Origin of the sequence: Microbulbifer hydrolyticus, assembly GCF_009931115.1 — a bacterium.
GTDB classification, from domain to species: Bacteria; Pseudomonadota; Gammaproteobacteria; order Pseudomonadales; family Cellvibrionaceae; genus Microbulbifer; species Microbulbifer hydrolyticus.
In genome coordinates, this window is record NZ_CP047491.1 from 3,865,343 (window position 1) to 3,923,013 (window position 57,671).

The following is a 57,671-nucleotide window of genomic DNA, read 5'->3' on the forward strand; positions in this document are numbered from 1 at the left end:
CAAAGCAAGCCCGCAGCTACCCACACGATAAATTGGCCCCACGAACAACTTCTAAGCCCGGCCGTAATTCGCTAGAATCGTCAGGGTATTGGGACTGGTGGTCAGACAGGTTGCAATCTCAACGGCAGCAACCCCATCAGCCAGGCGGTAACCGAACCGCAATGGATTCGAAATTTGATACAGAGGCGCGACACCCGTGGAACTGCAAGCAGTAAAAGCCGAGAGACTCTATTTGAAGGTTGCCGAGCAGCTCTCGCGACTCATTACCAGCGGCTCCATCAAGCCCGGTGAGCGCCTGCCGTCCGAACGGGTACTGGCAGACAAGCTCGGGGTCAGCCGCCCCACTATCCGCGAAGCCATGATCGCGCTGGAAATTTCCGGCGTGATCGAGATCCGTACCGGTTCCGGTATCTATGCCACGCAAAAGCAGTATCAACAATCCCAGCCGGAGATTGGCGATAAAGGGATTGGGCCATTCGAAATCCTGGAAACCCGCTTCATCATCGAATCGGAAGCCTGCGCTCTGGCAGCCGCCCGCATCTCCAGCGACCAGATTCGTGAACTGAAGCAGGCACTCAAGGAGATGGAAGAGGAAGAGAGCCGCGCGGATGCCTCGGAAAAGGCGGACTGGAAATTCCACAGCATTATTGCAGAGGCTTCCCAGAATACGGCGATCATTGGCATCGTTAACTGGCTGTGGGAACTGCGCAACCAGTCCGAACTCAGTACCGGCTTTATGGAGCGACTGCGCGCCGAAGGGGTACACCCCTCCATCGAGGATCACCGCAAGATTATTCTCGCCCTCGAACAGCGCAACCCGGAAAAAGCCCGCGCGGCCATGCGCAATCATATCGACAATGCCACAGCCGCGGCCGCCACCTATTTTGAGCAAGACCCAGCCTGAATCACTCCCCCGTACCGGAACAGCACTCGCTCACACGCTGGCAGAAAACCCGCAAAGTACTCGGTGTCCTAGCGGGTTTTTTCGGTCAACTCTTTGAGCAGCTTCTCGCCCCCGCCAACCACTAAACGCTCCAGCTGCTCGCGAATCGTGCTGGTAAAACTCTCGCTCCGCAAAAGTCGCGCCGGCACGATACCAGCATGGGTTAATAGTGCCGTCACGTGATCCTGAGTGGGGAACGCTTTCTGAGCTTTCTGGCGCTTTAGCATATCGACCAGCTGTTGCGCACCCGCATCGTTCAGCGGGAAACACTGCTGACTGAAAGAGCCGAGAAATATATACGCAATCCAGGCAGCGACTACCGCACTGAGTAACGGAATCTCCCGCCCCCGCTCAACTTGCTCCAGGGCGGGTGCAAGAATACGCTGAGGAAGCTTTTGAGTACTGTCAGAGGCCACCTGTTGGCAGGTATACGGCACCGATGGATTGGAAAAACGGGCGAGTAACGTATTGCAGTATCGTTCAAGGTCCACATCAGGCAGAGGCTGTAACGTTGGCAACACCTCCCGCTGCATCAGTAGCCGCACAAAGTTTCTGATCTGCGGGTCCGCCGCAGCCTCGTAGATATACGTATAGCCCTGCAATGCCCCGAAAAATGCCAGCGCCGAGTGGCTGCCATTTAACAGCCGTAACTTCATCCGCTCATAAGGCGCTACATCCGCAACCACACTGACGCCCACGGAGCGCCAGTCCGGTGAGGGGGCAACAAAATTGTCCTCAATGACCCACTGCCGAAAATTCTCACTTAACAGACAGGCCGTATCGCGGTAGCCGGCACGACCCTGAATACCCTCGGCGATCGCTTCACTGGTAGCCGGGACCATACAGTCCACCATAGTGCTGCAAAACCCGATGTGCTGCTCCATCCACCGGGCCAGGCCGCTATCCTGCAGGCGCGCAGCGGTCAGCAGGCAATCCCGCAACAGTGCACCGTTGTCTGGCAGGTTGTCACAACTCAACAGGTTGAACCCCGGCAGTCCGCGCGCGCGGCGCAGGCGGCAGGCAGCCAGGAGAAAGCCGTGTAGTGTTTTGGGTGTGGCCGGATGCCGGATATCGTGCTCGATATCCGGGTGCGCAAGATCCAGAGCCCGTCCACCGGGCTTCAGACAATAGCCTTTTTCCGTGACCGTCGCGGTAACCACGCGGGTGGATTCTGCGGCCAGGGCCTCGACCACTGCTGCGGGGCTTTCCGGTGCAACCAGTACTTTCGCAACGGCCCCCACAACACGCATGCTCTCTGTGTCCGCACTGCGCTCGCACAACGTGTAGAGACAGTTTTGCGACTGCATGCGGTCTCGCATGTCGGGGTTACGCAGGCTGACGGCGGTAATGCGCCAGTCCCCGCCACACCGGCGTAAAATTTCATCCACGTACACCGCCTGGTGTGCGCGATGAAAGTTGCCAATACCAATGTGGACGATTCCGCAGCCCAGTTCCGCAGGATTGTACCCGGGCATAGCCACACTATTCCCGAGCACATCTCCTTTCTCAGAAACCGCCTTGAGAAACTGCAAGTAAAGCTTGGAATTTTGCGCCGAAGCCTGTCTCGACAAAATAGGCATAGCGCACCTTAGCCGAGAGCCTTCAACGCATGAATAACGCCGCGCAGCTCTGCCAGCCCCTTGAGGCGACCGACATACGAATATCCCGGCCTGGCAGACCCCATTTGCAGCTCGTCTGCCATCAGGTGACCGTGGTCCGGGCGCATGGGAATCTCACAGCCATCACCAGAGCCACGACGACGCCCCTCCTCCTCGAGCAAGGCGCGAATCAGCCCGACCATATCGTTGTCGCCGTCCAGGTGGTCGGATTCGTAGAATGAGCCATCTGCTTCGCGAATCACATTGCGCAGGTGCACAAAGTAAATGCGCTCGGCAAATTCACGGGTCATCGCCACCAGGTCGTTATCTGCGCGGGCACCAAAGGATCCCGCACACATGGTCAGCCCGTTCGATGGGCTGGGATATGCAGCGAGCAACGCGCGGGCATCTTCCGCAGTGGAAACTACGCGCGGCAAGCCAAACAGGGAAAAGGGTGGATCATCCGGGTGGATACACATTTTCACACCCACGGACTCCGCCGCGGGAATCACTTCCTGCAGAAATAGAAACAGGTTTTCGCGAAAACGATCCGTACCCAGTTCATTGAATAGCTGTATGGAGCGCCGAATACTGTCGCGATCGTGAGAGCCTTCGCCACCTGGCAGGCCGGCGATAATATTGCGCTCCAGTTGCGCCATTTCGTCGCCGTTCAGGGTCTGCAGATAGCTTTCCGCGCGCTTGAGAACTTCCGGCGGATAATCGCCCTCCGCACCGGGACGCTTCAGGATATAGATGTCATAGGCTGCAAAGTCAGCCATTTCAAAGCGCAGAGCCTGGCTGCCATTCGCCAGGGTGTAATTAAGGTTGGTGCGTGTCCAGTCCACTACCGGCATGAAGTTGTAGCAAATGGTCTTTACCCCGGCTTTGCCGGCGTTGATCACCGACTGTCGGTAATTCTCGATCATTCGGTCAAAGTCACCGGTACGTGCCTTGATGTCGTTGTGCACCGGAATACTTTCAATCACCGACCAGCTGAGCCCCTCGGCTTCAATCATCGCCTTGCGCTGGTGAATTGCTTCTTCTGACCACAATTCACCTGCCGGAATCTCGTGCAGCGCACTCACAACCCCTGTCGCCCCCGCCTGGGCGATATGCCGCAGGGTGATTCCGTCATCTGGTCCAAACCAGCGCCATGTCTCTTGCATCGGACTATTCCTGTTCATTCCTCATCTAGGGTCTTGGCCTCGCGAGCCGCAGCTCCAGCTCCAGCGTTAGGCGGCGCATCAATTACTGATGTGCAACTGGTAAGACCACCGGACCAATTAAACTCAGTTTTGCTTCGAATGACAAGTATTGCCGCCCCAAAAGCACCCTTTTCACAGGGTGCTCCGGGTTTGAGTTCGATTTTTGTGCATAAAAAGCGGTCAAAGTAGGGAGTGGCCGCCGGACCTGGAGATTTATTGCGTCTTTAGCCGAAAGCCTACTGGCATGGCTGTAAGGCCAGATAAAATGTGGATTTGCAGACCCACTAACCGAGGTCGCCCAGGCTCAGATGGTCCATATCGTCAAACTGCTGATTTTCCCCGCCCATAGCCCAGACAAAGCTGTAATTGCAGCTGCCGGCGCCGCTGTGAATCGACCAGTAAGGCGAGGCGATGGCCGTCTTCGGGGCCAGCGGCAGTGACCGGGTTTCATGGGGCTGACCCATGAAGTGGAATACCCGTTCGTCTTCGGGGAAATCAAAATACAGATACACTTCGGTGCGGCGGCGGTGGGTATGCGGTGGCTTGGTGTTCCACACACTGCCCTTGGACAGACGAGTCACCCCCATCACCAGCTGACAACTATCCACCACGCCAGGACAGATCGCCTGGTATATCACCCGCTCGTTACTTCCCTCAATGGAGCCCAGCTCGACGGTATTGGCCTTATCCATGGTGACATGTACGGTCTCGGTCTCCCGGTGTGCCGGATAGCTCACCAGATAGAATTCCGCCGGTGTATCCCCGTCACTGAAGAAATTTACCGTGCGGCTGCCGCGGCTGATATACAGAAATTCCAGTGGTGCGAGAACATAGCTTTTGCCATCCACCTCTACCCGGCCGCTCTCACCGAGATTCACCACACCGACTTCGCGACGCTCACAGAAATAGTCGCTGGCGAGCTCTTTATGGGTAGGCAGAGACAGAGGCTGATGTTTTAGCGGCACCGCCGCGCCGACCAGCGCACGGTCCACATCGGTGTAGGTCAGGTTCAGCTCACCAGCCCGGAACATGCCTTCCATGCAGAAGTTTTCCCGCAGCTCGGCACTGGTCATACGCTGATAGCGGACGCTGTCCGCCGTTTGCAGAAAGTTCATTACTTCCCCTTTAACATCACTGTGAAATTAAAAAATTCTTGTTTTCCGACGGGGATCACTGATTACCCGGCGACGAAAATTGATTGAGCCTGGCCACCTCGGCCTGCAGGTATTCGCGGAATGCCGCTTCGGAATCGATGCCTTCGGCGCGCCACACGCCGGCAAAATAATATTCGGCTTGCTTTCCGCCTTTCAGCTGCACCAGATGGTTGTACGCATCATCCCCAATGGCGGTGAGGTCAGCGGTGCGAAAGAAAACCACCATGCCCAGGTTGTCATCGGCGAGACTCTGCTGCCCCCAGGTGGCGAGATATCCCCATTCGGAATCGGGGCTATTCAATGTGATGGGCTCCAGCCCGTGCCGTACAATACCGGTGGCCCAGCCGGGCAGACCTTCATCGGTGCTGGCACGCACATGGGTAAGACGTGATCCGGGGGCAATGCGCAATTGCAGATCCAGATCGCGCGCACCTGCCGGGGTCTGCCATTCGCTGTATTTCAGGTCCACTCCAGAGGCATCGGCGCCGTTGTGGACCTGCAATTGTGCGGAAGAAAATGCATTTACACCGGTCAGCCCCTGTTCACCCCAGGCGCCGATACCACCCAGGCCCAGGGATTTACCCACCTTGAGCACATCCATTCCCCAATCCGACAGCGCGTGATAGTCGGTGCCGTCCTGGCCGACTTCGGGCAATACCAGCTGTGATTTTGTCTTGCCGAAAATATCAATGGCTGCGCGCTCATCAAAATACAGGCGATAGGCCACATGCTCCGACTCCCAGCCCGGTCCCTCGTACTTGAACAGGCGGTTGCCGATCTGGTGATCCTGCGGCAGTTGCATAAATTCAACCGGCACATATTTACCGCCCTGCAGCTTGCCATCTTCGCCCGGCACACCGCCGCGGCGTACCGCCAGCTCCGCATAAGCACCACGGGGTGGCTCGACCGAGGCAACCTGTGCGGAATGCACAGCCGTGCCCTCCGTCGGCGTGAGCTGTGCCGCTTGCTGGGTTTCGCGCTTCTCCGCGCAACCGCTCACCGCCACCACTGCCGCGGCCGCCACTGCCGCCACTCTCTGCGTAAACCCTGACATACTGATTCCCCACCTAGACTTTATGGTAAGGCCAACATACACTACCGCAACTGGTATTACCACATGACCAAATTAACAATCGTGGTAACGCGGGATTAGCGACCCGCTTGCGCGCTCTGCAGTCGCACGCATCTGATACGATCGCGCCAAATAGCGAGCGCATCCAGTAAACCGGATAACAGTAATAAAGGTGGCATCATGACTCTGAACCGAAGCCTGCAACTCGGGCTGGGACTGCTGATCGGCGGTCTCTGCACCAGCATCCACACTTCCGCGAACGCTTTCGCCAGCGCCAGCGGTGCGGCACAGGCAGAATACTGGCCAGAGCCGGTTGCCTGGCAGGCCCCCGCCGCGGAACTGCCTGCCGTCAAAGAAACGCTTTCCCCAGAACTCACCGAAGCCAGCATCACCCGCGCCGCCAACCTGGTTGCCGACTGGCAGCTCAGCCAGTACGACCTGCGCAGCAATATGATGCGCCCCGAAGGCCGTGCCAGTGGAATCCCCCAGGGCTGGATGTATGCCACCTGGCAGATCGGCCTGCTGGAGTGGGCCAAGGTCAGCAAGCAGCTGCCTTACGAGCAGGCGGTAATCAACAATTCTGCCGTCAACCAGTGGCAGCTGGGACCGCGCGTGCACCACGCCGATGACCACGCCATGGGCGCTGTGTATCTGGACCTGTATGAGCGCATGGGAGGGGAAGAGAAGATTGCGCACTTGAAGCAGCAATTTGACCGGGTACTGGCAAATCAGCCGGACACCAGCCTCTACTTCGACAACGATGACAAGTTTCACCAGGACCTTGCCCACCGTAACTTCGACGACCCGTCATGCACCGTACGCTGGTGCTGGGCGGATGCCATCTTTATGGCACCGCCGGTATGGGCAGAAATGGCCCGCATCACCGGCTCGCAAAAGTACCTGGACTTTATGGATAAGGAGTTCTGGGTAACTACCGACTACCTCTATAGCAAAGACGAGCAGTTGTACCTCCGTGACAGCCGCTACTTTGAGCGTAAAGACAGCAAGGGCCGGCTAATTTACTGGGGCCGCGGCAACGGCTGGGTACTCGCCGGCATTGCCCGCACACTCAAAGCGATGCCCGATCACTTTGCCGGCAAAGAACGCTACGAAACCCTGTTTCAGGAAATGAGTGCGCGACTGGTGGACCTGCAACAGAAAGACGGCAGCTGGCCCTCTTCCCTACTGGAGATCGAAGAGCAGTCTCCACCCGAGTCGAGCGGCACTGGCCTGCTGGTATACGCCCTGGCGTGGGGTGTAAACAGCGGCCTCCTGAAAGACGACAAGTACACCGAAGCCGTGCACAAGGGGTGGGCTTCCCTGGTAGATAGCGTACAGCCCAACGGCAAGCTGGGCTGGGTTCAGCAAGTGGCATTCGCACCGGGCTCCGCCACTGCCGATGACACACAACTCTATGGCACCGGCGCGCTGTTACTGGCGGCATCCGAAGTTATTCAGCTCGACGATAAATAACCACCCAGCGCAACAAGAACCGAAGTACAAGGAGAGGTCGCACTATGACCGATTACCTGCAGCAACAGTTTGGCCTGAGCGGCAAGGTCGCCATGGTGACCGGGGCCAGCCGCGGGCTTGGCAAGGCCATGGCGTTGGCGCTTGGCCGCGCCGGCGCGCGTGTGATTGTGGTGGGCTCGACGCCCACCAGCGCCGAAAACGCGGTGCGCGAACTCAGCGCCGAGGGTATAGAAGCCACTGCACTGGGTTGCGACCAGTCGGTACCGGAACAAATCGATACCCTGTTCAGGGAAGTGGCGTCCCGTTTTAGCCGCCTGGATATTCTGGTGAATAACGCCGGCACCATCCGCCGTGCGCCGGCGGTGGACTACTCCGACGACGACTGGAACGCGGTGATGGACACCAATATCAATGGCGTGTTCAGGATGTGCCGCGCCGCCGGGGCAATGATGCTGAAGCAGGGTGCTGGCAAGATCATCAATATCGCCTCCCTGCTCAGCTTTTCCGGCGGCATTACTGTGCCCGCCTATGCCGCCAGCAAGGGCGCCGTATCACAGTTGACCAAGGCCCTGGCGAACGAGTGGGCCAGCAGCAACATCCAGGTGAATGCGATCGCTCCCGGTTACTTTGCGACTGACAACACCGCGAACCTGCGCGCAGATGCCGAGCGCAATGCGGCGATCAGCGCGCGCATTCCCGCCGGGCGCTGGGGCAACCCGGAAGACCTGGCAGGGGCCGCGGTATTCCTCGCGTCCCCCGCAGCAGACTATATGAACGGCCATATCATGCTGGTGGACGGCGGCTGGATGGCCCGCTGACGCACCACCGATGAAGGGCCCACAGAGGCCCTTGCCCCGAGGGCGCCCCTGCAAAAAACAAAATTTTCTAGCAAGTATGAGAGCACGTGATGGAATTCCAGCTTGGCAGGGGCGCTAATCCCCTGCACCTTCTCAGCCAATACAACTTCTCCTCTCATTTCAACCGCATCGGCAAAGCACTTCTGAGCTTTTACCTGGCAGCCCTGCTTGCCGGCTGTAATGCCGAAGCAGGCTCTGATCAGGAATCCCAACCATCTTGGGAAGCCCGCAATTTCAATAGCGACTGGCTCTACCTGCAGGATGACGTCCCGCATAACGGCGACCGGGATCTACCTGCCTTCCCCGGTGCCGACGACCAGGCATGGGAAAAGGTCACCCTGCCCCACACCTGGAACGCCACCGACACGGTGGATGCCACCCCGGGCTACCGCCGCGCAGCGAGCTGGTATGCCAAAACCTTTACTGCCGACACACACAGCCGTTACCGGATGCACTTCGAATCCGCCAACATGGTGGCCGAGATTTTCGTCAACGGAAAAAAGATGGGCGAACACGTAGGCGGCTATGTCGGTTTTGATGTGGAGTTGACCGAAGCTCTCAAGCGCGGCGAGACCAATGAAATACTGGTGCGGGTTTCCAATGAGTACGACCGCAACCTGATCCCCTCGCAAAAGGCCGACTTCTTTCTCTTTGGCGGGCTCACCCGCGACGTATGGCTGCAGCGACTGCCAGAGGCGTTTATCCAGCGCGTTGCGGTGACCACGCCGGAGGTTAGCCACTCGTCCGCGAAAACCCAGGTGGCGATTGAAATAGACCGGGGAAATTCCAGCCAGTCACTGGATCTCGGCCTGCGCCTGCTGGATCCCAACAAGCAGGAAATCCACCGGGCAAACGCACCGGTCAGCGCTGACTCCGGTAACGACACATCCGTCCGCATCGAACTGCCTGAACTGAAAAATCCGCAACTCTGGTCACCGGACTCACCCCATCTCTACACTGTCGAAGTCACACTGAAAGATGTCGAGGGCAATATCCAGCACCAGCAGAGTGAGCCCTTCGGCTACCGCTGGTTCGAGATGCGCCCCAACAAAGGTTTCTTCGTGAACGGCGAGCGCGTATTGATCCGCGGTACCCACCGCCACGAGGAGCATGCCGGCATCGGCCCCGCCATGTCCAATGCGCAGCACCGCAACGATATGCAACAGATCAAGGACATGGGCGCAAACTTTGTGCGCTTGGCACACTACCCTCAGGACCCGGAAGTTTACCGCGCAGCCAATGAGCTCGGGCTGATCCTTTGGGACGAACTGCCCTGGTGTCGCGGTGGTAAAGGTGGTGAGGAATGGGAGGCCAATACCGAGCGCCTGCTACGTGAACAGATTGCCCAGAACTACAACCACCCCAGTATCGCCTTCTGGTCCCTGGGCAATGAGATGTACTGGGAAGAGGACTTTGCCGGCGGCGGTTCCGATGAAGAGGTGTTGCCGTATCTCAAGCACCTGAACCGCGTCACCAAGGAGCTGGACCCCAGCCGTATGACCACCATCCGCAAGTACTACCCCGGCGCAGAGGTGGTGGATGCCTTCTCCCCGTCCATCTGGGCTGGCTGGTACGGTGGCGCCTATGGCCAGTACGCCGCGGCCCTGGAGGATGCCATGAGTAAGTATCCTACTTTTCTGCACATGGAATACGGTGGTTCCGGGCACAAGGGTCGACATACAGAGACCCCCCTGGATGAGCGGGGCATCCCCGATGCCCAGGTATCCGTCACCGAAGCGATGAATCAGGCGGTAGTAAAAAGCATCGCCAAGGACAGCGACTGGAATGAAAGCTACATCGTCAACCTGTTTGACTGGCACTTGTCGGTGAGCGAAAGCACGGAAAACTTTGCCGGCAATGCCCAGTGGGCATTCAAGGACTTCGGCACGCCACTGCGCCCCGAAAACCCTCTCCCCTATATCAACCAGAAAGGCCTCACCGACAGGGAGGGCAACCCAAAAGATGCTTACTATGTTTTTGCCAGCTACTGGTCAAAACAGCCGTTCTGCTACATCGAGTCTCACAGCTGGACCGTGCGTTACGGCCCGGAAAGCGGTCGTCCGGTAAAAGTGTATTGCAACACCGACACCGCGGAGCTCTACCTGAATGGAAAAAGCCTCGGCAGTAAGGAGCGTCGCCCCGGCGACTTCCCGGCCCACGGCCTTGTTTGGCAGGTACCCTTCCAAAAAGGTGAGAACGAACTGCGGGTAGTGGGCAAGGTAGGCGAGGACGGAAAGACGGTGGAAGATGCCTACCGCCTCACCTATTACGTGGGTGAACCGGCAAAAACCGAACAGGTTGTACTTACTGCCAGCCGCACTGCCGAGAACACCTACCTGATCACCGCCGAAGCCCAGGACAAACAGGGGCGCCGGGCCACGGAGTTCAGTGACCGTGGCTACTTCTCGGTACTGAACGGTGGCGGCCAGTTGCAGGAAAACCAGGGCACCTACACCGGTTCATCCACCATCGAGATGGCCAACGGCATAGCCGCCATCGAGTTCGTGCCGGGTACGCGGCCCGCAGTGGTGGAGTTCCGCACCCAAAACATCAAGGGCGTCTATATTGACCTGCCCGCCGTAGACGACCACTGAAGCCCCTACCTTGATCTTCCCGGGCCTGGCAGGTATTGCCTGTCAGGCCCGCCAATATCTAATCCTTTGACCATCAAGAATAAGACTGCAACCCACTAGAAAAATATCCGGTGCGGAACTGCGGTGTGCGGAGTTTGAATATGCGCAAAGTCCTACCCAGCCTAATCTTGTTACTACTTCTACCGCTCTCGACATTCGCTGCTCCGGCAAATCTCGCGCTGTACGATCCAGAGGCGCTGCTGCAGCTGCAGCAAGATCAGAACGAGAAGGTTGATCCCGCGCTGACGCTTCTGATCGAGCGCGCGAACAGTGCACTGGAAAGCCCGACCCGCTCGGTCACGCAAAAAGAAAGACTGCCCGCCAGCGGCAACCCAAATGACTATTTCAGTATCGGGCCCTACTGGTGGCCAAACCCGGACTCAAAAGATGGGCTTCCTTTTATCCGTAAAGACGGTGAACGCAATTACGCCACGCTGGAGCAGATTCCCGACAGCCAGCTACTGCGGAGTTTTGTGCAGGACGTCAGCAATCTTGCCGTCGCCTACCACCTGACCGGTGATCAGCGCTATGGCAAGGCCGCGGTTCAGCACCTCCGAGCCTGGTTTATCGAGCCGGCGACACGCATGAATCCGAACTTCGAACACGCGCAGGCGGTACCCGGGATTGCCACCGGACGCGGTTTCGGCATCATTGAAGGGCGCTTCCTGATTCATATTCCGGATGCGGTGCGACTATTGGGGGATCAGCTCAGTAAAAATGAGCGGGAGAGTATTACCCGATGGTTTTCCGAGCTCCACCAGTGGATGCTGACCAGTGAGAACGGCAAAGCCGAAAACCAATGGCACAACAATCACGGCACCTGGTTTGATGCGCAAGTCGTTGCCTTTGCCCTGTTTACCGGGGATCTGGATATCGCGCGTGCCCAACTGAAAGTGACCAGGGATAATCGAATCGCCCACCACTTTGATGCCGCAGGAAAGCAGCCGGCAGAATTTGAGCGCACCCGGCCCTGGCACTATGCCAACTTCAATCTGGAGGCCTATAACCTGCTGGGACAATTTGGCCGACAGCTCGGTGTAGATATCTGGGGATACCAACGTGGTGATATCAGCTTGCATCGCGGTTACGCCCTGATTGCAAACTACCTGCTGGAACCTGAGGAGTGGCCATTCAAGGAACTGTATGGCATGGATATCAAAGCCGCACATGCCACCATGTACTATGCGAAGAACGCTTACGGTGATGCCATATTCAGCGAGGCACTGGAAAAAATACATCGCGACAGTGACGACAGCATCGTGGAGACCGATCCGCGGTTGTGGCCCATTCAATAAAGGCACAATAAAAAAGGCCAATCATTGAGGTGATTCAATGATTGGCCTTTTTCCATTCAAAACGGATTATTTAACGGAGTTATCCGTGGTAGCCGAGAGGTCGCTGGCATTATCCGTTGGCCGACTTTTGATGCGGCGCTTTGACAACTGCAACTGATAAAGCGATGGCTGATCACTGATCGCCTGGTTCACAGCTGCAATATCGGCGCTGGGGCCATAGTCTATGTCGACCTTTCTATTCCCATGCACACCATAGATATTTGCATTGGGTCCATCCGCTACGCCATCCAGGGTAATGGTCGCCTTCTCGTCAGGCACACCGGAAAACAACAGCCGTATATTCCAGAAGGTGCTGTCTGCCCCGTGGGTTGGCTTCCAGTAACCGGCACCGCCACCCTTGAATGCAGAATATCTACGCTCACTGATTTCCTGGTCGTTCAGTTCAACATACATCGTAATATTGTCGAACAGATTCTGGTGATTGGCACCGGAGTGTTGATCCAGGATCGGGCGCTGATCAACGGTACAGCCCGTATAGACACTCTTGGTTGAAAAAGTATTGAAGCTCAACGGATGAATGACCAGGTTCTGCACGTGCAGGTTTTCCACCAGCACATTGTGTGTATCCCCCATGGCCACGCTGTAATGCGCCTTGTGCTCTCCTGACGTGGTGACGTCTCTGATCGTCAGGTTAGCAACCTCTTCCGTCAACACGCCGCTGTCTGCGTTGATTATGTCCACATTGCGAACCCAGCCGTCGTAGACCCGCGTCAGATAGATACCGTTAAACCCTTGCTCCACATGGTGCGCCACGTACGCGGACGCCGGGAACTCGATGGTAAAGTCTTCCAGGCCGACATTCTGCAGGTAGGGCTTGCGAGTGATATCTGTGGTAAACCCCTCAATATCGTGCAGCAAGGGGTCCGAAAGCTCGATCCTGTTGCCCTTGATCTCCAGAATTCGGGACGTCTGCGACACCAGTGGCCGCGACGGAAAGGCCCAGTGATGACTGCCTATCTTGTCGACCCCGGGATACAGCATTTTTAGCAATGGCGAGTCGCGACCAGCGCGGTTATACCAGTTGACATTGATTACCTGCCCCGCTTCAAGCTGGCCTGCCGACTTCACCGTCAACCAGCGCTTACCTCGCTCTCCGGCAACCGGCTGCGCATGCGCTGCTACCGGCGTATCGTACTTGTCCAGGTACGCCTTCACTCGCTCACCCGGTTTGCGCGCCCAGATGTAGCCTCCCGCCCAGGCGTACTGGGTAAATGGCAGGTCGATATTGTTCTGTTTCTCCCGCTGGCGCTTGTCCATCTCGGTAAGGTATTCGCGAAGCTCGGCCAGCTCGGGAGGATCCGGCAACAAACGCAGCGGGCGAGGAAAATACAAACGTGTCTTCTGGTTACCGGCACCGCGCAAAATCAGGTTATCCCGCTGCAGGTACAGGATCTCACTGACAATAAAACGCCCTGCAGGTATCTCGACCGCGACAGGCCCGTCACTGTCCTCTGCCGCCGCAAATGCAGCGAGAAATGCCCTGGAGTCATCCACACCGTCATCGGGTATGGCACCAAATTCAGTGACATCCAGTGATTTCAACACTTCGAGAGCCAGCGGCGCACTGCCGTTTTTGTAGCCAGCGTAAGAAAAGTCGGGCAAGTCCTGCACCGGCAGCTGGTCAGCACTCACTGCGCCTGCAGTCGCTGGCCTATCCGCCGCGACCAGCGCCGCACCGCAGAGCAGTACAAATAGTGCGCCACAAGCCATTGAATTTGTTACCCTTTTTCCAATCTTGCCGTCGTGTTTCAAGGTGAACCCCGCTGTTTATTCTGCGATATCAGTCCATGTAAGATGGTCATACCACTTTACCATCAGCCAATCATGATTCATACTGGCACCGGCTATCACACCGCCACCGGCGAAATTGCGGCACTCCGGAGGGGGCGGGTACACACACGTGAAAGACAAAAATAAATACGCAGGAGCTTTGATGAACAACCACAATCAGCATATCCCTGTCACCGCGCGCGCGAAATTTTCCAAGCGCCTGCTGGCACTGACGATCGCATCCGTCGCCTTTAATGCATCCCTGACTCAGGCACAGAGCAGTGGTGAGCAGGAGGAGCTTGAAGAAATTACCGTAACGGGCAGCCTGCGCGACACGCTGCGCAACTCGATTGACATCAAACGCGATGCAGAAACCATCGTCGACGTGATTTCCGCTGCAGAAATGGGCAGCCTTCCAGATTTATCCGTGGCGGAAACCCTTGAGCGCATCGTCGGCGTAACCGGTGATCGCTTTAAAGGCAATGCCAGCGAGATCTCCGTCCGTGGCCTGGGGCCGTTTCTTGGCTATTCCACGTACAACGGCCGCGAAATTTCGTCCGGCAGCGGCAACCGCGCGGTCGCCTTTTCACAGTTCCCATCAGAGCTGGTAAACGGCGCTGTGGTGTACAAGTCACAATCCGCTGATTTACTCGAAGGCGGTGTTGCAGGCCTCATCGATTTGCAGAGCATTCGCCCTATCGACTATGGCAAGCAGCGGTTCCAGGCGGAACTGAAAGGCAACTACAACGAGTACGACGCGAAGCTGGATGGTGACAACGGCATCGGGTATCGGAGTTCCATTTCATTCACCGACGTATTTGATACCGACATCGGTACCATAGGCTTTGCCATCGGTTATGCCGGTCACGACTCTTCCACCCCCGAAGAAAGCTTCAATACCAGCTCCACGCTGCGCAACTGTAACTCCGACCGCTTCCTCGATGGCGGCAGCAACTGTTCCTGGAGTGACGACAACACCGCGGCGAACGGCGGTCCGGCTGCAGAGGGCGATTACTACTTTATCCCCAATTCGTTTTACTTCCGCCAAATGGAGTCGGAAGAAACCCGCGATGCGGTCATGACCACGCTACAGTGGCAGCCGACCGATAAATGGAACATCACCGCAGACGCACAGTGGTCCAACCGTTTCTACTATGAAGATCGCCACGATCTCTACTTCGATGACGGTCGCCGCCGGATCAGTAATTGGAGCACCAACGATGCGCACGCCCTGACCTCCTACACCGGCGAGTCACGCGTCAGCAGCTACGGCGAGTTCCGCGAGCGCGATGAAGACTACGTGGGTGGCGGACTCAATTTCGAATTTGCGGCAACGGATCGACTCGTACTGAACGCAGACTTGTCCTATTCCGCCACCACCCGCTACCAGGAAACCTGGCAAACCCGTTTCCGCTCCGATCGTGTCTGGTACGACTTTGATACCCGTGGCACTGGCGGCGACGAGTGGGCGACGGTCACGCTGTACGAGGACCCGGAGAACCCATCAGAAAGCGCATTGGATACCAGCATCCTGAACGACTACAGCTTCTATGGTGCCAACCAGCGTGCGCGCTACGGTGAACTGGAAGTCAATGATGATATTTCGGCGATCGCCTTCAGTGGTGTTTACGACATCGACGGCGACCTGATCAAGTCCGTTGAAGCCGGCTTCCGCCTGTCCTCCCACGAGCACAACAATTACGGAGAAGACCGCACGGAATACACGGACACAAACTTCGCTGATGTGTCTGTCATCGCCCAGGAATGCGCTACCGATTATCCGCAAAAAGGTTACGGTGAGGACGCAGGCAGCAGCTTTGACCAGTGGGCAACCTACGACACGCTGTGCGCCTACGAACTGATGCTTGGCGATGAAGATTGGGCACTTAGTCCACAGGACCCAAGTGCCGGCGACGTGAATCTGACCGAAAAAGTACAATCTGCCTTTGTAAAACTCAATTACTACACTCAGGTCGGCGGTATCGATGTATCGGGTAATATCGGTATCAGGGCGGTACAGACCGATATCGAATCCGTGGGCTATCGCCAGAGCTATGCGGTCACCAATAATGACGCGGGTACACCTGCCGACGCCTCTGATGACAGCATACTGATTACGGAAATTTCGGATTCTCTCACTCAAGAGTCTTACGGCAATCGCTACCTGAACATTTTGCCCAGCATTAACGTCAACCTCGGCCTGACAGAAACGGTGCAACTGCGTGCTGCGGCCTACAGCGCCATTTCACGGCCCGATATGTGGTGGATGGGTGCAGGTCGCGACCTGGACCTGGGCGATGGCGAAGAGGAGTTCTCCAGCATCCAGTCCGCAATTGACAGTGGTTCAGTAACGGCGCTGGGTAACCCGAACCTTGAGGCGATTGAATCGAACAACTTCGACCTTTCACTTGCCTGGTATCCGTCGGAAGATTCCATGCTGTCCGGTGCCTACTACTACAAGAAGTTCAAAGCCGGACTGGAAGTGGCTGACGCGAGCGAAGTTCAGGAGTCCTTTGCGATCAACGGCGAAATGCTCGCGATGAACGTGGATGGACTGATTCAGAACAGCAATGAACCTTCCAGTATTTCGGGCATTGAACTGACCGCTCAACACGCCTTCAGCAATCTTCCGGAACCCCTGGATGGGCTGGGCGTACTCGCCGGACTAAACATCGCAGATACTGACTTCGACTACTTCGAGAACGGCTCTGAGATCACCGACGATGTGGTTATTTCCGCAGCCAACCTGCCGGGCTTTTCGAAGAAGAGTTATAACGCTGAGGTCTTCTGGGAGAACTACGGCTTTACCAGTCGTCTTTCCTATAAGTATCGTTCCGACTACCTGAAACCCTTCGGAAGTAATTTCGGTCAGACGAACCGGTTTGTCGACGATACCAGCTCTCTGGATCTATCACTGTCCTACCGGCTGACGAAAAGTCTTCAGCTCAAACTACAGGGTATTAACCTGACCAACGAACCCTATACCGAGTACAGGGTTGCTGAGGGTGGATACAATCGCGTTGAGTTCAGCGGGGCGCGCTACTTCTTTGGCGTGCAGTACAAAATGTAACCAACCTCCATACATATAGGCGGATTGACCCAAACCAGCCAGAAAGCCCGAAAATGCCTTACCAGAATAGTTGACTGGTATAACCAATTTTTGGCAACATGGTAACAATCGCTGCTCCTCATGAAGCCTATGAGAAAAGCATCGAGGTTTCTCCATCGCCTGGCGCAGCCGGTACGAGGGGGCTGGTTTGGCCCCCTCTGCCTTTATTTGCGCACGCCGCCCGCTCCCGTCGCACAGCCTGTTGCGCCGCGAGCCGGGCTTTTTCTTTTTGGGGCGGGCAACGCACGCTCGCAGCGGTGGTGAAATCACACAACAATAAGCGGAACCGGGCACTGCCCCCGGCTCCAAATGGCAAACCCGAAATCTGGAAGCACCCTACATGACACGCCCTCTGATCCTGCATCCCGACCGTCTGTTTCCGGCCGATAAAGTCAGCCGGGATATCGCCCGCAAACTTTACGAGAGCGTAAAAGACCTGCCGATCATCAGCCCCCACGGCCACACGGATCCGTCGTGGTTTGCCGAGAACAAGCCATTCGGCAACCCCGCCAACCTGCTGATCCGCCCGGACCACTATGTGTTCCGTATGCTCTACTCCCAGGGTATCCCGCTGGAGAGTCTCGGCATCCGCACCCAGGATGGTTCCGAAGTAGAGCAGGACCCGCGCAAGATCTGGCAGTTGCTCGCGGACAATTACCACCTGTTCCGCGGCACCCCGTCGCGCACCTGGCTGGATACGGTGTTCCACGATGTGTTCGAGCTGGATGTGCAGCTGAGTTCGGAGACTGCCGATCTCTACTACGAGCGCATCGACAGCTACCTGCGCCAGCCGGAGTTCCTACCGCGCGCGCTGTTCGAGCGTTTTAATATCGAGGTGATCGCGACCACCGAATCCCCGCTGGACGACCTGCGCCATCACCAGAAAATCCTGGACAGTGGCTGGAAAGGCCGCGTGATTACCGCGTTCCGCCCGGATCCGGTGCTGGATCCCGACTTCGAGGGTTTCACCGATAATCTGGCACAGCTGGCGGAGATCACCGGCGAAGATACTTCTACCTGGCCCGGCTACCTGGCGGCGCTGCGCAATCGTCGCGAGTTCTTCAAGCAGATGGGTGCGACCTCTACCGACCACGGTCATCCCACTGCCACAACCGCCAACCTGTCTGCGGCGGAGGCGGAGGCGCTGTTCCGTCGCGTTTGTGAAGGGGTGAGCGCAGGCAATTGCAGTGCGGAAGATGCGGAGCTGTTCCGCGGTCAGATGCTGACCGAGATGGCGCGCATGAGCATCGAGGATGGTCTGGTGATGCAGATTCACCCGGGCTCTTTCCGCAACCACAACAAGGTGGTGTTCGAGCGCTTTGGTCGCGATAAGGGCTGCGATATTCCTTCGCAGACCGATTACGTACACGCGCTGCAGCCGCTGCTGGAAGCGGTGGGCAATGAGCCGGAGCTGAGCATCATTCTGTTCACTCTGGATGAGACCAGTTACAGCCGCGAGCTGGCACCGCTGGCAGGCCACTACCCGGCACTGAAGCTGGGCCCGAGCTGGTGGTTCCACGACAGCCCGGAAGGTATGCGCCGTTTCCGCGAGCAGGTAACCGAGACTGCCGGTTTCTACAATACCGTCGGCTTCAACGACGACACCCGCGCGTTCCTGTCCATCCCTGCCCGTCACGACGTGGCGCGCCGTATGGACTGCGTATGGCTGGCGCAGCTGGTCTCCGACCACCGCCTGCAGGAAGACGAAGCCTTCGAACTGGCCACCGACCTCGCCTACAACCTGGCGAAGAAAGCCTACAAGCTCTGAACTTCGTAGCTTGCTGGTGCTCTGGCCTGCCTTCGTGGCGCCGGAGCACCGGGGATCTGTTTTCAGAACCGCTGTGAACCCATCCCTGGGCGCTGCGGCGCAAACATCCTGTTTGCGACGCTTCTGAAAACAGATCCCCGGCACTCCTGCTTAAATGCAGAGCGCAATACTTCGTAAGCGAATACAGATTCGGTCAACCGAGTAGAAAAAAATGAGCCAACAAAGACTCAATAACGAAATTCTCGAAAGCCTACCCGCTGAGGTGATCAAACCGGCCTATGACCGCAACGAGGTCACCACCGGCATCGTGCACATGGGTATTGGCGCTTTCCATCGCGCGCATCAGGCCTGGTACACGGAAAACCGCATTGCCGCGGGTGAGAAAGACTGGGGCATTGTGGGCGCGAGCCTGCGCTCCGCCGGTGTGCGCGATCAGCTGGTGCCGCAGAACGGCCTGTACTCCGTGGTGGAGAAATCCAACGCGGGCACCAAGGTGCAGATCATCGGCGCAGTGAGCGATGTGTTTGTGGGCCCGGAAAGCCCGCAGCAGTTGCTGGAGCTGCTGGCTCAGGAGAGCGTGCGTATTGTCTCCCTGACCATCACCGAGAAAGGTTATTGCCACGATCCGGCCAGCGGCAACCTGAATCCGCAGCACCCGGACGTGGTGCACGATCTGGCCAACCCACAGAGCCCGAAGTCTGCGCTGGGCTATATCGTCGGCGCGCTGGCGCTGCGCAAGGAGCGCGGTCTGCCGGGCTTTACCGTGCTGTCCTGTGACAACCTGCCGTCCAACGGCAAGCTGCTGGGCAAGGTGTTGTCCCAGTATGCAGCGCAGGTCGACGGTGAGCTGGCGGCGTGGATTGCCGAGAACACTACGACTCCGGCCACCATGGTCGACCGAATTGTGCCGGCCACTACCGATGCGGACCGCGAGGAGCTGGAAGCAATTCTTGGCTGCCGTGACGAGGCGGCGGTGATGGCAGAGCCATTTGCCCAATGGGTAGTGGAAGATAATTTCCTGCGCGGTCGCCCGGCCTGGGAAAAAGTCGGTGCAATGCTTGTGGATGATGTGGAAGTCTACGAGCTGATCAAGCTGCGCCTGCTGAACGGCAGCCATTCCATGCTGGCCTACAGCGGCTATCTCGCCGGTTGCGAGACAGTCGCAGACGTTATGGCGGTACCGGCGTTCAACAAGCTGGCACTGCACTTTATGAAAACCGAAGCGACTACCTCCATTGATGTGCCGGCAGACTTTGATATTGCTGCCTACCAGGCAGAACTGATCGAGCGTTTCGAGAACCGCGCCCTGCGCCACCGCACCTGGCAGATCGCTATGGACGGTTCGCAGAAGATTCCCCAGCGCTGGCTTGGTACCCTGCGCCATCAGCTGGGACATGACGGCCCTATCGAGGTGCTGAGCTTTGCCCTGGCCAACTGGATTCGCTATGTATCCGCAGTGGATGAGAAAGGCGAGACCATCGAGGTGTCCGACCCACTGGCGGCGGAACTGAAGGCCATTTGCGATCAGTTCAAGCCTCAGGGTAACGATGCACTGGCGGCAAGCTTCCTTGCCTTTACGCCGGTATTCGGTAACGACCTGAAGCAGAGTGTTGCGCTGCAACAGGCCGTGGTGAACTGGCTGAACAAGCTCGACGCGCAGGGCACACTGGCCTGTGTGGAAGAGGCGTTCGGCGACCTCTAATTATCTGTTTTATTAAGAGCGAAATTTGTCCACCGGCGAAGGCGCCGGACTTTCCTTCGGGAATCAACAGTTTGTCTTATACGGTGTTTTAGTTGTTAACTGTTTTAGTTACTGAGTTTTTCTCGCTAGTTTCCCTTCCTCATTGAGGATTTCCCTTGGAAACATTTTTCAATCCCGCGGCTAACCCCGCGGGATTTTTTTGTCGATTGAAGTCAGGTTTACCAGGCCCACTATTCGTTTGACGGCTTGCCAATGGTCGCGAGAATACCGCCGTCTACATAAACTACCTGGCCATTGACGAAGTCACTGGCTTTCGATGACAGGAATACCGCAGCACCCTGCAGGTCTTCAGGGTTACCCCAGCGGCCCGCCGGTGTACGGCCAATGATGAATTCGTTGAACGGATTACCCTCAACGCGGATCGGCGCAGTCTGGGCGGTGGCAAAGTAGCCCGGACCAATACCGTTCACCTGAATATTGTGACGCGCCCACTCGGTAGCCATATTCTGGGTCAGCATCTTCAGGCCGCCCTTGGCTGCCGCATATGCAGAAACACTGTCGCGCCCCAGCTCACTCATCATCGAGCAAATATTGATGATCTTGCCCGCACCGCGCTCGATCATGCGACGCACCACCGGACGAGTCATTACCATCACCCCGGTGAGGTTGGTTTCCAGCACCTTGTTCCACTCGGACAGCTCCATTTCCAGCAGCGGAACACGGCGGATAATACCGGCATTATTCACCAGTACATCAATCGGCCCCTGTTCTTGCTCGATCACCGGCACCATGTCATTGACCACGGCTTCGTCGGTGACGTTGAACAGGTAACCGTGGGCATCGTGGCCCTTTTCACGCAATGCGGCAACGGCGTTGTCCAGCTTTTCCTGGGAGGAGTGGCCAGTGATGACCAGCTTGGCTCCGGCATTGCCGAGCCCTTCCGCCATGGCCATGCCCAGGCCGTGGGTAGCGCCGGTTACCAGCGCGACTTTTCCGGTGAGATCGAAAAGTGATTTGGACATAACAAACTCCAAACTTTGTATTGGCGGATTAGCGCAGCTCTGTCGGCTGTACTTTATCCATATCGTCGTAGTCGTGGTTTTCGCCAGCCATACCCCAGATAAAGGTGTAGTTACTGGTACCAACGCCGGAGTGCAGTGACCAGGTCGGGGAGATCACCGCCTGCTCGTTCTGCATCCAGATGGTACGGGTCTGCTGGGGCGGCCCCATGAAGTGACACACAGCCTGGTCTTCCGGCAGATTGAAGTACATGTACACTTCCATACGACGGCTGTGGGTGTGACATGGCATGGTGTTCCAGCAGCTGCCTGGAGCCAGTTCGGTCATGCCCATCTGCAACTGACAGGTTTGCAGCACATCTTTAACCAGCAGTTTGCGCAGGGTGCGCTTGTTGCAGGTTTCACTCGCGCCCAGCTCAATCACCTGCGCGTCGCCCTGCCCAACCTTGGTGGTAGGGAATTCACGGTGTGCGGGCGTGGACAGAATGTAGAACTTGGACGGCGCAGTTTTCACATTGCTGGAAAACTTCACGTCCTGGGAACCGCGGCTGACGTACAGGGATTCCTTGGTGCCGATTTCGTAGACGGTTCCGTCCACTTCCACGCAGCCTGGGCCACCGATATTGATGATGCCCAGCTCGCGACGCTCGAGGAAATAATCGGATTTCAGCGCGTCAACGGTTTCGAGTTTCACTACGGAGTCGACCGGCATCACACCGCCGACGATCATGCGATCCACGTGGGTGTAGGTCAGGTTCACTGTGTCGGCGGTAAACAGTTTCGGCACGAGGAATTCATCGCGCAGACGCTCGGTACCGTAGTTCACATAGTCAGCCGGATGGCTGGCATAACGCTCTTCGAAATTGGTGGTCATATTTTTCCCCTGTTGTACATCAAGGTTCCAGATTGCTACAGCACCTGAATGCGCAGGTTCTGGTGGCCGGCCAGCAGAACCGCCACGGCGCCAGTTAGTAGCACCGGGAACCTTCGGGTAAATTTTAAGATTCAGATTTCAGCAGCTTGTACATCTCGACGCTGGAAGTGATAAACGGCGCGGTGCCCTTGGGGTCGTCGTCGTAGATCGGCTCACTCATGTAGTACTCGTAGCTGCCATCGCGGCCGTAACCGAGGCCGGCCACCTGACACATGTCGGTGATGCTGATGGTGCCGTCCGCATGTACCTGTACAAATTCATCCAGTAATCCTTGATAGGCTTTTTTCGCGGTATCCAGGTACTGGTCTTTTGGCAGGTAGCCCTGGTTCAACGCCTTCGCATAGAAATAGGTGAACATGGTGCTGGCAGTGGATTCCAGGTAGTTCGCACGCTTGCCCGGCTTGTCGATGATCTGCCACCAGGTGCCGGTTTCCGGATCCTGGTACTTCTCGATCACCGGAGCGATCTCCGCAATCATGTCCAGCAAGTACTGGCGTTCTTCGGTGTTCTCCTGCGGAATAAAGTCGAGCACGTCCACCAGCGCCATCGCCAGCCAACCCATGCCGCGAGCCCAGTGGTACTGAGAAAGGCCGCTTTCTTTATCCGCCCACACCTGCTCACGCTTCTCATCCCAGGCGTGGTAGAACAGACCGGTCTCTGGATCCTTGAGAATTTCATTGACCACTTTGAATTCCGCCAGCACTTCTTCCACATTGGGCTCATCGTGCATCAGCTGCTCGTAGTGGGCGAGGAACGGAATACCCATGTAGACCCCATCCAGCCACACCTGGTAGGGGTAGCGCTTCTTGTGCCAGAAGGCGCCCTGGGACGTGCGCGGGTGATGTTCCAGCTGCTCGAACAGGGTATCGACGGCCTTCTTGTACGACGGATCCTGATTGCGCTCGTACAGTCGCAGCAGCATGGTGCCGGCGCGGATACTGTCGATGTTGTATTTTTCCTGCACGTAGCCGTTGATGCTGCCGTCTTCATTCACGAAGGACCCCATCACAGTCTGTACCGCATCGGCATAGCGCGCTTCCGGCGCAACCTGGTTCAGCTCGTCGTAAGCCTGCAGCACCATACCGGTGGTGTACTCAAAGTAAGACGGGCGCTTGCGGATGTGATCGTAACCGCCGAAGCGATAGTCGAGGGTTTTGCGCTCCAGCTCGGAATCCGCCAGTTTCTTACTCCACTCCAGCGCGACCTCGGCGGTAAGCGGCTGATCGGTTTGCGCTTCGCTTGCTGCAGTAGTCAGGCGCTGGCGCAGGGGCATGGTGAGCTTTTCCGCTTCCTGTTTCAGGTAGGTTTCAAACTCGGCCTTGGTGGTAATGGGGCCCTGCTCGCTTTCCACTTCGTTGGCCCAGGCGGCCACAAAGTAGTACTGCACTTCATTGCCGGCTGGCTTGAGGATGGCAACCTGATTGTGTTCATCCTTGGTGACTTCGTCGATGACCTTGCGCTTGGCCAGCACGGCCATACCCAGATTGGCGCCGTCCAGGCTCTGCGGGCCGTAGGTACCGATGTAAGTGTAGGCATGGCCTGTTATATCCATGTCCCCCACGATCAGGTCGGTACCCTTGTGGTTGACGACGCCGGCAATCAGGTTGTCCAGCTCCTCGCTAGTCTTCGCATTCACTTCCACCAGACGGCTGCCGGCGTGCATGGAAAGTACCGCGGTCAGGTCGGTCTGGATGTCCTCGGTCGGCTTCCAGCCCTTGTACTGAATTTTGAAGGACGAGTAGAGGTCACCGTTTTCGGTGATATCAGCCTGCCAGTCCTGCACGTCGCTCACGCGGATGACTTTTTCCCCATCCCAGTAGCCGTAGCCACCGACACCGACGGAGCTGCCGACCTTAAGAATATCCATGCCCCAGTCGGCGGGCTCATGGTAGGAATCGAATCCGTCCTGGCCTACGTTCTGAAGTACCGGCTGCGAAGTCTGCTTGCCGAAAATATCGAAACCATTGCGCCAGTCCAGGTAAACGCGGTAGCCAACCAGATCAGACTCGATGCCCGGACCTTCGTAGCGGATGAAGTAGGAGTGATCGGTGTGTGCTTCCGGCACGGACAGTGTGCTGACATTCTGGAAGCTGCCGCCCTTGTATTCACGCTCGACCCATTCACCGCCCACCTTGTGGGAAATTTCCGCCTGGGTGCGTTTGGCAATCGCTTCTGCCGCGACATCAGCTTCGGCGATGCGCAGCTTGAGGGTTTCATCGACGGCCACATCCACAGTGAAAATGATGCCGTCCTTGCTGCCATCGGCGTCTTTGTCGATGGCCTGCACGGGAATCTGTTCGGCCTGGCTCCACACCGCGATCGGTGCGGCAAAACCGGCCTTTAGTCCAAGTTCGTAGTAGCTGAGGTAAACTGCTTCGTCCAGACGCGGGAAAGCCGAAGGATTGGAAAGCTCCAGCGTTGCAATGGCACTCGGCTTTTCTGCCTGAGCAGCGGTTGCAGCTGGTTCCGCGGATGTTTCAGCGGCTTTCTCGCCACAAGCGGCAAGGGTTGCTGCGGTCATCGCAAAAGCAATTACCGTCAGGCGGTGGTTGCGGATGGACTTGTCAAACAGTTTCACAGACGTCTCCACGAGTTCGGGTTTTATTCTGTTGTTAAATCGAAAAACGGCCGGGTGCGAATTCGAATCCATGCGCCGATGTCTCCACCGGCAGATCCCTGCACCCGGCCGCTGTTCTCAGTTCTTAACCTTCAATTCAGATTAGAACTTGTACTGAGCACCTACGTAGTACTGACGACCGTAAGTGTGATCCACCACGATACGACCGGAAGAGTCGATCATCTGGCGGTTTGGTTCATCGGTCAGGTTGATGCCCTCGAAGCTCAGCTTCCAGTTATCGTTGACGTTGTAGCTGGCTACAAAATCGACGTTGGCAGTACCTTCGGTGTACTCGGTGTCGTTGCCATTACGGGCAGAGTTCGGTGCACGAGTCAGGTAGTCATCACGTACCGCATAAGAGATACGCGCGCTGAAGTTCTCGTCCTCGTAGTACGCGGTGGTGTTGTAGGTGTTCTCAGACATGCCCACCAGTGAATCCAGTACCGGCTCTTCGCCCGGCTTGGCGTAGTTCATTTCTGATTCCACGTAGGTGTAATTCAGAATCACGCCGAAGTTGTCGAACAGCGCCTGCTGGTACTGAAGTTCGATACCGGAGAGTTCGCCGCCGTCGCCGTTGATGTTGCGGGCAATTTCCCAGCTATCGCTTGCGCCGTAAGTACCTTCGTCGGTGAGCAGGTCAGCATTCAGACCGGTGTCAGACCAGGGGCGGTCGCTGTCGGTTGTGCTGGTGATAAACGAATCGACATCCTTGTAGAAGTAAGCCGCGGCAAACACCGCATCGTCGGCAAAATACCACTCATAAGATATGTCGTAGGCACGCGCGCGGAACGGATCCAGCAGCGGGTTGCCGTAGCTCACCTTGCCGTTGAACTGGTCGATGCTACCGCCAGGCGTGAGGCTACCCAGTCCCGGGCGGGACATGACGTCCGCTACGGAGAAGCGGGCGATCATGTCGTCGTTGATATCGTAAGCGAGGTTCAGCGAAGGCAGGGTATCGGTGTACTCGTTTTCGACAGTCACCTGCACCAGCTCGTCATTCAGCTCGGTGTAGCCCGTAGACTGGGTTTCGGTGGTGACGTGGCGCACGCCGAAGTTACCGCGTAGCGGCAAGCCGGCTAGGTCGGTCCAGCCCAGCTGCAGGTAGAAACCGGTATCGTCCTCGCGCACATTGCGGATATCGCGAGCGCGCGGCGCCATACTGGCCGCAACTTCCGCAGAGTAGGTATCCAGAGTGGACTGCACAGCCGGTGAGAACCAGGTGATACCGTTCATGCTGGTGCTGCCGCCCTGCAGAGTAGCCGCGGAGATGTCACTGAATTTCGGCCCCGCGCGATTTTCTTCTACGTCAAACTCGAAGCTTTTGTTAGACACACCACCAGACAGGGTCATCTGGTCATTCAGGTCAAACTCCAGGTTCAGGGCCACAGTGTCGAAGCTGTTGTCGACAGTGTTGGGACGGTGACGCAACTCGACAAAATCGAAGTTGTTCGGGTTAGCAGTATCGAAGTCCGCGAAGTCGATGCTGCCACCGGCTGTGGTCGCGTTGTAGGTGAAGCTGTTTTGGACGTTGATCGCATCCACGATAGCAGTGGTCTGCATCGGGTTGCTGTAGTTGGACTCGGACCCACCCCACAGTACATCACCGCGCAGACGATCAGTAAACTCATGGGAAGCGCGGATGGAGAACTGGTCAAACTTGGTTTCCAGCTCATCGAAACGATGCTCCACGCGCAGATCGTAATTGTTTACGGTCATGGAGGTGATAGTGCCGTTACCGTCGATGGTGTAGTCGGTAACGTCGTATTCTGGATAGTTACCCCCGTCCTTCAAACTGACGGAAACAAATTCCTCTTCACGGGTCGCTTCATATACCGAGGTGAGGTAGTCCACCAGGATCTCGGTGCGGTCAGTCGGGCGGAACTGCAGTGTGCCGGTAAAGCCCTGGCGATCCTGCTCGTGGGTGAACTTACCGTAACGGGGAATACGCGGGAAGAAACCTTCGTTCAGTGCTGCGAGTTCGGCATCGTCGGCACAGGCAGAACAGTTGGCGATCTCTTCACTGGCGGTCCAGCGCACGGTAGAGAAGCCCTGCTCCAGCACATTGCGCTTGGAGGAAGAGTAAGTCGCCAGCCAGCCAAAGGTTTCCGCTTCGTTCTTACCGGAAACCAGGAAAGAGGTGCGCGGATCCGCCTCCGAGGACTGATCGTTGTAACCCATCTGGCCATTGGCGGCGAAGGTGAAGCTTTCGTCGTAATCCAGCGGGCGACCGGTGTTCAGATCCACGGTAGCGCCCAGGGAGCCCTCATCCAATTCGGCGGAGGAAGTCTTGTGCACGGTCAGATTGGAGAACAGCTCGGAAGCAAAGGTGTTGAAGTCAAATGAGCGGCCGCGGTTGGCACCGCCGGAGGAGTCAGCACCACCGGTAGTGGAGACGGCTTCCAGGCCATTGATGCGCACACGGGTAAACTGCGCACCCAGGCCGCGCACGGAAATGTTACGACCCTCACCGGCGTCACGGGTAATGGCTACACCAGGAATACGCTGCAGGGATTCTGCCAGGTTGAGATCGGGGAAATCGGCAATGTCTTCCGCCAGGATGGCGTCTTTGCTTCCAACGGCATTGCGCTTCTGGTCGAGGGCTTTTGCCAGGCTGTCACGGTAACTGGCCGTTACGGTGATCTCTTCCAGGGTGGCATCGTCGAGGTTGGAATTGGACTCTTGCGCAAAGGCCGGCACCGCAACAATGGCCATAGCAAGCGTGAGTGGTTTTAGCTCGAAGGTCTTCATGACTCTCATCTCCGCCTATCGTCTTTATTTTGGTAAAACCTGTTTTTGGTAATACCGCTTATTATCAAAGCAAACCGATATTCGCACACGGATTACCAACTGGCAACTTTTTGGCAGACCAATTTCGCCAATATTACGGCTTTTCCCCTCGGATTGAAGAGTAACGCGCCAAAGCCCCCTGAACCAGTGTGTATACGCCAACACTGGCCGCCTTCCGGAGGGCTTTGGAGGAGGGACTAACGCGGGTTAATCAGCCGGGCTTAAAGGCCTGACCATTGATCGTGACATTATTCACGGTCAGGCCAGTCACCTCCTCGATCACGCCAAGAGAGCCAGCCTGGTCAATGCGGCTATTGGAAATCTGCAGACCGCGAATTGGGGCGCGCTCGAATCCGCGGATTTGGAAGGCCCGGTTGGCTTGTTTACACACCAGGTTCTCTACCTGGATGTTGTACACGTTCGGATCAAAGTCGCCCTTGTCGCCTTCCTCGTAGAAGAAGTTGATGACGATGACATCCTTCACCTGGCCAATGGTCAGGTTGCGCACGTAGATATCGTGAATATTGCCACCGCGCATGGCGTTGGTCTTGATGCGCAGGCCGCGCTCCAGGTGTGGGCTGCTCATCACACAGTCTTCCAGGAATACGTTGCGCACGCCGCCGGAAATCTCGCTGCCCAGTACGAGGCCGCCGTGACCGTCGCGCATCTGGCAATTTCGTACCACCACGTTCTCGGTGGGGACATTGACCCGGCGACCATCCGCGTTGCGCCCGGACTTGATCGCGATACAGTCATCACCGTTGTCGAACAGGCAATCCTCGATCAGAACGTTTTTGCAGGACTCGGGATCACAGCCGTCGGAATTGGGGCCGTGGCTTCTTGTAGTCACACCGCGCACGGTAACGCCTTCACACAGCACCGGATGAATTACCCAGAACGGCGAGTTTTCCAGGGTGACGCCCTCGATCAGTACATTTTTACACTCGTAAAATTGAACCAGCGGCGGACGCAGGAAGGACTCCTCCGCATAGTGGCGGTCGGCCACCGGCACCCCGGCCTCCATCTCCTCCATCAGCTTCGCGCGCGCCGCGTGCTGGGTATCACCCTCGTTCGAGCTGTTATCGCACTTGGTATTCGCGCCTTTCCACGGCCACCAGGTGTCGCAGTCGGCACCACCGTCGATCAGGCCTTTGCCGGTGAGCGCGACATTTTCCGCTTTGTGGGCATAGATCAGCGGCGAGTACCCCATCATTTCCATGCCTTCCCAACGGGTTTTGACCGCCGGCAGGTAACGCTCGGGCTCGGGGATAAAGTGAACCTCGGCCCCTTCCGCGACGTGCAGCTCGGTGTTGGAAACCAGGTGAATCGGGCCGGTGCGATATTTGCCCGCAGGCACCACAACACGGCCGCCGCCAGCCTTACGGCTGGCCTCGATCGCTGCAGCAAAGAATGCGCTGGCGTCCTCACCCTCCCCCGTGGCCCCGAACTCCTTCAGGTTGAAGTCTCGCGCCGGGATAGAAGGCAGCTTGATTGCGGACAGGATCTTCGGCACTTGCGCCCAGGGGCCGTTGTACTGGGCCCGCGGGGGGCGACTCATGGCCACGGCCTGGGAAAGCGCCCCAGGGATTGCCGGCACCGCCGCAGCGGCCACCAGAGATTGCAAGAATACTCGCCGGTTGAGTCCAGTCATAAATATCTCCCGGGGCTTATTGTTGTACTGGTTAGGTAGGGAAAAGCTCATCGCATGCGGTTTCGCCAGCTGTGTGGCAAGACCAGTATTAAATTTTGGCCAATACTGTCATACCAATTTTTGGAGGGCAACAACCACGCAGTCAAATCCGGGGTAAAACTGGTACCCGGGTGCACCACATGCTCGTCGGATCAGACTTAAAAAAGAGGCATAAAAAAGCCGGCACAAATGGCCGGCTTGCAAGAAATAGCAGGGAGGCAGGGGGTCAGGGCAGCGCAAATCTCTGGCGCGCGGCACTCATCTCGCGGCGGGCCTGCTCCAGAGCCTCGGCCTCGGTTGCGTCCAGCAACTGCTGCACCACGCGCTGCAGGTGATCGCGCATGGCATTGCGCGCGGCTTCAGGGTCTCGGTTCTGAATCGCTTCCAGGATACGGCGATGCTCCTCGATGCGCGGCTTTGAACCGACCTGACGCACCTTTTCAAGGATGCGGGCAGATACGGAAGAATTGTTGCGCAGCTTCCACAGGTGCTCGCACACGGAAACAACTGCATCGTTGTGCGTGCAGCGGGCAATGTGCAGGTGAAACTTCTCGTCCGCCACTTCTGCGCTGGAGTCAGAGGCGTTCTCTGCAATCATTTCATCCAGGATACTGGCCAACTCCGCCACTTCGGCTTCACTCATTTCACGCGCAGCCAGGCCTGCGGCCTCACCCTCGAACATCATACGCGCCTGCAGAATCTCAAACGCACCAATATCGCTTTCACCGGCAGCGAAGGTACTGGCTTCGGAGTCAGTCACGTAAACGCCCGAGCCACCTTTTACCTCGACGCAGCCGGCAAGTTCCAGCGCGATAATGGCTTCGCGCACGGTGGGTCGGCTCACCTCGAAGCGCTCGGCAAGCTTGCGCTCAGCGGGCAAGCGTGTGCCGGCCGGGTAGTCACCGGCGGCGATAGCGGCAGCCAGCTTTTCGGCTACCTGTTGATAAAGTCGGGCACCTTGCATCGAGCCACTCTCCTGCGTTAATAACTGCAACTATTCTTCTTTATTTATATTCCGCACGCGGGGGAATTACCCCTGCGCAACGTTCCGGGCCAGGTTGCCGGACCAGCCTGGCCGGCTTATCGCCACTGCCTCATCCGCCAGCCCGTTACGAAACCAAAACACCCTGACCAGTCCGCCTTGGCCGTCACCTCTTTTGCCCCCACACAAGATGAGGGCTCAAAAACCGATCGTGCAGTTTAACAGAACGGGTTTAACCACCACAACACAGATATTGCCATTACAGTCTTACCAAATTCAACTATGCTTCCGATTGCGGCCTTACCAATATAGTGTTAGATTGCAACCAATCATAACGACAACTGACCGCGAGTCCGAATTAGCGGAGTCAGGACAAGATGGATCTCATTCATATACATACCGACGATAATGTCGCCGTCAGCAAGGTTCCCCTGCCCGCGGGCACGCTGGTGAACTGGGCGGGCAGCATGATGCCGCTGGTTTCTGATGTACCGGCGATGCACAAGGTGTGCGTGCGCGCTATCCGCTCCGGTGAAGCGGTCATCAAATACGGCCAGGTTATCGGTTTTGCGCGGGAGGACATTGCTCCCGGCACCCACGTACACGAATTCAATATGGAAGCGGGTAACCACCAGGTTGCGCATGAGTTCTGCCGGGACTATTTCCCCACCGAGCTGGTGGCACCGGAAGAGCGCGCCACGTTTATGGGCTACCGCCGCCCGACTGGCAAGGCCGGTACCCGCAATTACCTGGCTGTGGTTTCTACCGTTAACTGCTCGGTTACCGTTTCCCGCGCGATTTCTGTCCACTTCCGCGACAGCGGCAAGCTGCGCGATTTCCCGAATATCGATGGCGTTGTGGCGCTGGGCCACGACAGCGGCTGTGGCATGTCCACGTCCGGCGAAGGTTACCAGACGCTGCTGCGCACCCTGCATGGGTATATTGCCCATCCGAATTTCGCCGGCGTTCTGCTGATCGGCCTCGGCTGTGAGGCGATGCAGATTACCAGCCTGATGCGCGAGACCGGTCTCCAGGAAGGCGACAATTTCCAGGTAATGACCATTCAACAGCTGGGCGGTACCCGCGCGGCAATCGAAGCCGGTATCGAACGCCTGACCAAAATGTTGCCTGCGGCAAACGCCTGTCAACGCGAGCCTATTCCCGCGTCGGAACTGACGATGGCGGTCCAGTGTGGCGGCAGTGACGCCTACTCCGGCATTACCGCAAACGCGGGCCTGGGTGCAGCGGCAGATATCCTGGTGCGCCAAGGCGGCACGGTTATTTATTCAGAAACGCCAGAGATTTACGGCGCCGAACACCTGCTGACCCGCCGCGCAGCGTCTCCGGAGGTCGCGCAGAAATTGGTTGACCGCATCGCGTGGTGGGAAAACTACACGCAGATGAACGGTGTCGAGCTCAACAACAATCCGTCTCCGGGCAACAAGGCCGGCGGCCTGACCACCATCGCGGAAAAATCACTCGGCGCCCAGGCCAAGAGTGGTACGACGGCGCTGCAGGATGTTTATTTGTACGCGGAGCAGGTGCGCAAGAAAGGCCTGGTGTTTATGGACAGCCCCGGGTTTGATCCCGTGTCCGTTACTGGCCAGGTGGCAAGCGGTGCAAATGTGGTCTGCTTCACCACCGGCCGCGGTTCTGCCTTCGGTGGCAAGCCGGTACCGAGTATCAAGCTGGCGAGCAATTCCCATCTGTTCGAGCGTATGCGCGAGGATATGGATATCGACTGCGGTGGGATTCTCGACAAACGCTATTCCGTGGCGGAATGTGGTGAGATGATTTTCCAGCAGGTGCTCGCGATTGCCTCTGGCGAGAAGAGTGCCAGTGAGAAGCTGGATTATGGAGATAATGAATTTGCGCCCTGGCATCTCGGAGCGGTGGTCTAGCTGCCCCTTCGAGTTGATTTTAAGAAACCGGCCTTGTGCCGGTTTTTTTGTTTTTAGGGCAGCCAAATTTAGTGGCATGAGTGCTTTGAACCCAGCCCGGTGACAGCAAGGCACCGGGGATTCATTAAAGTTCAGTGCTACGTATTTATTATGCTTCGGATTTAATCATGCAGCTTAGCTGGAGCTTTACTGAGCAACACAAGAACCAGTGTGGCCAACGGGCCAAAAATCAGGCTCAGAATCCACCATATAAGACCGCTACGATTTTTCCCCTGAGCCAAGCCTGCATTGATCAGGGAAAGTGTTCCCCAGCCTACCAGCCACTCCCGCGACTGAATCATTACCTGATACTCTTCCATAATCCCTTCCCAAGCAGCTCAATAAAATACCGAAGCGCGAATCTAAGGCAGCGTGCCGGGTATCTGTTTTCAAAAGCGTCGGCGACAGGGACGTCGCCGACGCAGCGTACAGGGATGTATTCACAGCGGTTTTGAAAACAGATACCCGGTGCTCTGCCGCCACACGGTCAACTAAGCGGTACCACAATACATCAGTTATCTAACAGAAACCGGGCAATAGTCCGGAACCCGTGGCCCTTGGCTCCCTGCGCCCACTGATCATTCGGCCCGGGTAAATAAGACCCGGAAAGATCCATATGTACCCAGCCGCGACCTTCATCGCGCACAAACTTCGCCAGGAAGGCAGCCGCCGTTGAGGCGCCGGGTGTGCCATCCATGCCCACGTTGGCGATCTCAGCAAAGCCCGACGGAATCTGCTCCAGGTGGAATTTTTCCAGCGGTAAACGCCAGGCTTTTTCGTTTTCAGATTTCGCCGCGCTCAACACCTTCTCGGCCATTTCGTCTTCAAAACTCAATACCGAATTGTAATCGCGCCCAACCGCCATTTTTGCCGCACCGGTTAAGGTTGCCGCATCGAGGATGTAGCGGGGATTCTGTTCGCTGGCTTCAATCAAACCATCCGCCAGCACCAGGCGTCCCTCCGCATCCGTATTCAGAATTTCCGCAGTCACACCATTCTTGTAGCGGATTACATCGCCAAGTTTGAAGGCATGGCCGGAGATCAGGTTTTCCGCACAGCACAGGTAGAGCTTCACACGTTTTTTCAGCCCGCGCGCAATGGCCAGTGCCAAGCCGCCGGATACCATTGCCGCACCGCCCATATCGGATTTCATATGCGCCATACCCGCCGATGGCTTGATGCTGTAGCCGCCGGAGTCAAAGGTTATCCCCTTGCCCACCAGGCAGATATCCACAGGCGCTGCATCATCACCGGTGGGGTTGTAGTCCAGCTGCAACATGGCCCCACCGCGCACACTGCCCCGGCCCACGTTGTGAATGCCCATAAAGCCTTCATCCAACAACTCTTCGCCGGAGACGATACGGTAACTCACCGCATCCGGAGCCAGACTCTGCAGCATGTCTGCCGCGCTTTCCGCCAGCGCGCGGGGGAAAATGTTTTCCGGGGAACCGTTGGTAATTTCCCGCACCCAAATGCTGGCGGCCTTGCGCGCGTCCAGCTCTTTGCGTTCATCGCCTTCGCCGATCCCCCAGTCCAGACTGCTCTTGCGGTTGGGGTTGTAGTAACCGGCCCAGAAGCTCCAGCGGCTTTCCAAATCCCAGTTGTCGCCGGTGAGGGCGATATCCGTCACCCCCATACCGTCGAGACGGCGCGCGGCGCGCTGTACGGCGACCAGGGTGCCGCCGGTGGCCTCGGTGGCGTGAATACAGGCCTCGCGTTCGCTGAAACTCAACAGAGCATTTTTACCCCAGTGGTCCGCCGCCGCGGTATTGTCCAGCCGTACCTGCATCGCTGTTGTCATCTGTACACCTTGATTTAGTAAAGGAAGGAAAGTGTCTGGTACACATTATTGGGTCAGTCTAGCAGCCTGCAAGTGGTGGTTTGCACCGCCGGGGCTGGCACATTGCGCCACTGGGGATGGTGCCGATACACTTTGCAGGTTAAAAACCACGACAGGGAAGACCGGGGATATCAAAATGGGAACAAGCTGCCACTATCACTCCGGTGCAGATGCCATCTGGCAATGTACCGGTTGCCGCAAAGACTACTGCGGTGATTGCGTCCCCGGCTCGGTGGACAACTACTACAAGTCCACCCCCAAATGCACCCTGTGCAACAACCGCCTGGAAAACGTCGGTGCGAGCAACAAGGCCAAACCCTTCTGGCAGATGGCCTCTTTCTATTTTCGCTACGCCCTCACCTCCGGACCGCTCACCGTATCGGCCATTTGTGCCGTCGCCGCCCTCGCCATGACCGGGCTCGGCCTGCTGTCGATCTTTGTGTTCGTGGCCACCCTTGCTGTGGTGATGCGCTACAACCTGCTGGTGATTGAAAAGCTGGCCGGTGGCCAGCTCGAGGCCCCGACCTTCGGTGACGCCCAGGACGGCCGCAGTGCGGCCGTTTTCGCCAAGGTCATCGGCATGATCCTGGTGGCCGGTGGCGCAGGGGCGCTGTTCGCCGGGCTCGGCGAGAGTGCCGTGCAGGTATACTCCATCGCCCTGTCGTTACTCGCGCCGGCGGCGATGATCGTGCTGGCGCTGGAGCACAGCATGCGCGCGGCGATAAACCCGCTCAAGCTGCTGCAGTTCACCCTGATCATCGGCTGGCCTTACTGGCTGTTATGGCTATCCACCAGTGCCGTGTCCGCGGCACCCGCCTATCTGCTGCCGGTAGTGGCGGACAAGCTCCCGGTGTGGATGCTGCTGCCACTACTGGCCTTTCTCACCAGCTATTTCTCCATCGTCACCAGCGCCATGATGGGCTACATCTGCCTGACCCGGCAGCGTAAGCTGGGTGTGGTTGCGCAGGTGGAAGACGAGGAGTTTCTGGAGGAGCTGGAGTTCTCGCGGCGCAAGGCCCTGGCGGATGCCGGCATCCTGTTGCGGGAAGGTCGCCACGATGAGGCGCGTAAGGCCCTGGTCAACGTTCTGCGCCAGCAACCGGACGACATTGCGTTGAACGAGCGCTACTTCCGCCTGCTGCTCGCCACCGACGATAAAAAGGCATTGCGCGAGCTGGGCCCCCACCTGCTGGAGCGGTTCATCAAGTTGAATCACGCCCACAAGGCTGCGGAGCTGTATCTCGCGCTGTCCAGTAGTCACGGCGCACCGGCCATCGACAAGTCGCTGTTACGCCACCAGATTGCCGAGGCTCTTTACCGCCAGGGCCAGTTCAAACCCGCCCTGGGGCTGATCAACAACCTGCACAAGGAAGACCCGCACTACACCCGCTTGGATAGCGCGTACCTGCTGCTGGCAAAAATCTATATGGATGGGTTCAACCGCACCGACAACAGCCGCAAGCTGCTGGCATTTGTGCGGAAGCAATTCCCCAAAAGCCAGGTCATGGGAGAGGTGCGGAAACTGGAAAAAATTCTGGCTGTGGAACAGAGCGCTCAACCAGCATAACCGGGTAGTGCGACTATTGGCGTAAATCGCTCTGTGATTTGCGGCCCGGGGCTATATCGTCGCAGGCCGCAGGGTGCGGGCAAAGTCCTGAGCTTTGCGCGCGCGCTCTTCATCACCGCAGCGGCGGTAATGATCCACCAGGCCATTGGCCAGACGTGCCATCAGCGGGTGACGCTGCTCTTTCTGCTGCAGCCGCTGCAGCAGGATTTCCACCAGAACCCAGCGTTTCTCCTTTGCCGCCCGTTGCGCCAGAATAAGGCAGACACGGGTGTTGAGAGCACGCGGGTCGCCGGGCAGCTGCAGGTAGCGCTCAACGCCGTCTGCCACCGGAGAAAAATCCTGTCCCGGTAGCCGCGCCAGCGCGAACAATGCCAGCCAGGCCTTGTGGTGGGCCTCGCTCTGCGGCGCCAGGGCGCTCAGCTCGATGGACTTTTCAACCAGAACCAGAGACTCAGGGTGCTGGCGCTGGGCACTGGCCGCCGCCTGCCCAGCCTCCACCAGCTTGCCGCTGTTCTGCAGCGACTCGATACGGGCGAGCGCCAGCTGCTCCGGAGTGGGCGGCAGGTCCTCCTCCACATGAATTTCACGGCCCGGGCGCAGCCGGATCAGGAGCATGGTGCCCACAAAGCCGGCCACCAGCCCACCAAAGTGCGCCCAGTAAGCAATATTGTCGCTGCCAAAGAAATAACCAAAGACTTCCTTTCCCAGCCACAGAGGCAACACCAGCAGCGCCGGTGCGGTAAATTCCCCGAACGCGAATCCGAGGGTGTAGAAAAACCGCAGGCGGCGCACACCATATACCGCCACAAACATGCCCATCACCGCTGACACAGCGCCGGATGCCCCGATCACCGGCATCAGGCTGCCCGCTTCCACTCCCATGTGCAGTCCGGCAGCGGCAAGGCCACCCAGCAGGTACAGACCGATAAACCAGGCCGCCCCCAGTGCCAGCTCCACCGACAGGCCAAACAACAGCAGAAAGATCATGTTGCCCAGCAAGTGCTCCCAGCTCCCATGCAGGAACATGTGTCCGAACAGCCCCTGCAAGGTCGGCTCCGCCGGTGTCAGTCCATAAGCGAAGCTGGACAGGCGGTTACGCATTTCGTCGAACCGGGCTCGCTGGGCGAGCCACTGCTGCTCCCCTTCCTGCGCCAGCTGTGGCATCAGCCAGTTGTGGAACTCATGGCTCCACAACAGCTGTTCGTAGATAAACTCTTCTCCCGCGCCCTGCGCCTGACTGCGCCACTCCGGCTTTTCCACCTGCACAAACTCGTAGAACCGCTGCTCCTCCAGCGCGGGCAATTCGCTGGAGAAGTAAAATTCCTCCGCCGCTTGCCAGCGCGCCTCATCGCCGCTCTGGTAGAGAACGAAGACCAGAAGGTTGACGAGAATCAGGGCAAAACAGACCAGGGGCGGGCGACGCCAGTCGGGCTTGTTCTGGATGGGTATGATCAGCAAGGGCGGACCTGTGGCTCGATTGGCGGTAATAAGGTTAAGGGTTCGATCCGCTGAGAATACAGGGGCTGGAAAATATGACCAGCCCCCGCCACCCCTATTGCGGCAAACAGGTGGTGAATTGCGTCAATGACCGGGGGAGCCACCACCGTCACCTCCGCCGTCACCCCCACTTTCACCATCGCCGGTATCGCCGCCTTCCCCGGGCCAGTCCTCGATTCCGGCGGAGCCCCGGCGCTCGTCAGGCAGCGGCTCCCGGGGATCCACACGCTCTGTGTCCGGAGCACTGCCAACCTCCCGGGGGGGCGGTTCCTGCTCCCCCCAGCTGCGCACATGCAGATCCCGCTGGGGGAATGGAATCTCGATACCTCGCTGATTGAACTCCCGCAACAGCTCGATGTTATACAGCGCGTTGAGATCGCCGAGGGACGACACCGCGTTACTGTTGACCCATACCACCAGCTTGAAATCCAGCGAGCTGTCACCGAAACCGGTGAGCCAAACTTCGGTCTTGCGCTGCCAGTTACTGAAGGTCACCGGCACCCGCTCGGCAGCGGCCATGGCGGCCTCGCGCACTTGCTCCGGATCCGTCCCGTAAGCCACACCAAACGTCACGTGAATCCGGCGCACCGGATCTTCCAGGGTGTGATTGGTGACCCTTCCGGTCACGAACTCAGAGTTGGGCACCAGAATATCCACATTATCGCGCGTGGTGATGCGGGTCGAGCGCACGTTGATATCGCGGATACGCCCGAATACCCCCGACTCCAGCTCCACCAGATCCCCCACCCGCAGGGGCTGCTCGACCAGCAGGATGATGCCGGAGATAAAATTGGAAAATATCGCCTGCATGCCAAAGCCGATACCTACGGAGAGAGCACCGGCGATCAGCGTCAGCTTGGAGGTATCCAGACCCACCATGGCAAGAATGATCACGAAAGTGATCAGCACGATGCAGTAATTCAGTACGCGCCACAGGGTATAGGCGGCCTGCTCACTGGTGCGGCTTTTGCGCACCATGCGCCGCAGAATCAGGTTGAGTATCCGCGAACAGGCCCAGGCGGCGAGAATCACCAGGATCATCTTGGCGATGTCTTTCAGGGTGATGGGCTGCTGGCTGACGGCGAACAGTTCGTAGTTGGCCAGGTTACGCCAGCTGGTACGCAGTTGCTGGAACTGCAATACCAGCCGGTCCCCCATCGTCCGCCACCAGCCCTGCTGGCGCTGATACACAAAAAGCTGGGCCTTTTCGTAGCGTCGCACATCGTCGATCATGTCACGCACTCGCACGAGCCCGCTGCCGACCTTTTCAAACTGTTGCCACCACTTGCGCATGGCCTTGCTGTCTTCACCCACCCAGGCGACGATCTGGCGCTGGCGCACGTTGAGCTGACGGGTCAGGTTATCGCGGACGGTCTCGGCATTGCTCATCAGGTCTTTGCTGAAGGAGAGCTTCTCCTGTTCGACCGCATCGTTCAGCACACTGTTCATCGCGAGCAGCAATTCCTGCTTGCGCAGTTGCAGACGGTTTTCCAGCGCTTCCACGCTGTAATTCATCATCTGAATCTGCTGCTGCATGGTGACAGCGGCATCGGAGGTTTCGAAAATCAGGTTCTGGCTATCGCTGCGCTCCCGCACCAACTCCTCGAGACCCGACTTTTCCTCGGTACGCGCTGCTGACAGTTTCTTCGCCGCATCCGCGCTGTACTTGAGCTCCTTCAGCATGCGTGTCAGTTCCGCATCCGCGTATTTCAGCTCTTCATCCCACAGCGCGATCTGCTCGTTGATCATGCTCTGCTCTTCGAGCACTTGCAGGTGACTGACCTGCGCCTGGAACACATTCAGGGTGGCTTTTAAGTGCCCGGGATCGGAGGTTTTTTTTTCACGTAGCGCACTCACGGATTCCCGAAAGCGATTCAGCGAGAGGGTGACGTTTTCGTCGGTCTGCGCTTTTTCCAGCCGCAAGCCATCGAACCGCTGTCGCCCACGAGCGGTTGCCGCGTCCGATTCAGCCCACTGCAATACGGTCGGATCGGCCGGGAAGGCAACGTCCGGCAGGATGCTGACCTTTTTCAGCTCTTTGCGCTTTTTCCATATTTTGCGGATATCGTTGAAGCGCAGATTGACCGTCTTGACCTGCTCCGCGAGCTTCGCCTCCTCCGGAAGAGAAACGCTCCAGTCTTTCCAGGCCTTTTCCACCTCGGTCAGCCACTGCTCACGCTCATCGAGAGTGACGTCCGGCCAGTCGGTCCACCAGTCCGCAGAGAGGTTATTGAAGTCGGGAATGACGGGGGAGAATTCCTCCGGCTTGGTGGAAGGCAGTTTCGCGCTGGCGAGGGAGGGAATCAGCAGGCAGAGACACAGCACCCCCAGGCACACGAGCAGCGCGCGTGAAGGCATCGCGGTAAAACGAGGTAAGCGCGAGAAGCGCGGAATGAAGCGCGGAATATGGGCGGCGCTGAAAACTCCCATGTATGAGACTGTCCCTGTACCTCTGTTTCTGTACCCCTGTCCCTGCGCTTCTGGCTCCGCCAGAAGTTACCGATACTGCATCCTTACCGCGGATCCCAGTACCGATCGGGTACCTGTGTGCCCCCTGCATGTGAGCGCAATGACCTTTACGCTGCCAGAAACATGCCCGGGGACCACATCTGATTCAGTGTAGATGAGATATACAGGCGCTCAGCGCCGCCGATCATAGCGCTGGATACAGTCGCGGTATTCCCGCTGGTAGATTCGCAGGCGCTGGTTTTCGAGGCTGCTGCCCCGGCGTGCGGCATCCATTGCATCCTGGCGGCAGGCGGCCTCCGCGAGCGCGCGATTGTCGTAGCGTTCGCCGCTGGCATCATAGGGAGGCCGCACATTGGCATAGGGCCTGCGACCGCGATCGCGGTCCGCTTCAAACAGGGGTACCCCCCCGCCATCCAGCTCGTCGGGGCTCAACGCACCAGGAGGATAGGCCCGCGGAATTCCGGAGCGGTCGCGCAGATCATCCAGGTTTTCATCAGGGTAGCCGTACAAGCGCTCCTCATAGGAGCCCACGATGTCACCGTTGTAGTAACGTCGCCACTCATAGGGTGGCGTGGTCACGATATAACGGCGGCGTCCGGGCTCGTAACGGTAGAAGGTGCCGGTGCCACTGAGAAAGAATCGTCGCCCGTCGATATCGAATCCGGTACTGCCGTAGGGAATGAACGTCAGCTCAGCGCCCAGCGGCGGCTCCACTCGCAGGTAACCGTCGTCTTCCTTGCGGTAAAAATATCCGCCCTGGTAGTAATAGATATTGCCGCTCAAAGTCAGGCGCGTGGCACCGGCGGGAAGCGTGCGCTGGCGGTTGGGATCGCGCTGATAATCTTCTTGCGACTCGGCACTGGAATTTTCCGTAACTTGCGCCGTCGCACCAAAACAAAACGCCAGCAGCGCGCCGCACAGGCACACCGACAGCAGGCGAAACAGCGCCTGGTAGGAAAATTGGCAGGAAAATTGCGGAACGTGGCGCATGTGCTACCTCGAGATTGCACAAAACAGAGCCGCTTAACGCTGGCGCCCTGCATCCCCACCCGCATTCAGAAAAATGGCAAAAAAAGCAGCGCACGGCCTCTACATCTCGCCGCTAGCCGCCACGAACAGGCGGAGCGGACAGAAGCCGCGCGCGCTAGGTAGCCGGAGGCGCCGCCCAATTGAATGACCGGCGAACGCAACAGAGCGCACAGGCCTCTTCGACCCCGCACTTTTGTTACACGGCCGACTACCACCTTGATTGTAGATTGCCCCAGCCGGTATCCACACCAATCGGGGCACCGCCCGCCTCAGCCTGGACTGAAGCAAGCGATTGAGTCACTGTCACGCCAGACCAGAAATCACCTCGCGCAGCGTGTTTACAATGGTATCGATCTCGTGGGCTTCGACGATCAGGGGCGGCGACATGCACAGTGCATCGCCAATCCCACGTGCCATCACGCCCGCGTCCCAGGCCAGCGCCGACGCCTTGCCACCGAAACGCCCTTTGAGACCCTCTGGAGCGCGCAGCTCAATCGCCCCAACGAGGCCGTAATTGCGCACATCGATCACATTGTCCAGGTCCGCTAACGAGTGCAGCGCATTTTCCCAGTGCGTGCCGATATCCCCGGACGCGCGAGTCAACAGTCCCTCACGATCGTAAATATCCAGCGTCGCCATGCCTGCCGCGCACGCCACCGGGTGTGCGGAATAGGTGTACCCGTGGAAAAACTCCACCATTCCCTCTGCCGCCGCATCCATCACCGTGTTGTAAATCTTGTCGTTCACAAACACCGCTCCCAGCGGCACGGTCGCGTTGGTAATCCCCTTGGCAGAGGTCATCATATCCGGGGTTACGTCCCACTCTTGCGAAGCAAACGGCGAACCGGTACGGCCCCAGCCTGAGATAACCTCATCGAAGATCAGCAACAAATCGTGCTGGTCACAGATCTCGCGAATACGCTTCAGATAGCCCTTGGGCGGCAGGACCACACCGCCGGCTCCGGAAAACGGCTCCACAATCACCGCCGCAATCTGATCCGCCCCGTGGAAGGTCACCAGGCGCTCCAGGTCCTCCGCCAGCTCCAGCCCGTGCTCCGGCAGCCCCCGGGTGAACGCATTGCGCTCGATATCCAGTGTGTGGCGCAAATGGTTGGCCTTCACCGGCTGTCCGAAAGACTGGTAATTCGGCGCGATACCACCCACGGAGATACCGCCAAAATTCACCCCGTGGTAACCCTTCTCACGGCCGATAAACATCGTGCGTGTACCCTTGCCGCGCGCACGCTGGTACTGCAGCGCAATCTTCAGTGCCGACTCCACCGCCTCGGAACCGGAGTTACCAAAGAATACCCGGTTAAGTCCATCCGGGGTGTACTGCACCAGGCGCTCTGCGTACTCAAAACTCAGCTCGTGCCCGAAATTAAAGATGGAGCTGTAATCCAGTTTGCGCGCCTGTTCGGAAATGGCATCGGCAATTTCGCTGCGGCAGTGACCCGCATTGGAACACCACAAACCGGCAGTGGCATCGATGATTTTGCGGCCGGATTTATCGTACAGGTAAATCCCCTCCGCCCGTTCAACAATACGGGGCGCCGCCTTGAAGGTGCGGTTGGGGGTAAAGGGCATCCAGAATGCGTTGGTGTTCAGTTCGGACATGGTTCACTCCGGTTTTCCGTAAAATTAGCGTTAGCGTTCAACAACGTAAATATCTCAAATGCGAAGGCAAAGTGCCGGGCGACAGTTTTCAACCAGAAAACGCTTGCGGCACGTTCAAAAACTTACACCCCGTAACAGCAGTATTTGGTCTCATAAAATTCTGCCATTCCCTCGACACCGCCCTCGCGACCGATGCCGGATTCCTTGCATCCACCAAATGGTGCCACTGTGGTAGAGAAAACGCCGGCATTGCAAGCCACCATCCCATATTCCAGCGCCTCAACCACACGGTTCGCCCGGTGAATGTTTTCACTCATCACATACGCCGCCAACCCGAACGGCGTATTATTGGCGCGCTGAATCACGTCATCTTCATCGCGGAACGTTTGTACCACTGCGAGCGGCCCAAAAATTTCCTCCCGCGCAATGCGCATCCCGTCGTGCACCTGCGTCAACAGCGTCGGCGCATAGAAGTTCTCCCCGTTCGGCAGAAAATCGCCGCCCAGTTCCAGGCGCGCACCATTGGCCACCGCCTCTTCCACCAGGCCATGCACGCGGTCCACCGCGCGCCGGAAAATCATCGGCCCGAGGGTCGTGCCCTGCTCAAGCCCGTGCCCCGGCTCCAGAGACTCCAGCTGCGTACGCAACTTCGTCACAAACGCATCGTGCACCGACTCGTGCACATAAATCCGGTTGGTCGAAACACAAGTCTGGCCCGCATTGCGCATTTTGGTGGCAACACAGGCAGTTACTGCCACATCGATATCCGCATCATCAAACACGATGAAGGGGGCATTGCCACCTAGCTCCATCGACATCTTTTTCACGGTGCTCGCACACTGTGCCATCAGCAACTTGCCCACGGGCGTCGACCCGGTGAAGGTGAACTTCGCCACCCGCGGGTCCCGGGTCAGCACCTCACCTAGTGCCGGCGAGTCGCTGCCCACCACCACATTCAGGGTCCCGGCCGGCAGCCCGGCCTGTTCCGCCAGCGCGCACAGTGCGAGCGCCGACAGTGGCGTCTCCGCCGCCGGCTTGATCACCACCGTACAGCCGGCAGCCAGCGCCGGTGCGGCCTTGCGGGTGATCATGGCATTGGGGAAATTCCACGGCGTAATGCACGTGACCACCCCCACCGGCTGACGAATGGTGTGCAGGCGCATGGCCGGATTATGGGTGGGGATGGTCTGTCCATAGGCGCGCCGGCACTCCTCGGCAAACCATTCGATGTAGGAAGCGCCGTAGTCGATCTCCCCCAGCGCCTCCGCCAGCGGCTTGCCCTGCTCCAGGGTCAGCAGGCGGGCCAGATCTTCACGGTTATCCACAATCAACTGGTACCAGCGCTTCAGTACCGCGGCGCGTTCACCCGCCGTCTTGCGGCTCCACGCCGGGAACGCTGCATGGGCCGCGGCCACTGCCTGCTCGGCATCCGCCGCGCTGCCATCGGCAATTTCTGCCAGCGTGACGCCACTGGCCGGGTCAGTAACCGCCAACTTACCGGCACCATCCCGCCACTCACCGGCGATAAAGTTCTGGGTCTTCAATAAGTTGGTGTTTTGCACACAAGTGTTCAGTTCCATCGAATATCCCTACAGATCAAGCAAAATCGGTCGATAGTTGGATTCTGGACCGGTAGTCTGCTGCCGAATAGTAGATTTTCTGAAACTAAAATTTACGTTTTCCAAACTTTAAATTAGGCTGGTGCCAGACCTCCAAACCCGGTGACTGATCGTGGCCCCTACAAAACAACCCGGCCCCAGGCAGGCCTCCAAACAGAGCTTCTCTGGCCGGCTCAGCGATATGGACCTGCGGCTACTGCGAGTCTTCCGCGAAGTGGTGCAGGCGGGCGGACTGGCCGCGGCGGAAGTGGCGCTGAATATCAGCCGTTCCACGATCAGTGTGCACCTGTCTGACCTGGAAACCCGCCTCGGTATGCGCCTGTGCATTCGCTCCCGTGGCCGCGCGGACTTCAAGCTTACTCCCGAGGGCGAGGCGCTCTACCAGGCCATTGAAGAGCTCGACGGCCATCTGGCCAGCTTCAGAAGCCAGGTCAACGCCATTCAGTCACAGCTCACGGGAAAGCTGCGCATCGTTTTGCCGGACGACATGCTCGCGATGCCACAGCTGGACATGCCCACAACCATTGCGCAATTGCGCGACCGTGCACCAAAACTACAGCTGGATATCAAACTCGCGGCGCCCCATGAACTGGAACTGGAAATCCTTGGCGGCCGCGCCGATGTGGGCATCAATCCCCTGCATTCCCGCCGCCCCGGACTGAGCTACCATCCGCTGTTCAGTCACCAGTCGCTGCTCTACGCCTCAGCCAACCACCTATGTGGCGGTCAGGCTGATGCCGACGAAGAGTTGATCACACAGCAGGAGCTCGCCGCCCCCGATCACGCGGTACTCTCCGGCGCTGCCCACCTGTACCGGCTGTTCCCACACAAGAGTATCGCCAACCATATGGCCGCACGGCTGGCGATGATCCTGTCGGGGAGGTTCATCGGCTTCCTGCCGGCATACCTGGCGGAGGCGTATGTTGAGCGAGGGCAGCTGGTGGCACTCCACCCAGAACGTTTCCGCTATCAGATCCAGAACGCACTGACCTTCAGGAGCAGCGCCGCCGAACAGCCGGCGGTCCGGCTGTTTCTGGAGGTATTGGCGGTGAGTGGTTAGAGTGGCGAAATGACAACCTTCAGGTACAACGTATTCGGACGAGAGATCCTGGTCGAAAAAAGCAGCCGGGGCTGGTCCACATTTCAGCAAGGTGCAGAAGGCAAGCGCAGAAGTGCAGGCTTACACATTCCGGATAACATCACTGAAACAGAGCTCACCCAATATCTGGATGACCTGTGCCACGAGTGGGCTTCGGAAAAATACCCGAGCGTATTTCTTGTTCGTAAAAATTAACTCGCGCCAGCGGTAACTTATGCAAGATATCGAGCTATCAAGAGATCAAATAGAGCGTACCGTCGAGAAAATAAAGTCGTACTTCGAGGAAGAACTACAGCAGGACATCGGCGGCTTTGAGGCAGAATTTTTACTCGATTTCTTTGCCCGGGAGATCGGCCCCACCTTCTACAACCGTGGCCTGCTCGATGCACAGCAGGTTTTTACCCAAAAAGCGGAAGAACTGAGTTACACCATCCAGGAACTGGAACAACCAGAGCTCTGAGGCCCGCGCGGGCAATCAGACAAAGCCAACATTTATGAATACAGGCCGAGCACACCGACCTGTGAGCGACGAGCCTGAGCCTATCAGGCCCGTCAAATTAACAGGAGCAGTGATACGCTCCTGAGTGCGAATAACACCTGCGCCAGCCTATTCCGCTCCCGGATGCGCGGCCGAAGCCGAGCTGCGCGGCAAAATAAATATACCGTCCCAGTATTGCCTCCAGTCCGTCGGGCCAATGCCATTGGCATATTGATGACCGTAAAATCTCGCGTTTTTATCCGCATCCTGCACCGCGCTATGTAACGCCGGGCCATCGAGAAATATAGCCTCGCTGCCGTTTGCGCTCCTGTTATGCAGTATCTGCTGCTCTATCACGGCGCTCTGGCCCGCGGAGATATCCTTCACCTGCATATCGACAAAGTCGCGGTATTGCCCTTCACTGGCAGCAATATGGGCCAGGTACATGTCTTCCCCGTATTCACGTTGTAGCAGCGTACCGAGGTTGTCATAGCGTCGTGGCACCGTACCGCCGTAGTTGAGGTGGATAAAGTGACCCCAAACGATAATTTTTTTGCCGCTGAGCCGGGTATCCATCAGCCACCGCAGGTTATCGGCCATCGCGATATCATGCTCGTCGTGGCGACGCGTGCCCCACAGGTTCTGGGCAACGATCACCAGTCCGTGCAGCAGCCGCGCCACATAATCCGGGCGATCGTACCCGGAAGCCTCACTGTGCAGCCGACGCAACCCGCTGATCAGCCGGTAACTGGCCTCAATATATCGAGCCTGCTGCTCGCCCGTAAAGTCACCGAGCGCTCGCTCAAGCGCCGCCTGTGTGATCGCCAGATATTCCACCCAGTTGACCGTCGCGCTTTCCGCAGGAAGATACCGCGCACTCTGTTTTTTTATAAACGCAGCTACCTCGGCAAGGGAATACTCCCCGCTCAATCGTCCGTCAAAGCCGGCAAGCTCCAGCGGTCGCGCCCCGTTCCGCTGCGCGTCGATATAGTCAAACAGGGACATTACCGACGTGCTATGGGCATACATGTAGAACACATTGCCCGGCGCCTGCTCCCTGATCGGCCGGTCCGGCTGCTGCCAGATACGCGCCATGTCAAACAGCCCGCTCTCGATCACCAGCGCATCGAAGCCTTTTTCCTGGTGCAGGTACTGCACCAGCCGTGCCTTCAGCGCAAAGTTTTCACGCTCGCCGTGGGTCAACTCATCCAGCAATACGATGCGGCGGTCACCCACGGCCTCCCCAAATGCCTGTAAATCGGAAAAATCTTGGGACGCCGTATTCCGATCCTGAGCGATTGCTGTAGCAGTAAACATCAGCAGCATACCGAGTACTGCCAGTAAATCTTTCACGACTGTCATCACTTACCCCCTCGCTGAAAGCATGTGCAACAGCGTGTTATCACGATCGATAAAGTGATGCTTGAGCGCTGCAACAATATGCAAACTGACCAGCGCCATCAGCGCGTAGCCCGCGTTAACGTGCACCTGCTGCCCTAGCGCTGACAATGGGGCCGAGTATGCGATGTACTGCTGTTGTGCATCCGTGTTGGCAGGCACCAGCTCGAGACCAAAGAAGGCGATGCCATAACCGCCGAAACCACTGTAGGCGACGCCGGAGACCAACATCGCCAGCAACACCGCCAGCAGCAACCAGTGGTAGGCAGACACCCAGCGCGGCGTGTTCGCCACGGCTGACCGCCACGGGATCCGTATTCGCAAAAGGACGCGGACCATCAGCAGTGGCACCACCAGCACCGCCAGTGATTTGTGGATGTGGTACAACGGGAACTGCTGGTAAGTCGTCATGTAGTAGCCCAGTGATACGAGGGTGATCACCAGGACCGCCATGACCCAGTGCAGCAGGCGATGTGTGTTTTGCAGGTTTCTATCCATTTATGCCTCTACCATTCGCTTGGAATTTGGGCTCAGGATATTCACCAAGTGATTGATTTTAAGGGAATTGTGACGAATCGACTGAATCAGGGATGAATCGACCGGGCGGATAGCCGCGCTTTGACGGCGCCTTTGTAACCCTTGCTCACGGTCACTTTTTCCTGCCCCACAAGCAGCAGGTAGGCGGCGCCGTTTTCCGCATTACACAAATGCTCTACCCGATCGAGGTTTACGATAAAGCTGCGGTGCACACGCATAAACCGAGTGTCCGGGAGCGACTCGGCAAGCTGTTTGATGGTGCTGCGCTTCATGTAGTATTTGCCGTCGGCGTGAATCTCCACATAGTTGCCGGCCGCTCTCACATAATGGATATGCGCCAATGGCAAGGGCCTTGTCAGACCCCGATGCTCCACCTCGAGCACATCACTTGCGGCATCACTGGCGGCATCACCGGCGGGAGATACAGGGCGGGTTTCCCGCACGGGCCGCATAGAGATCCACAGGCCCACACAGACCAGCGCCGCGGCGAGCAAATATTTGGGGGCCATGCCGACAAGGGAGGCCCCCCAGTTGTGGCCAAAGAAATCGTAATCGATCAGAACCCGGGTCACGCTGCTGAACAAGTACACCACGACAAACGCCACAACAGCCTGCGCAGCGGAGATTGATCGCTGACATTGAACCTTCATCGCCATCCCTACCGCACTGAGCGACAGCAAGACACCCCACTCCTTTACCCAGAAGATCTGTGAATCGATAAAGTCATAGCGCGCGCCGCCGATGTAGTGGCGCCAGAAATAACAGTAGAGGTTGTACAAAAGGAAGAAGGCAACCCAGATAACGCCCATCCGTGTGTACGGGGAGAGCCAGCCTTTCCAGATTTGGGATAACGCAGTCATGATCAAATAGGTAGGTCCTTTACTTGGCACGTACGTTAACAAAGGCAACGGACTTTTCAAATCACCGGTAGTGGCAGCGCTTTCCAATCGGCCCGACGCGCCTACCCACAAGCGCCACTATTCATACGCTAAGCTTTCCGAATCCTCCTGCCTCCCAGGGCAAACTTATGATCAAAGACGCACAAGGCAACGCCCTTACCGGCGCCACAGCCACTGCTGCCGACCTGTATGGCAAGAGTCTGCGGGCTTTCAACCTGTACTGCGCACTGCCTCGACGAACCCCACTGGAGAATTGAGCAGGTACTGCCATGCTGAAATCCATTCATCACGCCGCCATAATCTGTTCCGACTACGGTCAGTCAAAGCGCTTCTATACCGCAATACTCGGCCTCAAGATCGTTGCAGAAAATTATCGCGAGAAACGGGACTCGTGGAAGCTCGATCTGGCTTTACCCGATGGCAGCCAGATAGAGCTCTTTTCCTTCCCCGATGCGCCCGCACGCCCCAGTTACCCGGAAGCACAGGGCTTGCGGCACCTCGCATTTGCGGTGGAATCGGTGCTGACCTGCAAGAATTTTCTGGAAGCACAGGGTGTGAAAGTTGAACCAGTGCGAGTGGACGAATACACCGGCAGACGTTTTACCTTTTTCAGCGACCCGGACGGATTGCCGCTGGAACTCTACGAACTTTAATTTGCCGCAGACTTTTCGGAATTGATAAAAAAAGGGGAGCCAGGCTCCCCTCAAATACTCCACCCACGGGGCAGATTAAACCGTCTCCTATTAAGGAGTCGCCTTGGCGGCAGTCCCGGAAGACGACCGCTTATTGTCTTTCACCATCGCGTTGCCCTGGATTTTCGCCTTGTCGCCTGTAGAGGGCTTCAGCTCAGCCAGCATGTTTTTCATCTGGTTGTACTCGGCCTCGTTGGTCAGCTCCAGCATCAGCGGCTGCGCCACCTCGGCAAAGTACTCCGCATCCTTCTGGTTATACAGTTCCTGGGCCATCCACTGGGCAATGTGCAGTTCGCGCGGCGCACGCAGGTAAGCCTGCTCCAGCATTTCCACGTACTGCTTTTTCGGGTAACCCAGCATCTCCATGGTGATGGCAAGGCCGTACCAGTTCATCGCCTCCTCGGAATGGTTGTTAACCAGCTGTACAAATTTATCGCGGGCCTTTTTCAGCATTTTCTTGCTGCGGTCACCACCGAAAGAACTGATCTCGCGGTTGAGCCACAACCAGGCCTGGGCCTTCTGGTACCAGAAGTTGTTGCGGTCCGACGGAGCGACGCGTGCCAACAAATGGACAGCGCTGTCAAAATCGCCCGCACGAGTAGCCGCATCCGCACGTACCGCAGTCAGTTCCGGGGTATACACATTGTTGCTCTCGGCGTATTTCACCAATGCCTTCAGTCCGTCGATGTTATAGCCAGACTTCACCATGAAGCGTGCCAGCTCAACAACAGTCTGCTGCCCGCTCATTACCTTTACCTTCGGACGAACCGATTTGAAATTGGCAGGAACCTCACCGCGGGCCATTGCAAAGCTACCGCTCTGGAACTGTTCGTTGTAGACCTTCTCGATTTCACCGATCGACATGCCAAGGTTTTTACTCAGCGCCTCTACCGGGTCAGCGCCGTTGTTGTAATCCTTGACGAACTGCTTGAATTCTTCGGTCTTGCCGCTCTTCATCACAATCCAGTGCGCGAGCATCCAGCCACTGGCATACACCCGGCCTTTCTCTTCATCCGGCGTGTTGTGCACGGTGGCGCGCAGCAGTTCCTGCAGGGGCACCGGCGCGGTGTACAGCAGGGTCATGGCGCGTTCACCGGGGATCGCACCGATCCGGTACTCACGGCCCGGGCCAAAGCTCATGGTGGACATGAATTCAGCGAAACCCTCACTGTACCAGTACGGGTAATGCGTGGTGGTGCCGTTATAGCTCAGGAAGTGGGTGTACTCGTGAAACAGGAATTCCCGCGCTTCCAGCTGACGCTCGCCGGTGCGGCCATCCAGATTCACCAGGGCATAGCTGCCCTCGGAAGTAGTATCGAACAGACCATTGGTCAGCTCGGACAGGTCCTCGCCCACCAGCCCGGCGTAACTCTCACGGTCGGCCGCAGCATAGATGGTCAGCTTGGCACCGTCATCATTCGCACCCAGCAGGTTCAGCGCCACTGCGCGATAACGCTCCAGGTCTTCCGCGAGCGAGCGCACCGCATTGGGGTCACCGTTGGTGACGATGCGAAAGTTGGCGCTGTCAATCTGGTGCCAGGTATCAGCCGCCAGGTTATCTGCCAGGGTTTTACCGGCAAACAACAGCGCACTGGAAAATACGACTAAGGACGCTATGAATCGTGAAAACATATTCTGGTCACCCGTTCTTTCGCTGGAATTACAACTGACTGTTTTTTAAGCAGTGTTGCGCGAGAAGCCACAATACCTGTTTTCACTGGTTAAAAAAAGAACAATCTGAAAGCAGAACCTGATATTCACAGAAAGTCTAAAGACCCGACAGTCATATGTAGTCAGAAAGTGACCGTTGAGTTTCACGTAAATCAACACGCCAATGACTGATAAATCCTTCACAGTCACTGAAAATCGCGGCGAAATCCCCGAATTTTCTCTCCCCACGCCCTCTAGACTGCACGGGTTCGGCCAGCCAAAGCAGCGGGTCGACGCGATGACGCCATTAATAAAGACAATAAATGCTGAGAGAAAACATGAAGACAATCGCCCTGCCGGCGCTGCTCGCCGGTGCCCTGATGGCCGGTTTTACCGCCACCTCCGAGGCCGCCCCTACCTTCATTGCCGATCTGGATATCGTGAGCTTTGACGGCACCGAAATAGACGCAAACCTGTTTGTGCCCGAGACCCCACCCCCGGCCGACGGCTACCCCACCATACTGTTTACCAACAGCTGGGCACTCGACAAACATCAGTATCTGCTTCAGGCCAGGGAGCTGGCGGAGAACGGCTACCTGGTAATGAGTTACTCCACCCGCGGCTTCGGTGTCTCCGGTGGGACCGTGGACGTCACCGGCCCCGCTACCATTGCCGACGGTAAAGCCCTGATCGACTGGCTGGAGTCCCACTACCCCGTCGGCAACCTCGGCGCTGCCGGCATCTCTTACGGCGCCGGCACCTCACTGGTACTCGCCGCCCAGGATCCGCGAATCGACGCGGTCGCCGCGCTCTCGGGATGGTCCGACATCGTCGAAGGCCTCTACCCCAATGAAACCGTCAACCTGGTGTGGGGCAGCCTGCTTACCCTTACCGCGTTCAACCTGGACCCCGCCGTTGATGTGATCTGGAGCAACCTGCGCAATAGCACAAATATCGACAACATTTATGACTTCTCCGCACCGCGCTCTGCACTGAGCTATGTCGACGAGCTTAACGCCAATGGCACCGCGGTGCTGATGTCCAACAACTTTGCCGACTACCTGTTCAAACCCAACAGCATGACCCAGCTCTACTCCCTGCTGGACGTTCCCAAAAAGCTCATGCTCAACCCCGGCACCCATGCCATCGGCGAAACCCTGGGCGGAAACCAGGGACACATCTGGGCCACCAGCTTCCGCTGGTTCGATCACTTTGTAAAAGGCGATGCCAACGGCATCGACCGCGAACCCAAAGTCGACATGACGGTTCGCATCAGTAACAAGCTCGAACAGTTCGACGACTTTCCGGTTACCGAAAAAGCCACCAACTACTACCTGCACCCACGGCTCAGCTACTTCAACAATGCCCGCATGAAAACCGGAGCGTATAACGGCTGGGGCTGGAACAACGACTTCCATGGCGGCGCCGACACCAAGGCCGGCACCGGCATTCCATTGATCTCCGATGCACTCGAAGGTTTTGGTATCCCGGTGTTTACCAACATGACCGGTATCAACGGCTATTACGCAATCGAATACAACTCTCCGGTCCACTGGAGCACGTTCAAAATTCGTGGCACGCCAACTCTCGACATGTGGATAAAACCCAGCAAGCCGGAAGTGCAACTGCACGTACACCTCTACGACACCGACCCGCTGGGCTGGGGCCGCCTCATCACCCACGCGCCCATCACCTTGCGCAACGCACAGGTGGGCAAGGCCCAGAAAATCTCCCTTGAACTCTTCACCACCTCCTACGACGTACCACCGGGGCACGTGGTGACACTCGCCATCGATACCGAGGGTGCGATTTACCAGAAGCTGGAAGATAGAAACTATGAAATTGAAGTGCCTTATCGGCGCGATCGGCAGTCGGTGCTGACGATTCCGCATTTGTAATCGCTACTAAGTCCAGCACCTGAAGCGAAGGGAAAGGACTGGAGGCGAGTCTTCAGGGTTCTGAAATTCGATGAGAAGGCTGAGTGCCGGGGATCCGTTTTCAAAAGCGTCGGCGACAGGGACGTCGCCGCCGCAGCGCCCATGGATGGGTCTACAGCGGTTTTGAAAACGGATACCCGGTGCACAGACGCCACGCAACCCCAGACCGTGCTCCACTGAACTGGCGCAGGGCTCAACCGAACCCACTACCTCTGCAAACCCGCTCCCCCGACCCGCTACAATAGGAAAGACCAGCGAACCAACCATTCCAAAGCAAAGATTTACCATGCGCATTCTTACCCTTCCGGCCCTGTTTGCCGGACTGATACTCCTCACCGCCTGTGGGGCTGAAAATAAAAACGCTGTGGATAAACCCACATCGGAAACTTCCAACACAAGCCAACAAGCGACCACCGCTGAAACAGAATCCAGGCCCGGCGTCGCAGAGCAACCACCTGCCGGCAAGCTCCCCGACGGCGTACGCCCCACCGCCTACCGCCTCGACCTCACCCTCGACCCCCGTGAAGATACCTTCCACGGCCAGGTCGAAATCGACATCGAAGTGGACAACGCTACCGACCATATCTGGATGCACGGCAACAACATCGACGTCGCCGAAATCAAGGGCATCGTACCCTCAGAAGGTAACAAAGAAGTCCCCGCCCACTACCGCCAGATGCTAGACAGCGGCGTGGTGCGCGTCGACTTCGCCGGCGGCATCCCCGCAGGGAAAATCACCCTGCGCATCCAGTACAGCGCCCCGTTCGACAAAAACCTCGCCGGCCTGTTCAAGGTCGAAGAGAAAGGCGACGCCTACGCCCTGGCAAAATCCGAATCCATCCAGGCCCGCCGCTTCCTGCCCGGCTTCGACGAGCCCGGCCTCAAGGCCACCTACGACATCAGTCTCACCATCCCCAAAGGCTACAAAGCCATCAGCAACGGCCCGGAAAGTGAGCGCGTGGATGCGGGCAACGGTATGGAAAAGGTCACCTTTTCCCAGACCCGCCCCATGCCCACCTACCTGCTATCCCTCGCCGTAGGTCCGTTTGATATGGTCGAGCGACCGGCCATTCCCGCGAACAAATACCGCAAGGAACCACTGCCGCTGCGCGGATTCGCACGCAAGGGGCGCGGTAAGGACATGGCGTATGTACTGGATAAGACCCCGGAAATGTTGCGTATTTTTGAGGAGCAACTGCAACGCCCCTACCCCTTTCGCAAACTCGATATCATCGCCGCCCCCCAGTGGCCCAGCGGTGCTACCGAACTCTCCGCCGCCATCACCTACCGCGAACAGCGCATCCTGGTAGAAGGCGACGAGCCTGCACCCGGCCTGCGCCTGGCCCTGCTCGGCGTGCATGCCCATGAGATCGCGCATATGTGGTTCGGCAACCTTGTCACCCCACCCTGGTGGGACGATCTGTGGCTGAAGGAAGGCTTCTCCACCTGGGGCACCCCGCTGGCACTGACCATCATGGAGCCGGACGGCGGCCACGATCTGAACGCCGCGGTGCGCGCGATAAGCGCGATGCAACTGGATTCCCTCGCCAGTACCCGCGCCATTCGCGAGCCGATTACCGACAACAACAATATCCGCAACGCCTACGATGCCATCACCTATTCAAAAAGCCTTGGCGTCATCCACATGGTGGACGAGTACTTCGGCGCGGATACTTTCCGCCCGGCACTTGGCCGCTATATCGAAACGTTTGCCGACGGCGTGGCCGATTCACCGGACTTCTACAAAGTGATCGGTGACGAGACCAACAGCCCCCAGCTTACCGAGGCCTTTCGCACCTTTGTCGAACAGAAAGGCGTTCCTCTTCTCACCGTAACGCTCGATTGCAACAGTGAAGGCGCGGCAAAGGTGCGGGTAAAGCAGGAACGCTACAAACCATTGGGTTCACCCATCGCCGATACGAATCAACAGTGGAGTATTCCATTCTGTATGCGCGGCAATGATGGCCTGCAGCAATGTGAATTCCTCACCGACAGCCAGCAGGCAATCGATATCTCCGACGGAACCTGCCCCACCTGGGTAATGCCCAATGCCAACGGCAGTGGCTACTACCGCTTCGCGATGGATGAGAAAAACTGGCAGGCCCTGCTGGCGCAGTTCGAGGGACTGACGCCCACCGAGCGCCTGGCCATGATTGACAGCGCCTTCGCAGCCTTCGAGACCGGCGCGCTCAAACCGGAAATCTTGCTGGAGGTTGTGCGCCTGTCCGCCACGTCGGACAAACGCCAGGTGGTGGAAGCACCACTGGGCTACCTGGCAAAGTATTCCGACCACTATCTGGACGACGGCACTGCCGGCAACTGGCGCGCGTTCCTGAAAAAACTCTACGCAAAAAAGGCGCAGACTCTGGCCGATGCCAGTGACTCGGAAAGTAAACTGCTGCGCAGCCGCTTGCTCGGCTTCCTCGCGCTGGAGGCGCAGGATCAGGACATCCGCAAGCAATTGCAGCAACAGGCGGAGCAATTTACCGGTTTTGGCGATGAACGGAACCCCAAGGCCCTGGACTCCGACCTGTATGAAAGTGCCCTTACCGTCGCCATTCAGGACTCTGGCAAGGACTTTCTCGATCACCTGATCAAGATGCGCGGTGAGCTGGACGATCCACTGTTCGAAAATGCCAGTGCAAACGCCATCGGCCGTGTGACCGATCCCTCGCAACTGGATACCATCCACAGCCTGGCCCTGGGCGACAGCATGGGCGCGCGGGAAGCCTTCGGCCTGATCCAGAACGCCCTTGCAGAACCTGCACTACAGGCACGCAACTGGCAGTGGCTGACGGATAATTTTGCCGCTGTGGTCAACAAAATACCCGAGCAGTGGCGGCGCAACACTCCGCGCTTCGCCGCCAACTTCTGCGACCAGCAGTCCCTGAAACAGGTACAGATGCTGTTCACCCAGCAGCAGAAGCTGGTGCCCGGATACGAGCGCGCACTGGACCAGACCGAGGAAGGAATTAATCTGTGTATGGCGCTAAAGGACAGGGGGCAGGAGTTGATTGGGAGTTTGAAATAGATCCCGGACTCATCGAAATGGCGGCCCAGGCTGCCATTTCACATTCACCAGACCTCACTCATAGACAATCCCGGCCTGTGTAAGAATTTCCTGCATCGGGGCTAATTGTTCGTGCAGATGATGCCACTTATTCACCGATGAGCGATAAACCGGTTGCCGCACCTGGGCCGCACTGGCCGTCGCCGTGCCTTTGCCCTGCGTGTAATAGGCATCCATGACACTGTCGTGCCACGCGAGCCCGCACGCTTCGTATAGTTTTTTTCCCTCAGCCGATAAATCGGTCACCAGGTCTTCGTAGTGCACTTCAATGATTCGATCGTTGAACACGCTTTTCCAGTGACGCATCAGGGTACGATAGGCTGCGTAATATCCGGCCAGCTCGACCTGATCATAAGAGAACGGATAGGCGCTCTTAAACAGCGTTTTGTATATTGCGTAGCAGGTATCCATCGGGTTGCGACGCAGATGGATAATTTTCGCTCCAGGCAATGCACGGGCAATCCAGCCAAGGTAGAGAAAGTTCATCGGGTTCTTGTCGATGATTCTGCTGGCACCCGCCAACTGTGCGCGTGCGGCCAGCTGTCTAACATACGCAGCACCCACCTCACCGATGTTCAGGTCTTCTCCCGCATCGAGGATCACATTGCTGCCACCATTCCGCTCACCGGTGGTATTGGCCTGCCGCAATAACATGCGGGCAAAGGTGTCGGGCTCACCAGCAGAATCCACTTCTCCCGATGCACACAGCAGGCGATCGAGAAGCGTGGAACCGGTGCGGGGCATTCCGAGTATAAAAATCACCTCCTGCCCCTGGGATTCGGCTACATCACCACCCGCCAGAAACCCAGGGCCAAATCTATCGGCAATACCGGACATGACCGACTGATCCCGGCCCAGTTGATAGTCGATGGTTTTACGGCGCGTTTGACACCCCCGCTGCAGGCAGTCAAAGCTCGCAGGATAATCCCCGAGGTCCTCATATTCCTTCGCCAGGGAAAAGTGCAATTGCACGCTTGCCACCGCGGGCAGGTCTTTTCGCTGCAGTTGCTGGCGAAGCTCGGACACATGATTGCTGTCGGCGGTTTGCTTGCGCAGATCGGAGCGGTTTTTGTAAGCCTCCCAATCCTCCGGATTCAGTGCGAGAGCGCGATCGTACAGTGCTTCGGCGCGCTCAAGGTTGCCCATTGCGCGATTGGCCGCGGCGCAGTTGAACAGAAACAGGGGGTCATCGGGCCGTTTGCTCAGCGCAGCCTCAAATATCTGCAGCGCCTTCTGATGGGATTCACACAGCGTCAGCAGATACCCCAGCTGGGTAAGCACCCCAGCCTCAAGATCCCCTTCTGGCGCCAGATCCGGAGACTGAAGCACCCCCAGGGCACCGGCCATGTCGCCCTCACGAATGAACGTGGTCGCCATATGCAGATGTATCGGCCGACGTCCAACAGTGTCGTGAGGAAACAGCGCAAGCGCCTTTTCCAGCTGGGCTCTGGCCGCTGGAAATTGACCGAGGCCAACCAGGATATCGGCATACAGACGCCGACCACTGGCAAACTGTGGGGTGGCCTGCAGTAACGCTTCTGCAGCCTGCTGTGCAGCGCGCAGGTTCCCCGCCTGGAAATATTTCCGGGCGATAGTGTATGCACGCTTTACTTCACTGCTCGGGTCGGCTTTCAGCTGCATGGTATCCAACTTGATCGATTATTG

Annotated in this window: 40 protein-coding genes; 17 read left to right on the top strand and 23 right to left on the bottom strand. The window is 57.7% G+C overall.

All coding sequences use genetic code 11. The features are described 5' to 3' along the window. Window positions 1-196 precede the first annotated feature (196 nt). Entirely contained in the window at window positions 197-904 is a 708-nt protein-coding gene (locus tag GTQ55_RS16315) for a FadR/GntR family transcriptional regulator (RefSeq protein WP_161859680.1), read from the top strand. A 68-nt stretch (window positions 905-972) separates the two neighbouring features. On the opposite strand, the gene GTQ55_RS16320 is transcribed toward GTQ55_RS16315, so the two are convergent. The 4 genes from GTQ55_RS16320 to GTQ55_RS16335 form a co-directional block, all read right to left on the bottom strand. After that, window positions 973-2,418, bottom strand: coding sequence for a mannitol dehydrogenase family protein (locus GTQ55_RS16320; RefSeq protein ID WP_161859681.1), 1,446 nt, complete (start codon window positions 2,416-2,418; stop codon window positions 973-975). 113 nt (window positions 2,419-2,531) lie between these two features. Beyond that, window positions 2,532-3,707 (bottom strand): mannonate dehydratase, encoded by a 1,176-nt coding sequence (uxuA, locus tag GTQ55_RS16325; RefSeq protein WP_161859682.1) that lies wholly within the window; start codon window positions 3,705-3,707, stop codon window positions 2,532-2,534. A gap of 323 nt (window positions 3,708-4,030) precedes the next feature. Next, complete coding sequence (kduI, locus tag GTQ55_RS16330) at window positions 4,031-4,861, bottom strand: 5-dehydro-4-deoxy-D-glucuronate isomerase (protein ID WP_161859683.1); 831 nt, start codon at window positions 4,859-4,861, stop codon at window positions 4,031-4,033. Between the two features lie 55 nt (window positions 4,862-4,916). After that, window positions 4,917-5,954: a DUF4861 family protein gene (locus GTQ55_RS16335; RefSeq protein ID WP_161859684.1), complete on the bottom strand. Its 1,038-nt coding sequence runs from the start codon at window positions 5,952-5,954 to the stop codon at window positions 4,917-4,919. Between the two features lie 198 nt (window positions 5,955-6,152). Between GTQ55_RS16335 and GTQ55_RS16340 the strand changes: the two genes are divergently transcribed. The 4 genes from GTQ55_RS16340 to GTQ55_RS16355 all read left to right on the top strand — a co-directional run bounded on the left by GTQ55_RS16340 (window position 6,153) and on the right by GTQ55_RS16355 (window position 12,230). After that, window positions 6,153-7,445, top strand: coding sequence for a glycoside hydrolase family 88/105 protein (locus GTQ55_RS16340; RefSeq protein ID WP_161859685.1), 1,293 nt, complete (start codon window positions 6,153-6,155; stop codon window positions 7,443-7,445). A 44-nt stretch (window positions 7,446-7,489) separates the two neighbouring features. Continuing rightward, window positions 7,490-8,263, top strand: a complete 774-nt coding sequence (locus tag GTQ55_RS16345; RefSeq protein ID WP_161859686.1) for a glucose 1-dehydrogenase — start codon at window positions 7,490-7,492, stop codon at window positions 8,261-8,263. Between the two features lie 89 nt (window positions 8,264-8,352). Beyond that, window positions 8,353-10,896: a glycoside hydrolase family 2 protein gene (locus tag GTQ55_RS16350; protein ID WP_161859687.1), complete on the top strand. Its 2,544-nt coding sequence runs from the start codon at window positions 8,353-8,355 to the stop codon at window positions 10,894-10,896. Window positions 10,897-11,036: 140 nt separating this feature from the next. After that, window positions 11,037-12,230, top strand: coding sequence for an alginate lyase family protein (locus GTQ55_RS16355; protein ID WP_161859688.1), 1,194 nt, complete (start codon window positions 11,037-11,039; stop codon window positions 12,228-12,230). Window positions 12,231-12,296: 66 nt separating this feature from the next. Here GTQ55_RS16355 and GTQ55_RS16360 read toward each other — a convergent pair whose 3' ends face one another. Next, a complete protein-coding gene (locus GTQ55_RS16360; protein ID WP_161859689.1) occupies window positions 12,297-13,922 on the bottom strand; it encodes a glycosyl hydrolase family 28-related protein in 1,626 nt (541 codons plus the stop codon). A 301-nt stretch (window positions 13,923-14,223) separates the two neighbouring features. Here GTQ55_RS16360 and GTQ55_RS16365 point away from each other — a divergent pair, with 301 nt between their 5' ends. The 3 genes from GTQ55_RS16365 to GTQ55_RS16375 all read left to right on the top strand — a co-directional run bounded on the left by GTQ55_RS16365 (window position 14,224) and on the right by GTQ55_RS16375 (window position 20,639). Then, complete coding sequence (locus tag GTQ55_RS16365) at window positions 14,224-17,130, top strand: TonB-dependent receptor (protein ID WP_161859690.1); 2,907 nt, start codon at window positions 14,224-14,226, stop codon at window positions 17,128-17,130. A 379-nt stretch (window positions 17,131-17,509) separates the two neighbouring features. Next, the gene (uxaC, locus tag GTQ55_RS16370) at window positions 17,510-18,937 is read left to right on the top strand and encodes a glucuronate isomerase (RefSeq protein ID WP_161859691.1); all 1,428 of its coding nucleotides are present in this window, start codon (window positions 17,510-17,512) and stop codon (window positions 18,935-18,937) included. Between the two features lie 211 nt (window positions 18,938-19,148). Beyond that, window positions 19,149-20,639, top strand: coding sequence for a mannitol dehydrogenase family protein (locus GTQ55_RS16375; protein ID WP_161859692.1), 1,491 nt, complete (start codon window positions 19,149-19,151; stop codon window positions 20,637-20,639). A 230-nt stretch (window positions 20,640-20,869) separates the two neighbouring features. Here GTQ55_RS16375 and GTQ55_RS16380 read toward each other — a convergent pair whose 3' ends face one another. From GTQ55_RS16380 to GTQ55_RS16405, 6 genes are all read right to left on the bottom strand, one after another. After that, complete coding sequence (locus GTQ55_RS16380) at window positions 20,870-21,661, bottom strand: gluconate 5-dehydrogenase (RefSeq protein ID WP_161859693.1); 792 nt, start codon at window positions 21,659-21,661, stop codon at window positions 20,870-20,872. Between the two features lie 28 nt (window positions 21,662-21,689). Then, window positions 21,690-22,532, bottom strand: coding sequence for a 5-dehydro-4-deoxy-D-glucuronate isomerase (gene kduI / locus GTQ55_RS16385; RefSeq protein WP_161859694.1), 843 nt, complete (start codon window positions 22,530-22,532; stop codon window positions 21,690-21,692). Between the two features lie 124 nt (window positions 22,533-22,656). Beyond that, window positions 22,657-25,170 carry a glycoside hydrolase family 88 protein gene (locus GTQ55_RS16390; protein ID WP_202620638.1) on the bottom strand — a complete coding sequence of 838 codons (2,514 nt, stop codon included), beginning with the start codon at window positions 25,168-25,170 and terminating at the stop codon, window positions 22,657-22,659. A gap of 141 nt (window positions 25,171-25,311) precedes the next feature. Continuing rightward, window positions 25,312-27,957: a TonB-dependent receptor gene (locus GTQ55_RS16395; RefSeq protein ID WP_161859695.1), complete on the bottom strand. Its 2,646-nt coding sequence runs from the start codon at window positions 27,955-27,957 to the stop codon at window positions 25,312-25,314. A gap of 250 nt (window positions 27,958-28,207) precedes the next feature. After that, entirely contained in the window at window positions 28,208-29,647 is a 1,440-nt protein-coding gene (locus GTQ55_RS16400) for a glycoside hydrolase family 28 protein (RefSeq protein WP_161859696.1), read from the bottom strand. 265 nt (window positions 29,648-29,912) lie between these two features. Beyond that, window positions 29,913-30,650, bottom strand: a complete 738-nt coding sequence (locus tag GTQ55_RS16405; protein WP_161859697.1) for a FadR/GntR family transcriptional regulator — start codon at window positions 30,648-30,650, stop codon at window positions 29,913-29,915. A gap of 395 nt (window positions 30,651-31,045) precedes the next feature. Here GTQ55_RS16405 and GTQ55_RS16410 point away from each other — a divergent pair, with 395 nt between their 5' ends. Next, window positions 31,046-32,569 carry a UxaA family hydrolase gene (locus tag GTQ55_RS16410; protein ID WP_161859698.1) on the top strand — a complete coding sequence of 508 codons (1,524 nt, stop codon included), beginning with the start codon at window positions 31,046-31,048 and terminating at the stop codon, window positions 32,567-32,569. Window positions 32,570-32,730: 161 nt separating this feature from the next. On the opposite strand, the gene GTQ55_RS16415 is transcribed toward GTQ55_RS16410, so the two are convergent. Then, entirely contained in the window at window positions 32,731-32,928 is a 198-nt protein-coding gene (locus GTQ55_RS16415; RefSeq protein ID WP_161859699.1) for an antitermination protein NusB, read from the bottom strand. 191 nt (window positions 32,929-33,119) lie between these two features. Beyond that, the gene (gene pepB, locus GTQ55_RS16420; protein WP_161859700.1) at window positions 33,120-34,409 is read right to left on the bottom strand and encodes an aminopeptidase PepB; all 1,290 of its coding nucleotides are present in this window, start codon (window positions 34,407-34,409) and stop codon (window positions 33,120-33,122) included. Window positions 34,410-34,584: 175 nt separating this feature from the next. Between pepB and GTQ55_RS16425 the strand changes: the two genes are divergently transcribed. Then, window positions 34,585-36,015, top strand: coding sequence for a tetratricopeptide repeat protein (locus GTQ55_RS16425; RefSeq protein WP_161859701.1), 1,431 nt, complete (start codon window positions 34,585-34,587; stop codon window positions 36,013-36,015). A 51-nt stretch (window positions 36,016-36,066) separates the two neighbouring features. On the opposite strand, the gene GTQ55_RS16430 is transcribed toward GTQ55_RS16425, so the two are convergent. The 5 genes from GTQ55_RS16430 to GTQ55_RS16450 all read right to left on the bottom strand — a co-directional run bounded on the left by GTQ55_RS16430 (window position 36,067) and on the right by GTQ55_RS16450 (window position 44,207). Next, a complete protein-coding gene (locus GTQ55_RS16430) occupies window positions 36,067-37,473 on the bottom strand; it encodes a rhomboid family intramembrane serine protease (protein ID WP_161859702.1) in 1,407 nt (468 codons plus the stop codon). A gap of 123 nt (window positions 37,474-37,596) precedes the next feature. Continuing rightward, entirely contained in the window at window positions 37,597-39,942 is a 2,346-nt protein-coding gene (locus tag GTQ55_RS16435; RefSeq protein ID WP_237567733.1) for a mechanosensitive ion channel domain-containing protein, read from the bottom strand. Window positions 39,943-40,152: 210 nt separating this feature from the next. Then, window positions 40,153-40,971, bottom strand: a complete 819-nt coding sequence (locus tag GTQ55_RS16440; RefSeq protein ID WP_161859703.1) for a DUF6515 family protein — start codon at window positions 40,969-40,971, stop codon at window positions 40,153-40,155. 342 nt (window positions 40,972-41,313) lie between these two features. Further along, complete coding sequence (gene aptA / locus GTQ55_RS16445) at window positions 41,314-42,627, bottom strand: omega-aminotransferase AptA (protein ID WP_161859704.1); 1,314 nt, start codon at window positions 42,625-42,627, stop codon at window positions 41,314-41,316. 122 nt (window positions 42,628-42,749) lie between these two features. Beyond that, on the bottom strand, window positions 42,750-44,207 hold the full coding sequence (locus tag GTQ55_RS16450) for an NAD-dependent succinate-semialdehyde dehydrogenase (protein ID WP_161859705.1): 1,458 nt from the start codon (window positions 44,205-44,207) through the stop codon (window positions 42,750-42,752). 151 nt (window positions 44,208-44,358) lie between these two features. Here GTQ55_RS16450 and GTQ55_RS16455 point away from each other — a divergent pair, with 151 nt between their 5' ends. The 3 genes from GTQ55_RS16455 to GTQ55_RS16465 are packed head-to-tail and all read left to right on the top strand — an operon-like array spanning window position 44,359 to window position 45,805. After that, complete coding sequence (locus tag GTQ55_RS16455; protein ID WP_237567734.1) at window positions 44,359-45,306, top strand: LysR family transcriptional regulator; 948 nt, start codon at window positions 44,359-44,361, stop codon at window positions 45,304-45,306. Between the two features lie 9 nt (window positions 45,307-45,315). Then, window positions 45,316-45,540 carry a DUF7661 family protein gene (locus GTQ55_RS16460; protein ID WP_161859706.1) on the top strand — a complete coding sequence of 75 codons (225 nt, stop codon included), beginning with the start codon at window positions 45,316-45,318 and terminating at the stop codon, window positions 45,538-45,540. Window positions 45,541-45,559: 19 nt separating this feature from the next. Continuing rightward, a complete protein-coding gene (locus tag GTQ55_RS16465; protein WP_161859707.1) occupies window positions 45,560-45,805 on the top strand; it encodes a DUF2164 domain-containing protein in 246 nt (81 codons plus the stop codon). Window positions 45,806-45,952: 147 nt separating this feature from the next. Here the strand turns inward: GTQ55_RS16465 and GTQ55_RS16470 are convergent, their stop codons facing one another. The 3 genes from GTQ55_RS16470 to GTQ55_RS16480 all read right to left on the bottom strand — a co-directional run bounded on the left by GTQ55_RS16470 (window position 45,953) and on the right by GTQ55_RS16480 (window position 48,618). Then, a complete protein-coding gene (locus tag GTQ55_RS16470; protein WP_161859708.1) occupies window positions 45,953-47,185 on the bottom strand; it encodes an erythromycin esterase family protein in 1,233 nt (410 codons plus the stop codon). Between the two features lie 3 nt (window positions 47,186-47,188). Continuing rightward, window positions 47,189-47,719 carry a cytochrome b gene (locus tag GTQ55_RS16475; RefSeq protein WP_161859709.1) on the bottom strand — a complete coding sequence of 177 codons (531 nt, stop codon included), beginning with the start codon at window positions 47,717-47,719 and terminating at the stop codon, window positions 47,189-47,191. 86 nt (window positions 47,720-47,805) lie between these two features. Further along, window positions 47,806-48,618, bottom strand: a complete 813-nt coding sequence (locus tag GTQ55_RS16480) for a LytTR family DNA-binding domain-containing protein (RefSeq protein ID WP_161859710.1) — start codon at window positions 48,616-48,618, stop codon at window positions 47,806-47,808. Between the two features lie 167 nt (window positions 48,619-48,785). On the opposite strand from GTQ55_RS16480, the gene GTQ55_RS18065 reads away from it, so the two are divergent. Continuing rightward, window positions 48,786-48,914, top strand: coding sequence for a hypothetical protein (locus GTQ55_RS18065; protein ID WP_260182303.1), 129 nt, complete (start codon window positions 48,786-48,788; stop codon window positions 48,912-48,914). A gap of 12 nt (window positions 48,915-48,926) precedes the next feature. Next, a complete protein-coding gene (gloA2, locus tag GTQ55_RS16485) occupies window positions 48,927-49,310 on the top strand; it encodes an SMU1112c/YaeR family gloxylase I-like metalloprotein (protein WP_161859711.1) in 384 nt (127 codons plus the stop codon). A 90-nt stretch (window positions 49,311-49,400) separates the two neighbouring features. Here the strand turns inward: gloA2 and GTQ55_RS16490 are convergent, their stop codons facing one another. Continuing rightward, on the bottom strand, window positions 49,401-50,981 hold the full coding sequence (locus GTQ55_RS16490; RefSeq protein ID WP_183946708.1) for a hypothetical protein: 1,581 nt from the start codon (window positions 50,979-50,981) through the stop codon (window positions 49,401-49,403). A 356-nt stretch (window positions 50,982-51,337) separates the two neighbouring features. Here GTQ55_RS16490 and GTQ55_RS16495 point away from each other — a divergent pair, with 356 nt between their 5' ends. Together GTQ55_RS16495 and GTQ55_RS16500 are read left to right on the top strand one after the other, a co-directional pair. Beyond that, window positions 51,338-52,897: an alpha/beta fold hydrolase gene (locus GTQ55_RS16495; RefSeq protein WP_161859712.1), complete on the top strand. Its 1,560-nt coding sequence runs from the start codon at window positions 51,338-51,340 to the stop codon at window positions 52,895-52,897. 325 nt (window positions 52,898-53,222) lie between these two features. Further along, the gene (locus tag GTQ55_RS16500) at window positions 53,223-55,967 is read left to right on the top strand and encodes a M1 family metallopeptidase (RefSeq protein WP_161859713.1); all 2,745 of its coding nucleotides are present in this window, start codon (window positions 53,223-53,225) and stop codon (window positions 55,965-55,967) included. A gap of 54 nt (window positions 55,968-56,021) precedes the next feature. Here the strand turns inward: GTQ55_RS16500 and GTQ55_RS16505 are convergent, their stop codons facing one another. Then, a complete protein-coding gene (locus GTQ55_RS16505; protein WP_161859714.1) occupies window positions 56,022-57,647 on the bottom strand; it encodes a tetratricopeptide repeat-containing sulfotransferase family protein in 1,626 nt (541 codons plus the stop codon). Between the last annotated feature and the right edge of the window lie 24 nt (window positions 57,648-57,671).

Excerpts from the sequence above, each read along its gene's own strand:
- GTQ55_RS16320 (WP_161859681.1), bottom strand. The coding sequence starts at position 2,418 with ATGCCCGGGTACAATCCTGCGGAACTGGGCTGCGGAATCGTCCACATT.
- uxuA (WP_161859682.1), bottom strand. The coding sequence starts at position 3,707 with ATGCAAGAGACATGGCGCTGGTTTGGACCAGATGACGGAATCACCCTG.
- kduI (WP_161859683.1), bottom strand. The coding sequence starts at position 4,861 with ATGAACTTTCTGCAAACGGCGGACAGCGTCCGCTATCAGCGTATGACC.
- GTQ55_RS16335 (WP_161859684.1), bottom strand. The coding sequence starts at position 5,954 with ATGTCAGGGTTTACGCAGAGAGTGGCGGCAGTGGCGGCCGCGGCAGTG.
- GTQ55_RS16340 (WP_161859685.1), top strand. The coding sequence starts at position 6,153 with ATGACTCTGAACCGAAGCCTGCAACTCGGGCTGGGACTGCTGATCGGC.
- GTQ55_RS16345 (WP_161859686.1), top strand. The coding sequence starts at position 7,490 with ATGACCGATTACCTGCAGCAACAGTTTGGCCTGAGCGGCAAGGTCGCC.
- GTQ55_RS16350 (WP_161859687.1), top strand. The coding sequence starts at position 8,353 with ATGGAATTCCAGCTTGGCAGGGGCGCTAATCCCCTGCACCTTCTCAGC.
- GTQ55_RS16355 (WP_161859688.1), top strand. The coding sequence starts at position 11,037 with ATGCGCAAAGTCCTACCCAGCCTAATCTTGTTACTACTTCTACCGCTC.
- GTQ55_RS16365 (WP_161859690.1), top strand. The coding sequence starts at position 14,224 with ATGAACAACCACAATCAGCATATCCCTGTCACCGCGCGCGCGAAATTT.
- uxaC (WP_161859691.1), top strand. The coding sequence starts at position 17,510 with ATGACACGCCCTCTGATCCTGCATCCCGACCGTCTGTTTCCGGCCGAT.
- GTQ55_RS16375 (WP_161859692.1), top strand. The coding sequence starts at position 19,149 with ATGAGCCAACAAAGACTCAATAACGAAATTCTCGAAAGCCTACCCGCT.
- GTQ55_RS16380 (WP_161859693.1), bottom strand. The coding sequence starts at position 21,661 with ATGTCCAAATCACTTTTCGATCTCACCGGAAAAGTCGCGCTGGTAACC.
- kduI (WP_161859694.1), bottom strand. The coding sequence starts at position 22,532 with ATGACCACCAATTTCGAAGAGCGTTATGCCAGCCATCCGGCTGACTAT.
- GTQ55_RS16395 (WP_161859695.1), bottom strand. The coding sequence starts at position 27,957 with ATGAAGACCTTCGAGCTAAAACCACTCACGCTTGCTATGGCCATTGTT.
- GTQ55_RS16400 (WP_161859696.1), bottom strand. The coding sequence starts at position 29,647 with ATGACTGGACTCAACCGGCGAGTATTCTTGCAATCTCTGGTGGCCGCT.
- GTQ55_RS16405 (WP_161859697.1), bottom strand. The coding sequence starts at position 30,650 with ATGCAAGGTGCCCGACTTTATCAACAGGTAGCCGAAAAGCTGGCTGCC.
- GTQ55_RS16410 (WP_161859698.1), top strand. The coding sequence starts at position 31,046 with ATGGATCTCATTCATATACATACCGACGATAATGTCGCCGTCAGCAAG.
- GTQ55_RS16415 (WP_161859699.1), bottom strand. The coding sequence starts at position 32,928 with ATGGAAGAGTATCAGGTAATGATTCAGTCGCGGGAGTGGCTGGTAGGC.
- pepB (WP_161859700.1), bottom strand. The coding sequence starts at position 34,409 with ATGACAACAGCGATGCAGGTACGGCTGGACAATACCGCGGCGGCGGAC.
- GTQ55_RS16425 (WP_161859701.1), top strand. The coding sequence starts at position 34,585 with ATGGGAACAAGCTGCCACTATCACTCCGGTGCAGATGCCATCTGGCAA.
- GTQ55_RS16435 (WP_237567733.1), bottom strand. The coding sequence starts at position 39,942 with ATGGGAGTTTTCAGCGCCGCCCATATTCCGCGCTTCATTCCGCGCTTC.
- GTQ55_RS16440 (WP_161859703.1), bottom strand. The coding sequence starts at position 40,971 with ATGCGCCACGTTCCGCAATTTTCCTGCCAATTTTCCTACCAGGCGCTG.
- aptA (WP_161859704.1), bottom strand. The coding sequence starts at position 42,627 with ATGTCCGAACTGAACACCAACGCATTCTGGATGCCCTTTACCCCCAAC.
- GTQ55_RS16450 (WP_161859705.1), bottom strand. The coding sequence starts at position 44,207 with ATGGAACTGAACACTTGTGTGCAAAACACCAACTTATTGAAGACCCAG.
- GTQ55_RS16460 (WP_161859706.1), top strand. The coding sequence starts at position 45,316 with ATGACAACCTTCAGGTACAACGTATTCGGACGAGAGATCCTGGTCGAA.
- GTQ55_RS16465 (WP_161859707.1), top strand. The coding sequence starts at position 45,560 with ATGCAAGATATCGAGCTATCAAGAGATCAAATAGAGCGTACCGTCGAG.
- GTQ55_RS16470 (WP_161859708.1), bottom strand. The coding sequence starts at position 47,185 with ATGACAGTCGTGAAAGATTTACTGGCAGTACTCGGTATGCTGCTGATG.
- GTQ55_RS16475 (WP_161859709.1), bottom strand. The coding sequence starts at position 47,719 with ATGGATAGAAACCTGCAAAACACACATCGCCTGCTGCACTGGGTCATG.
- GTQ55_RS16480 (WP_161859710.1), bottom strand. The coding sequence starts at position 48,618 with ATGACTGCGTTATCCCAAATCTGGAAAGGCTGGCTCTCCCCGTACACA.
- GTQ55_RS18065 (WP_260182303.1), top strand. The coding sequence starts at position 48,786 with ATGATCAAAGACGCACAAGGCAACGCCCTTACCGGCGCCACAGCCACT.
- gloA2 (WP_161859711.1), top strand. The coding sequence starts at position 48,927 with ATGCTGAAATCCATTCATCACGCCGCCATAATCTGTTCCGACTACGGT.
- GTQ55_RS16490 (WP_183946708.1), bottom strand. The coding sequence starts at position 50,981 with ATGTTTTCACGATTCATAGCGTCCTTAGTCGTATTTTCCAGTGCGCTG.
- GTQ55_RS16495 (WP_161859712.1), top strand. The coding sequence starts at position 51,338 with ATGAAGACAATCGCCCTGCCGGCGCTGCTCGCCGGTGCCCTGATGGCC.
- GTQ55_RS16500 (WP_161859713.1), top strand. The coding sequence starts at position 53,223 with ATGCGCATTCTTACCCTTCCGGCCCTGTTTGCCGGACTGATACTCCTC.
- GTQ55_RS16505 (WP_161859714.1), bottom strand. The coding sequence starts at position 57,647 with ATGCAGCTGAAAGCCGACCCGAGCAGTGAAGTAAAGCGTGCATACACT.